Below are 44,182 nucleotides of genomic sequence, written 5' to 3'. Positions count from 1 at the left end.
TTGCGGGTGCCGGCGGCGCCATAGCGCGAGTTGAATTCAGGCTCGGGCAGGCGCGACAGCAGTACCCGGCCCATCGCTGTGGTGAATGCCGGCCGGCGTGCGCCGGGCGGTGACAGCACCTGCACCGGGTTGCTTCCGTTCAGGCGTTGCAGCACGACGGTGTCGGTGCCGTCCAGCATCGACAGGTAGGCGGTGAAGCCGGTGGCATCGGACAGCGTGGCCAGGATCTCGCGGCATTGCTCGTCGAAAGGATGCGCCTGTGCAGCAGCCTGCGCGGCGCGGATCAGCAGCGCGCCAGGGCGGTAGCGCCGCGTGGACGGCTGCAGTTCCAGCAGGCGGTAGCGCACCATCTGGGCGAGCAGGCGCGAGGCCGAGCTCTTGGCAAGGCCAAGTTCGTCCAGGACATCGTTAAAAGTGATCTCGTGCCGGTGATGCCCGAACATGTCCAGGACGCTTTCCACGCCTTCAAGAATGCTCACTCCGCTGCTCCACGCCCCGCATGTCTGTTACTTGCTATGGTTCCATTTTTAGGAACCAAGGTTCCATAAATCGGTTCGCAAATAATAGAGGCACGAAGACAGGAACACAAGGGGGCATTCCCGGCGCGGCAACCCGGCGGCGAAGCAAAAAAAAAACGGCCCCGATCAGGGGCCATGTCTTGAAAACCGGATAGGGCGGGTCAGTGCGCCGCCAACGCATCCGCCGACCCGCCGCCGCCCTTGGCCGGTCGCGTCAGCCAGACAAAGCCGATCAGCACGAAGAACAGCATCCCCGAGATCCAGAAGATATCGTTGGCGCCGAGCATGGCCGCCTGCTGGGTGATATTGCGCTCGATCACGCCGATCGCCTGGGCCTGGCTCATGCCCATCTGCATCAGGTGGTTGAGCTGGTCGTGGTAGGCCGGGTTGTACGGGTTGACCTGTTCCACCAGTTGCGCATGGTGCAGCGCCGTCCGGTTTTCCCAGAGCGTGGTCGAAATCGAAGCGCCGATGGCCCCGAACGTGATCCGGACGAAGTTGGACAGTCCTGACGCCGCCGGAATCCTTTCCGGCGGCTGGCCCGACAGGATGATCGAGGTCAACGGGATGAAGAACATCGCCATGGCTGCGCCCTGGATCAGGGTCGGGATCATCAGCGTGCGGGTGTCCACCTGGGTCGTGAAGCCGGCGCGCATCAGGCTGACGATGCCGAAGGTGATGAACGCGGCCGTGGCCACCCAGCGGGCATCCATTTTCGGCAGGTTCTTGCCAATCAGCGGCGACAGCAGGATCGCAAAGATCCCTACCGGCGCCATCACGATGCCCGCGTCCGTGGCCGTATAGCCGACAATCGTCTGCAGCCACAGCGGCAGGATTACCAGGTTGCCGAAGAACAGCCCGTATGCCACGGAGATGGCGACCACGCCGGCGCTGAAGTTGCGGCCCTTGAACAGGCTGATATCGACGACCGGGTGCTTCTCATGGCTTTCCCAGATCAGGAAGAACAGGAAACCGACAATCGCCACCAGCGTCAGCACCACGATCTCGGTCGAGTGGAACCAGTCCAGTTCCTTACCCTTGTCGAGCATCAGCTGCATCGAGCCCACCCAGATCACCAGCAGCGCCAGGCCGATGCGGTCGATCGGCAGCACCCTGGTCGGGGTTTCGCGGTCCTTGTAGATGGCCCAGGTGACATAGGCCGTGACGATGCCCACCGGCACGTTGATGTAGAAGATCCACGGCCAGGTCATGTTGTCCGAGATCCAGCCGCCCAGCAGCGGGCCCATGATCGGCGCCACCAGCGTGGTCATGCCCCACAGTGCCAGCGCCATGGTGCTCTTCTGCGGCGGATAGCTCGACAGCAGCAGCGACTGCGACAGCGGGATCATCGGCCCGGCCACCGCGCCCTGCAGGACCCGTGCGGCCAGCAGCGTCTCGAGGTTGGGAGCGACGCCGCACAGCCACGATGCCAGCACGAACAGCAGGATCGAGGTGATGAACAGCCGCACCGCGCCGAAGCGCGTGGTCAGCCAGCCGGTCAGCGGCACCGAGATCGCATTGGCCACCGCAAACGAGGTGATGACCCATGTGCCCTGGTTGGGCGCCACGCCCAGGTCGCCTGAAATCGCCGGGATCGATACGTTGGCGATCGACGAGTCCAGCACGTTCATGAACGTGGCCAGTGACAGCGCGATGGTGCCGACCACCAGCTTGCCGCCGGTCAGCGGCTGCGGCTGCTGCGGTGCCAGCGGCCGGACGGGCCGCGCCGGCGCCTGGCTGCCGCCGGACTGCGCGGCGGAGGGGGAGATGGCCATGGTCAGGTGTTGGCGGGCTTGGCGTTGGCGGCGCTGGCCGAGGGCAGGCCGGTGCTGCGGCCGCCGTTGTTGGCGGCGATGATGCGCGCGATCAGCTGGTCGGCGTCCTGCGCAACCTTGTCGTAGACATCGGTCTGCATCGGCTTGGCCGGCGCGGCGGGGGCCATGGCGGCGCCTTCCTCGCGGCGCACGTCGACCTTGACGGTCATCGACAGGCCCACGCGCAGCGGGTGGTCCTTGAGCTGCTGCGGGTCAAGCGCGATGCGCACCGGCAGGCGCTGCACCACCTTGATCCAGTTGCCGGTGGCGTTCTGCGCCGGCAGCAGCGAGAAGGCCGAGCCGGTACCTGCCGAGAAGCCTGCGACCTTGCCCTGGTATTCCACCTTGGAGCCGTACACGTCGGCTTCCAGCGTCACCGGCTGGCCGATGCGCATATGCGTGATCTGCACTTCCTTGAAGTTGGCGTCGACCCAGACCTGGTCCAGCGGCACCACGGCCATCAGCGGCGCGCCGGCGGCCACGCGCTGGCCGACCTGCACCGAGCGCTTGGCAACGTAGCCGGTGACCGGCGCCGGCATGGCCGAGCGCGCGAACGACAGGTAGGCCGAGCGCAGGCTGGCGGCGGCGCGCTGCACGTTGGGGTGCTTCTCCACCGTGGTCTGGTCGGTCAGCACCTTGTTCGACGCCAGCTGCTCGCGCGCGGCCAGCAGCGCCGACTCCGCACCCTTGAGCGCGGACTGCGCATGCGAGATCTCTTCATTCGAGACCGCGCCCGAGCCGGCGATGGCCTGGCGGCGGCGCAGGTCGTCGCGGGCCTTGGCCACGTCGGCTTCGCGCAGCGCCACGTTGGCGGCGAGCGAGCCGTTGTTGACGTACAGCGTGCGCACTTCGCGCACGGCCTGTGCCAGCTGGGCCTCGGCCTGTTCCAGTGCCACTTGCGAATCGGCGCGGTCAAGCTGGATCAGCGGCTGGCCGGCGGTGACCAGTTGCGTGTCGTCGGCGGAGATCGACACCACGGTGCCGCCCACCAGCGGCGTGACCTGGACCACGTTGCCGGCGACATAGGCGTCGTCGGTGTTTTCAAAGTGGCGGGCGTACATGCCCCAGTAAACGCCATAGCCGATGCCGGCGACCACGATTGCCGCGGTCAGCGACAGCAGCATGCGCTTGCGCTTGCCGTTGTTGTTGGTGGTGGCCGGCGCTTGCTGGGCAGGGTGCTGGGGGGCGTTGGTGCCGGCCGCTTGCTGGTTGTTGCTCATGATGTCTTCTGAATAATCTTGTCTTCGATCACTGGGTGCGCGGATCAGCCGCGGGCGCCCGCCTGGGTGTTGTGCTGTTGCTGCGCCGGTCCGTGGCCCGCGCTCTCGTGGCCTTCCGCTGGCTCCTCGTAGCCGCCGCCGAGCGCCTTCATCAGGCCCATCTGCAGGTCCAGCCGGCGCGCCTGCAGGTCGGTCGCCAGGCGGCGCTGCTGCAGCACATTGCTCTCGGCGTTCAGCACGGTCAGCTGCGTGCCCAGGCCGGCCTTGTAGCGGGTGGTGGCCAGCGCATAGGCGTGCTCGGCCAGGTCCAGCGCTTCGCGCTGGGTCTGGATCTGCTTGTCGACGCTGCGGATGCTGGTCATGGTGTCGGCGGTCTCGCGCAGCGCATCGACCAGGGCCTGGTTGTAGTTGGCCACGGCGATGTCGTAGCCGGCGTACTTGCCCTTCAGGTTGGCGCGCAGCTTGCCGCCTTCGAAGATCGGCAGGCGGATGGTCGGGCCGATGCCGAAGGTGCGGCTGACGCCCATCAGCAGGTTGGACGGATCCAGCGCGGCCAGGCCGGCAAAGGCGGTCAGGCTGACGTCAGGCAGGAACTCTTTCTTGGCGACACTGATGTCCTTGGACGCCGCCTCCACGCGCCAGCGTGCCGCCACCAGGTCCGGCCGGCGGCCCAGCAGGCCGATGGTCAGGTTGTCGGGCAGCGTCGGCGTGGCCTGCGCCAGCAGCACCGGGCGCTGGATCTGCAGGCCGCGGTCCGGGCCCTTGCCCAGCAGCGCTGCAAGCTGGTTGCGCGCCAGGGCGATTTCCTCGTCGACGCGCTGCAGGTCGGTGCGCGAAGCAGCCACCGTGCCGCGCGCCTGCGTGGTCTCGACCTGGGTGTCGAGGCCGGCGGCCAGGCGCTGGCGCGACAGCTCGGTCAGGTCGCTGCGCTGGGCGATGGCGCGCTCTGCCACGTCGTGCTGGGCATACAGCGCAGCCAGGCGGGCGTAGTTGCGGGCGATCGAGGTGGCCAGGATCAGGCGCGAGGCCTGGCTTTCCGCCTCGGCGGCGCGGTCGTCGGAGAGCGCGGCTTCGAGCGCGTCGCGGTTCTTGCCCCAGAAATCGAAGTCATAGGACAGGCCCACCTGCAGGCGCGACTGGTTCTGCCACGACCCCGCCAGCGGGGTGCCTTCGAACAGGTCTTTCTCGGAGAAGCGCTGGCGGATCAGGCTGCCTTCGAACTCAAGGTGCGGATAGAGCGCGCTGCGGGTGGCATCGGCCATGGCGCGCGAGGCTTCCACGCGGGCGAACGCGGCCTGCAGGCTCGGGTTGTCCTTGACCGCCTCATCGACCAGGGCGCTCAGCTGGGGGTCCTTGAACTGCGCGACCCAATCCTGCGAGGGCCACTGGCCATGCTCGTCGGGCAAGGTCTGCGAGGTGGCCATCGTGGCCGGGTCGGCCACGGTCTGCGTGCTGTGCGAATTGCCAAGGGCCGCGCAGCCGGCCAGCACCGCCACGGCCACGGCGGTCAGCGCCAGTGTGCCGGCGCGGCGCACGAGCGCGCTTGTGCGGGCTGGCTGGGAGGCTTGGGGAGTGAGAGCTGGTTTCATGATGACGCTCCGTTGCCGGAGCCATGCTGTTTTTTTCTACGGGCTGTTGCGGGGTCCGGTTGACCGGACGTTCTGGCTTGCCGGAAGCCGGCAGGCACGCCCGCTACCCGCTGTTGTTTTCGATGATCCGTCGCAGCATGCTGCGCAGCAGTTGGATCTCATCCTCGGAAAAACCGCGGAAGTGGTGGGCAAGCACCTTGCAGAAGATGGCGGGCAGCCGTTCCACCAGTTCCTGGCCCTGTGGCGTGACCGACAGGTCGACCACGCGGCGGTCGGCGTCGCGGCGCCGGCGTTCGATCAGCCCGCGCTTTTCCATGCGGCTGAGCAGGCGCGTGACCGAGCCCATGTCGGTATTCAGTTCGCGGCCCAGGTCGGTGACGGTCGAGGCGCGGCCGGTCGCCAGCATCATCAGGCAGCTGGCTTGTGCCTGCGTGATGTCCAGGCTGCTGACTTCCTGCTCGACCCCGTGCGCCAGCATGTTCCTGGCGCGCTGCATCAGGTAGCCGACGCTGTCGCACATCTGGTACTGGGCGGGATCGAACAGGCCGGCCGTGGATTCGGCTGGTTGATCGGAGGAAGGGAGCCGTGACATCTTTGCCTTTGCAATCTTTGCTGAGGCAAATATATGTTCACGTTTAACGATAAGCAAGAACGGAAATTGGTTATTCCACTTTTCGCAATGATATTCATTCGGTAAGTGGCGGTTCCGATCAACGCGTCTTGCGCTGCAACATGCTAGAATGTTGGGTTACCTCAGATTCTCCAAAGCGAGACGCAGCAATGACCCGCGCCATCCGAAATATCGCCATCATCGCCCACGTCGATCATGGCAAGACCACCCTGGTCGACCAGCTCCTGCGCCAGGCAGGCACCTTCCGCGACAACCAGCAAGTCGCCGAGCGGGTGATGGACTCGAACGACCTGGAAAAGGAACGCGGGATCACGATTCTCGCGAAGAACTGTGCCGTCGAGTACAACGGCACCCATATCAATATCGTAGACACCCCGGGCCACGCCGACTTCGGCGGTGAAGTGGAGCGCGTGCTGTCGATGGTCGACGGCGTGCTGCTGCTGGTCGACGCGGTCGAGGGCCCGATGCCCCAGACCCGCTTCGTCACGCGCAAGGCGCTGGCGCTGGGCCTGAAGCCGATCGTGGTGGTCAACAAGATCGACCGCCCGGGCGCGCGCCCGGACTGGGTCATCAACCAGACCTTCGACCTGTTCGACAAGCTGGGCGCCACCGACGAGCAGCTCGACTTCCCGGTGATCTACGCCTCGGGCCTGAACGGCTTTGCCGGCCTGACCGAAGACGTGCGCGACGGCGACATGAAGCCGCTGTTCGAGACCGTGCTGGACAAGGTGCCGGTGCGTGACGACGATCGGGACGGCCCCCTGCAGCTGCAGATCATCTCGCTGGACTACTCCAGCTACGTCGGCAAGATCGGCGTGGGCCGCATTTCGCGTGGCCGCGCCCGTCCGCTGCAGGACGTGGTGGTCAAGTTCGGCCCGGAAGGCAACCCGATCAAGGGCCGCATCAACCAGGTGCTGAAGTTCCAGGGCCTGGAGCGCGAGATCGTGTCCGAGGCCGAAGCCGGCGACATCGTGCTGATCAACGGCATCGAAGAACTGGGTATCGGCTGCACCGTGTGCGCGCCGGAGGCCCAGGACGCGCTGCCGATGCTGAAGGTGGACGAGCCGACGCTGACCATGAACTTCTGCGTCAACACCTCGCCGCTGGCCGGCCGTGAAGGCAAATTCGTGACCAGCCGCCAGCTGCGCGAGCGCCTGGACCGCGAACTGAAGTCCAACGTGGCGCTGCGCGTGGCCGATACCGGCGACGACACCATCTTTGAAGTGTCTGGCCGCGGTGAACTGCACCTGACCATCCTGCTGGAAAACATGCGCCGCGAAGGCTACGAGCTGGCCGTGTCGCGTCCGCGCGTGGTGTTCAAGGAAATCGACGGCGTCAAGTGCGAGCCGTACGAACTGCTGACCGTGGACGTCGAAGACAGCCACCAGGGCGGCGTGATGGAAGAGCTGGGCCGCCGCAAGGGCGAACTGCTCGACATGGCGTCGGACGGCAAGGGCCGTACCCGCCTGGAATACCGCATCCCGGCCCGTGGCCTGATCGGTTTCCAGGGCGAGTTCATGACGCTGACGCGCGGCACCGGCCTGATCAGCCATATCTTCGACGACTACGCGCCGGTGCGCGAGGGCGGCCTGGGCGAGCGCCACAACGGCGTGCTGATCTCGCAGGACGACGGCGACGCCGTGGCCTACGCGCTGTGGAAGCTGCAGGACCGTGGCCGCATGTTCGTCAAGCCGGGCGATGCGCTGTACGAAGGCATGATCATCGGCATCCACAGCCGCGACAACGACCTGGTGGTCAACCCGATCAAGGGCAAGCAGCTGACCAACGTTCGTGCTTCGGGTACAGACGAAGCCGTGCGCCTGGTGCCGCCGATCCAGATGTCGCTCGAATATGCGGTGGAATTCATCGCCGACGACGAACTGGTCGAGCTCACGCCCAAGAGCATCCGCCTGCGCAAGCGCCACCTGAAGGAGCACGAGCGCAAGCGTGCTTCCCGCGAAGGCGCATAAGCGCTGACGCCGGCAATAAAAAACCGCGCCCCGAAGGCGCGGTTTTTTATTGCGTGCCGGGCAGCGGCTCCAGTGCCGGTGCGCGCGGGCTGCGCCACTCGGGCGGCTTCCACAGGTAGCGCAGGTCGCGGTCGCGCCAGGCATCGGCGAACATGTCGCGCCATTCGTGGAAGGTCAGCGTCAGCGGGTTATGGGTGCGCACCTGGCGGGTGATGCCGTACACCGGGGCCTCATGCTCGGGGACGAAGGTGCCGAACAGGCGGTCCCAGATCGTCAGCACACCGGCGTAGTTGCGGTCGATGTACTGCGGGTTCTTCGCATGGTGGACGCGATGGACCGATGGCGTATTCAGTAGCGACTCGATCAGCTGCCAGCGTTGCCCCAGCCGCGTATGCACGAAGAACTGGAAGGCCAGGTTCACGCCGACCGCCAGGATCACCCAGTCCGGCGTGAAGCCGATCCATGCCAGCGGAATCCAGAACAGCCACATGCCTGAGAGCGGATACGTCAGGCTCTGTCGGAACGCCGTCGAGAAATTCATGCCTTCCGACGAATGGTGCGTCACGTGCGAAGCCCACAGCCAGCGCACGCGGTGGCTGGCGCGGTGGAACCAGTAATAGAGAAAGTCCTGCAGCAGCAATAGCAGCGCGAATGACCACAGGGTCTCGGGCATGGGGCGCAGGCCGTGCTGGTAGCACCAGGTATAGACCGTGCGGATCATCAGCCAGAGGAAGAACGCATCCGAGGCCTGGTGCATCAGCGCCAGCGCTGCGTTGGATACGGTGTCGCGCAGGCTGTAGACGGTCGGGTCGCGGCGGGCCCAGTACCAGGCCTCGGCGCCGATGGTCAGCAGGAACACTGGCGCAAAGGCCAGCAGCACCAGTCCGGGATCGAGAGATTCAGTGTTCATGCCGCCAGTTTGCATATTCCGCATGGAATTGCCACGAGGGGTTCCTCCAAACGGCGCTGCGCGGGGTCTCGCGGCGCATCCGCCACATGGTGGATTGCTGTACTGCCACGCAATTCTGTCACGCGTGTGAAGGTGGTGAATACCGGTAAAGGACGCAGCCAGCGTGCCGTAGTTGAACAGGGCGGCGGCGCGGCTCGCGCTCCCGATTTCCCCGATTCCTCTTCCCCCGGAGCCTTCATGTTCAAGAACACTACCATCGGAGCCAGATTGTGGTTCCTCACCATCGTCACAAACTTGTTGTTGTTGATTGTCGGCGCAGTGGGTTGGCTCGGCATGTCGCGCAGCAACGAGGCGACGCACCAGATCTATGGGCAGCAGCTGTCGGCCGCGGTCAACCTGGCCGAAGCGCGTTCGAACCAGCTGCTGGTGCGCGTACTGCTGGACCAGGCGACCTTCGCCACGGACCCCGCCGATGCCAAGGCGCGCGCCGCGACCGCGGAAGGCTTTGCGCGCGATTCAGAGAAGGCCTGGCAGGCCTATCTCGCCTTGCCGCGCTCGGCTGACGAAGCCAGGGCGGTGGGGGATGTCACCGCCAGGCGCGATGCGCTCTTCAAGCAGGGTGTCGCGCCGATGATCACTGCGCTGCATGCCGGCGACCGCGATGGCGTGATGAAGGCCGTGCTCGAAACCATCCCGCAGCTCGACATCGCCTTCACCGCCGTCAATGCCGAACTGAACAAGCTGCAGGTGGCCAGCGCCAAGCAGGTCTACGAGGCATCGCAGCAACGCTATCGCAACCTGTTCGCGCTGTCGGCATGCGTGCTGGCAGTGGGCCTGGCATTCAGCACCGTGGTGGCATGGCGCCTGCGCCGTTCGATCGTGCAGCCGCTGGATACTGCGATCGGGCGTTTCGAGAAGATCGCGGGTGGCGACCTGAGCGTCGCCGCTTCCGGCGGCGAGGTGCTGGCCGATGAGTCGGCGCGCAACGAGACCGCGCGCATGCTCGGCATGCTAGGACGGATGCAGGCCAGCCTGGTGGCCATGGTGGGCGACGTGCGTGGCGGCGCGGACTCGATTGCCTCGGCCAGCAAGCAGATCGCCAGCGGCAACGCCGACCTGTCGCAGCGTACCGAGCAGCAGGCGGCCTCGCTGGAAGAGACCGCCTCCAGCATGGAGGAACTGACCAGTACCGTGCGCCAGAATGCCGACAGCGCGCGCGAGGCCCGCGGGCTGGCAACGGATGCCGCGAGCCTGGCCGAGCGCGGCAGCGAGGCCGTGCTGCGCGTGGTCAACGTCATGCAATCGATCGATGCCAGCTCGGGCAAGATCGTCGACATCATCGACGTGATCGAGAAGGTTGCGTTCCAGACCAATATCCTGGCGCTGAACGCGGCCGTGGAAGCCGCGCGTGCCGGCGAGCACGGCCGGGGGTTTGCCGTGGTGGCTGGCGATGTGCGCGACCTGGCGCAGCGCTGCGCCGGCGCATCGAAGGAGATCCGCGCGCTGATCGGCGCCTCGGTGGCCAATGTGCGTGAGGGCTCGGGGCTGGTCGATGACGCCGGTCGGGCGATGCAGGACATCGTCGACGCGGTGCAGCGTGTCAGGGCCATCATCGGCGATATCAGCGCGGCCTCGGACGAGCAGTCCAACGGCATCGAGCAGGTCAACGTGGCGGTGTCGCAGATGGACAGCATGACGCAGCAGAATGCGGCGCTGGTGGAGCAGGCGGCCGCCGCGGCGGCATCGCTCGAAGACCAGGCGCAGCGCCTGACCTCGCTGGTGGCGACGTTCCGGCTGGCGTGACGGTGCCGGGCGCATGCGCAGTGACTGCACATGCGCAGCAAGCTGCCCACAGGGGTGCGCTTGCCGATGCGACTGGCGTAAAATCGCGAGTTGCATTGGAGGAGTACGACATGACTGAATTCGTCACGACCGAGGTCCGCGGTGGCATCGGATACCTGACGCTGAACCGCCCGCAGGCGCTCAACGCCCTGTCGCTCGACATGATCCGCGCCATCACCCAGGCGCTGCAGACCTGGGCCGCCGCACCCGAGGTGGCGGCCGTGGTGGTTGCCGGTGCCGGCGGCAAGGCCTTCTGCGCCGGGGGCGATATCCGCTATTTCCACAAGGCTGCGCACGAAGGCGATCCGCTGCTCGACCAGTTCTTTGTCGAAGAATACGCGCTGAACTTCCTGATCCACCGCTATGCCAAGCCCTATATCGCACTGATGGACGGCGTGGTGATGGGTGGCGGCATGGGCATCTCGCAAGGGGCGCGGCTGCGCCTGGTCACCGATCGCACCAAGATGGCGATGCCGGAAACCAATATCGGCCTGTTCCCGGATGTGGGCGGCGGCTGGTTCCTGGCGCGCACGCCGGGCCGCATCGGCGAGTACCTGGGGCTGACCGGCACCGTGATCCATGCCGCCGACGCACTCTACGCCGGGCTGGCCGACGCCTATCTGCCGGGCAACCGGCTGGCCGAGCTGGTCGATTCGCTGCGCACGCAGCAGTTTGCCAGCGGCGACGCCGTGCTGGCGCACATCGAAGGCTTTACCGCTGCGCACCGCGATGACTGCGTGCCGGCGCAAAGCACGCTGGCCGGGTTGTCGGCGCAGATCGACAGCCTGTTCGCGGGCAACACCATGCCGGACATCCTCGCCGCCGTCAGCGACGCCCCGGGCGACTGGGCCGCGCAGACCGCCGCCATGCTGCGCAGCCGCTCGCCACTGATGCTGTGCGTGACGCTGGAGCAGATCCGCCGTGCGCGCAGCATGTCGCTCGAAGACGAGCTGCGCATGGAACTGGACATGATGCATTACGTGTTCCGCAACGGCGACGGTGTCGAGGGCATCCGCGCACTGGCTGTCGACAAGGACCACAAGCCGCGCTGGCAGCATGCGCGGCTTGATGATGTCAGCCGCGAGAAGGTGCTGTCGTTCTTCGACAGCCCGTGGCGCGCCGAGGAACATCCGCTGGCGTCGCTCGGCAAGACTGCCTGACATCCGCTGCGCAGGGCGTAACGGCGCCGACTCGGGTAGAGTGACGGCTGGACCGGCGCACGCGGCCAGGCCAACCCTGGCCGCGTGCGCCGTCCGCGTCATTCCGTCCACACAGTCAAAGGAGCCGCAATGAGTAATCCTCGTGATGTCGTTGTACTGGTGGGAAGCCTGCGCAAGGAGTCATACAACCGCAAACTGGCCAAGGCGCTGATCGCGCTGGCGCCGCAGCAACTCAAGCTGGAGATTGTCGAGATCGGCGAGCTGCAGCTGTACAACCAGGACCTGGACGACAAACCTACCCAGGCCTGGACCACGTTCCGCGACCGCGTCCGCCGCGCCGACGCCGTGTTGTTCGTGACCCCGGAATACAACCGCTCCGTGCCCGCGCCGCTGAAGAACGCCATCGACGTGGGCTCGCGGCCCTACGGCAGCAGCGTCTGGGACGGCAAGCCTGGCGCCGTCATCAGCGCTTCGCCCGGCGCCATCGGTGGCTTCGGTGCCAACCAGCACCTGCGCCAGTCGATGGTGTTCCTCAATGTCCCGATGCTGCAGCAGCCTGAGGCGTATATCAGCGGCGTCGACAAGCTGTTTGATGAGCAGGGCGGGATCGCCAATGAATCGACCAAGGGCTTTCTCGGCAAATTTCTGACGACGTTTGCAGGCTGGATCGAGCGGACTGCGCCGCGGTGATACTGCGGGGGCCGGGCGCTGTGAACCTCGACGCGGTAGCCTGTAACCGCGGTTTGGGGGGACGTGTCAGGTTACGAAGGCGTGCGCATCCGCCCCGGCTCCTGTCAGCGAACGTTCAGAGGTCGAGTCGAGAACCATCGAGTGCCATCCATGCCCAGAGGAGAAGCACCGGCATCCCGGCCAGCCAGCGCAGCCAAATGCTGCGGTTCATTGCCAGCAACGCCCAAATTGCAAGTGAGCAACCAAGCAGGAGTGCGAAGCACGACAGCAGGTAGTTCGCCTGTGATTGATATGCCCACATCGCCGCAGATGGTCCTTGGCCGCCGAACGGATAGTTTTCAGGGCCTGTCCAGGCTCCCCGTATCTCTACAAGCATCAGCATGGCGACGAGACCGAGGATGCCGGAACCGACAGCCTTAATAGCGAACTTCCAGTTCCATGTCTTTCGCATAGTACAAAAACTCCTTGGCAAAGGAGTTCATTGAACTGGTGAAGTCGATGCAACCTGCAGAGCCAGGGTAGCTTCCGCCGTGGATCGTGAAATTGCTTCGGCCAAACACGTTTGTCCCCGGCGTGGCTGCAACCCAATGCGCCGGGTTCCCCAGGCTGTCGTACAGCCCGGCCATCGCCCGGCCTTGATGTTGATGAGCCTGAGAATGCAGGCAGCTCTGTTGAAGATGCTTGTAATTTCCCAGTGTTGAAAATCATCCTGCCGCGCGGTGGTGCGGGGCCCCTGTCAGGGGCGGGCGCGCACGTTCCCATTTGCACGCAGAGGGCTTCGGGAATCAATCAGCGCAGTCCGAATGTGCATGTTATCTGTGCTGCACGTCTTCTATAGCCCAGTTAAGCCGTGCACGTGGAGTGATGCCAAGGAGCCGTTTCAGCATCGCGAGTGCACCTGTGTTGCTTCGATCGATCTCGATCTGCCCTCGATGGTAAACTCAAGCGCTTCCGCTCATCAGCGAACTTGCCGTTTCCCGGCAGGCTGACGAGGCAGTTTTTGAGTTTTTCTAAGTAGGAATATCGGTCCAGGCGGATCGTTGTGAAATGACTGATTATCAAGGGAAGATCGCTGCTGCAAGCCCGCGCCGGGTATCCGTGGCCCCGATGATGGACTGGACCGACCGCCATTGCCGCATGTTCCACCGCCAGCTCAGCCGCCACACCTGGCTGTACACCGAGATGGTGACCACCGGCGCGCTGCTGCATGGCGACGTCCCGCGCCACCTGGACTTCGATGCGGCCGAACACCCGGTCGCGCTGCAGTTGGGCGGCAGCGAGCCGGCAGATCTTGCCATGGCGGCCAGGCTGGGGCAGCAGTGGGGCTATGCGGAAGTCAACCTGAACTGCGGCTGCCCGTCCGAGCGCGTGCAGCGCGGGGCCTTCGGCGCGTGCCTGATGGCCGAGCCGCAACTGGTGGCCGACTGCGTCAAGTCGATGCGCGATGCGGTGGATATCCCGGTCACCGTCAAGCATCGCATCGGCATCGACAAGATCGAGCACTACGATTTTGTTCGTGATTTCGTCGGCCGGGTGGCCGAGGCGGGTTGCGGCACGTTTATCGTCCACGCGCGCAATGCGATCCTGAAGGGCCTGAGCCCGAAAGAAAACCGTGAGATTCCGCCGCTGCGCTATGAGGTGGCGTACCAGCTGAAGCAGGAGTTTCCTGAGCTGGAGATCCTGATCAACGGTGGCATCGTCAGCTATGACGAGGTGGCGGCCCACCTCGAGCACGTCGATGGCGTGATGATCGGTCGCGAGGCATACCATCAGCCCTATGTATTGGCCGAAATGGATGCGCGCTTCTATGGCGATGCGAGTGCGCCGGCGCCGTCGCGGCTCGATGTCGAGCTGGCGATGCAGCGCTATATCGGTGACCTGGTGGAGCGGGGGGGCTATATGGGCGCGGTCACGCGCCACATGCTTGGCCTGCATCGTGGCATCGCGGGCGGGCGTGGCTGGCGCCGCGTGCTGTCGGATGCCAAGCGCATGAATGCGGCACGCACGCGAGCCGATGTGGATGCACTGTTCGAAGAGGCGCGCGCGCACTTGCGGCCGCAGGCACAAGAGCCTCTGGCCGCGTAAGCGAGCGTGGGCTGCGCGTTCTGCCGAGGCCGCGCTCTAACTCAGAATCGTGAAAATGTGCATGGCTGCGCGGGGGTACCGCGCGCCGCACTTGCAATGCCTGATCGCCCGGAAACCGGCGCCAGGAAAGGGATTCCCCTAATTCGCTGAGGCAAGGCACTTTCATACACTGTGCCTGCCCTCGAATACAGGGCTTTCTTCAACTGATTATTAGCCCGCTTCGGCGGGCTTTTTTTTCGTCGCAGTACTCTTGTTGCTACGCCAGGCTTCTTGCTCTTCGTTTACCCGAATGGTGCATTCCCAGCATGACAGTTACAGTGCAACCGCCTTCAGGGCATTTGAGATCGCTAAATTTAAGAGTCCGCGTTGCGGACTCTTTTTTTGCGCGCTCGCTTTGCTTGCGCCGACGAGGGGATTAGACGGTTGTCCCCGTAAAGAGTTCCATCGGTCACGCCAGCAGGCTAGCGCGTATGGCTGATGCCTACGTCCAGCGTGCCGTACGTCGTGATGCTCGATTCCCTGCCGTCGACCCCGCCGCCAGCGCATCCGCCGAGCAAGGTGGCCGCCAATGCCGTCAGCGCAAGAATCCGCGCTGGCCATCTACACTTGATTTGCATTCCCGTTTCCTGCCGTTCGTAGACGTGTCGATTTTGTCGATGACGTCGATTGGGCTCTCAGATGCTCGTGAGGTTCCTTCGCCAGGTGCTGGCGCCACGACAATGAGAAGGCAGGGTGGCCAAAAAGAGGCAGGCGGCCCGATGGGGCGGGCCGCCTGACGGGAAGGTCGAGGGGGGTCAATGTCCCTCAGGCACAAGTATCGCTTCGCGCATTTGCGGCATGAACCCTGCAGAGGTAGGGGCTGTGCACAGCATATTTCCGCGAGCGAATCAGCGGCAGGCGCGAAGGTGCCAGCGCTGGGCGGGCGCCCTGGTCGGCGGCCGTGATACGATCCCTCGCATAGCCCCAGGCGAGACAAGGCATGGCATGCGGACCGAGCCGGCAGGGGGAGCAGCGTGGAAAAAGAAAACGTGGAAAACGAAGCGCCGTTCGGCGTTGTCTATGAAGACTTCAGGGTGATCTGGGTTGCCGAGCAACTGCAGGACGGCAAATGGACGGCACGCTACTGCTGGCATCCCGGCACTTCGGAAGCTGCTGGCAAGGCGTTGCAGGAAGCCGTGCTGAACGGCAAGTCGCGCCGCCTGTTGGGGCAGTTCGATACCGAAGCGGAGACCGTCGAAGCCATCAAGCAGGCAGTGCTGCTTGAAGCAAAGTGGAGCCCGTCCAGAACCTGAGCTTTTCTCTCAAAAAAATTGTGCGGAATACTAGCCATTCCGGCAAACTGTTTGTATAATCTTGGTTTTCGTCGATCAGCAACGAAACACGCTGATGACCTCTACGGTGGCTGTAGCTCAGTTGGTAGAGTCCAGGATTGTGATTCCTGTCGTCGTGGGTTCGAGTCCCATCAGCCACCCCAAATTTTCTTTCGCATCAAGGCCTTACGGGCTTTCTAACCGTCCCATGATGCGGAATTTCCCCACGGCGCCACTGGTGCCGTTTCTGTTTTCTGCTCCCTTATTCTGTTGCTGCTGCCCGTTTGACCTTGCGCCGATCGTAGTGACGGTGGGTGGTCGATGGGTTGGCGTGTGCCGCGAAGTCGTAGGCGTCGGCGGACCTGCGCTCGAGCTTCGTGGTGATCGCTGCGGGGCGGATGTCCATGGCGGCGAAGTGGACCTCGTATGCCTTCAGGGTTGTCATGCTGCCTCCCTAGCGGCGAGCATGGCGTCGGCCTCGATGTAGCGGAGGCGGGCACGCGCATCAGCCCAGAAGATCGCGTTGGCTAGCGGGTGGGCGGCGTAGTCAGGCATGGCGCGGCCGAGCAGTTGCTCCGCATAGCGGACGCCGATTTCATCGCCAACGACAACCTTCGCGGCGAAGTAGTCGCGAAGGGTCATGCCGCCAACTATCTCGTTCGGGTAGTCCCTGTTGAACGACATGGGAAATGCCGAGCCGCCGTTGTCGATGTCGGTACTCACCCGCCGCCGCATGCCGACGCGCCAGGACATCGCCCTGGTGCAGAACACGCAAGCCGACATCCTGGATCTCTGGTCGCGCGGCCTGGCCGAGCGCGACAAGGGCATTCAGGACCGGGCGGCAGCCTGGCTGAATAGCTGGAACGAAAAGAACCCGAATCACCCATCCTGATCAACGGGCGCCAGTTGCAGAGCCGCGTCAAGCAGATGGCGACGCCGAGCGCAGATCGGATGTTGAAAGGGGCGCCGAAGGGTCTGCGCGGCCGGCTGGCCGGCGAGTTCGCTGCTGGCCGCCCCGCGAAGGAGGGGAGTGATGAAGCGCTACTTCTGAAACGTGCTGATCGCCGTCGACCAACTCGGCAACGCGCTAGCCGCCGGCGACCCAGACGAGACGATCAGGCGTTTCTTCCCAGCAAGCATGCCGGCGCTATTCTTCGTCGCGCTCTGGATTGGTTCCATCGACCCGGCTCAAGTACCGGTGCATTGTCCCGTCTAGCCTGTGAACGTAGAGATCGACGCGTTCGGCACAGGCGGCTGTCCAGCCGGCATGGACGGCGTCCGCTTTCGTAGTGAACGGGACATTCGGACTGCCGTCTCGACAGATGTCCCAATGGCCGAGATGCGGCATGATGTGAACGTGTCGCATTTTGGGACCCCGCATCAGTATGCAATTCGAGTCTAGGGCCTACACATGAGCAATCCATGTTGGACAGGTGCTCAATCGGGCCTGTCTGGCAAAAGAAAAGCCCTCGATCAGGGTGGCGAGGGCCCGAAGTGGAGGCAGGCGTGTCGCAGGACCGCCCGCTTAGAATCCAACTGAGGGCATGACCTTAATCGGCATCACGGATGCAAGTGAGCGCGCTCGCGTCGCAATCGCGAAAATCGATCTCACTTGGCTCGTTTTCCAGGCCATGGATCGTGAGGACGGCATCCTGCGCCATTGCCATTTGAACGCCTGCGGCAATCGCTGCGCCGCGGGAGGGATAGGTTACACGCGTGCCGCTTGGATCATCGGTTTCTACGGCCCATCGGGATTCTTCGGTCAGCACAACCTGGACGGTATTGACAGACATTAATGCACCTCCTTGGTTGGGGCATGTCTTCGTTGTAGGTGCGATGAGTCGAACTCGATGTCGGGCAACCTCCTACCTTCGTGGATGGAGATGGCAAATAGCTGGTCAGAGGCGCATTCGTGTCAGGAAAGCGCGCTATACGTTGTGCAAAACCGCCGATCCGTGCAAAAAAGCCCTCGGTCGGGTCGAGAGATCGAAGGGAGGGTGTATTCGAGCCGTCGGCAGGCGCCGGTGCCAACATGGCGTTCCTGTTCTCAGAGGCCTATGCTTAACTCAGTCTTCTGCACGCTAACCGCGATGAAGCGCCACGTTTCTCACCTACCCGGCCACCCAGAACTCCCCGTGCACGGCGCGCGCTATTACTTCGCGCTGGTTGCTGGGCTGCTCATTCTGGGCGGGCTGTACCTCGCCGTCGCAGTGTAGCGAGCTCGATGCATTGCAGTCAAAGCGCAGGAACAAGCGGTCCCACGCCTGTCGTGGATGTCCCGGTTGCCTCTGCAGTTTGGGGCGATGCTCAGCGGGAGCGAAAAATGCAAGCGATATTCGCCAGAGGCTACACGCAACGGCCCGTGATAGTCGTGGCCCGAGAATACGCGGTTGACGGTATTCAAGTTGACGTGGGAGATCTAGTGACCGTTCGCGTCCTTGATCAGGATGTCGAGTTTGGCATCCGCCTATCCGGTCCCGGGGACGGCGTGGACAGCTGGCGGGGCACGATTTTTCATATTGCGCGCGGTGAAGAGGCGCTTACGTATGCAGAAGGGCTTGAGCTTGACGACATCGTGGATGTCTCGCGCGCGGAGATGGCCGAGATCATTAAGCACAACGACGATTCCCGATCTGTTTCGGCTCGCTCGATCCCGGATGGCGGCGTGGTGTAAGCCATGACGCCGGCGGTCTCCGGCACGCTTTAGATCACTGCTTCTTTCCGCCAGATCTCGGCCACAGTGGTCATCCCCTCCTTGCTCCGCCATGCAAAAATCATGCAAAAAAGCCGCGTACAAGGCGGGCTACGGAAAGTTTGCGCCGGTGGTGGTCGGGTATGTCTCGGGGGTTGCTGCAGGCAAGGGGCGCCGTTTGCGGGCCAAAAATTGAGGTGGCGCATGGGGCTCGCACGGGTTACAATTTTTCCCACGGCACCCGTAGAAGCCGCATGAATGCTTGTGAAAAATTGAGCGTTCATGGGGAAAAAAACGAGGCCGAAAGCGTTGATTCCAAAGGGGAAAATGGCGATTGATGCCGGGATTGAGATTCCTGTCGTCGTGGGTTCGAGTCCCATCAGCCACCCCAAAGCATTTCCCAGAACGGCGCCTCGCGAGGGCGCCGTTCTGCATTTCCCAGGGGCGGTATGTCTGTTCGAGCGGCAGCGGTTGGCGTAGCGATGGCAGCCATGGTGGCAGGGTGTGCCACCGGCACTTCTGAAAAGGACATTCGCGCGCGTGCGCCGATGCGCTTGTTCACGCCCGCCAAGATGGGTGAGGTTGCGAAATGCCTGCGCAACAATCTGGGCGATGACGCCGCGGTCGTCAACTATCCGGCGAAGAGCCAGACCGAGATCCGCATCGGCCAGACCACGTCTGGCGGTGAATACCAATACGCCTATCTGATTTCGCTGACGGCGAAGCCGGATGGTACGGCGCTGGAGCTGCGCAAGAGCGATACGTGGTTCCCGCAGCTGACGCCGACGGAGCTGGAAGCCGAAGCCAAGGCGTGTGCGCCGCGTAGCTGAGGGCGGCGCCCGCAGCTGCTCGGAGACAGCCGGCAGATTTCAGGCGGCCAGCTTTTCGGCGGTTTCGAGTTCAAGCATGCGGCAGATCGCCGCCATGCTGCCGACCATGGTGCGGCGCTGCGTACCCTGGTAGACGCGTACGCCCTTGCTCTGGCGGAACGGCACGGGCTTGACCGGGCGACGGGCGGCGACTTGGTGGATTTGCGGCATGGTGGCACCTCTTTTAGGCAAAGCGGGGTCAACACCCGGCAAGCCGGGCGGCGTCTGCAAAGCAATGGAAGCGGGTGGGCCCGCGCAGGCGGTTGGCCTGCGGTGCCCGGCTAGAAGCCGGAAGATCGGATCAGCCCGACGGCGATGCCTTCCAGCGAGAACTCCTCGCCAGGCTCCACGATGATGTTGGTGAAGTCCGGGTTTTCTGCGATCAGTTCGATATGGCCACCGCGCCGCTGCAGGCGCTTGACGGTCACGTCATCACCCAGGCGCGCCACCACGATCTTGCCGTTGGCGGCTTCGCTGGCGCGGCGCACGGCCAGCAGGTCGCCGTCGAGGATGCCGGCATCGCGCATGCTCAGGCCGCGCACTCGCAGCAGGTAATCGGGGCGTTCGTCGAAGACCGAGGCGTCGACCTGGTACTGGCGGTCGATATGCTCGGCGGCGAGTATCGGGCTGCCGGCAGCAACGCGGCCCACCAGCGGCAGCGTCAACTGCATCACGCCGGCCATCGGCAACGAAAACTGGTCGGGCATTTCCGAATCGCTGCGTGCCACCTTCAGGCGGATGCCGCGTGAAGCGCCCGGGGTCAGTTCGATCACGCCCTTGCGTGCCAGCGCCCTCAGGTGTTCTTCCGCGGCATTGGGCGAGGAGAAGCCAAACTCTGCGGCGATTTCGGCGCGCGTGGGCGGAAAGCCGGTGCGGCGGATCGTGTTGCGGATCAGATCGAAAATCTGCTGCTGCCGGGGTGTCAGGGTCGCCATGGGATCGCCGTTCCGTGCGGGGTCGCGGGGTTTCGGGTAAGAGGATCGGTCGATCCTTTATCCTGCATCCGTCTGACCGGGCACTGTATGTTTAAACAGTATGCTGTGATTTTATACAGTATCGGCCTGAGCGCAAGCAGAATTTTTGGGGCGTGTCTCATGGACGGAATGCGGATCACCGGCGAGAGCCGCGGCGAGGCGGGGCGCGCCCGTTACAATCGCCATTCCTGCCTTTCCACTTTCTTTGCGCGCTCCATGACCCAATTGCCTCGCATCGTCGTACTGGCCACCGGCGGCACCATTGCTGGCGCGGCCGGAAACTCTGCCAGCAGCGCACGCTACCAGGCGGCGACCGTGCCGGTGTCGTCGTTGCTGGCAGCGGTGCCCGCGCTGCAGTCGGCGGCTCGCATCGAGGCCGAGCAGGTGGCCCAGGTCGACAGCAAGGACATGACCTTCACGCTCTGGCAAACGCTGGCGGCGCGGGTTGAGCACTGGTCCGCGCAGCCCGACGTGGCTGGCATCGTGATCACCCACGGCACCGATACGCTGGAAGAAACTGCGATGGCGCTGCACCTGACGCAATCGTGTCCGGTGCCCGTGGTGATGACAGCGGCAATGCGGCCGTCGACGTCGCTGTCGGCCGATGGGCCGCTGAACCTGCTGGATGCGGTGCGCGTGGCCGCTCATCCCGATGCGCGCGGCAAGGGTGTGCTGGTGGTGCTGAACCAGCAGATCCACGCTGCGCGGGATGTGGCCAAGGCCCACACATCGGCGGTGGATGCCTTTGTCTCGGCCTGCGGGCCGCTGGGTTTCGTGCAGGACGACTACGTGCGCTTCGCCCGCGCGCCACGCGCGGCCTGGGTGATCGGGCCGATGCCGGCGGCGTGGCCGATGGTGGAGATCGTGGCGAGCTACGCGCAGCCGGGCAGGGTGGCAGTGGATGCGCTGGTCCGCGCGGGTGTAGCCGGGCTGGTGGTGGCTGCCGCCGGCAATGGCTCGGTGCATGAGGTGCTGGCCGGGGCGCTGGCCGATGCCGCTGCCGCGGGGGTGGCCGTGGTGCGCAGTTCCCGCACCGGGGCCGGCCATGTGGCGATTCCGCGCCAGCTCAGCCCGACGGATGGAGCTTTTGTTTCCGCAACGGACCTCAATCCCTATAAGGCGCGCGTGCTGCTGGCCCTGGCGCTGGCAGCCGACTCAGGCCTGGCGCGGGATCCGGCAAGGCTGCAGGCCGTGTTTGCCAACGCCTGATTTGCCTGTGTACTGATTTGCCTGTGTAATCAGCGGCTTGCGCACTTGCCGCCATGCGCGCTATAATGTAAGGCTATTCAACCTTGCCACACCGGACTCGTGACGCCCGGGTGGCTAATCCAAAAGGAGCGTCAATGCGTCATTACGAAATCGTCTTCATCGTCCATCCGGACCAGAGCGAACAAGTGCCGGCCATGATCGAGCGCTACAAGCAGCTCGTGACCTCGCAGAACGGCAACGTTCACCGCGTGGAAGACTGGGGCCGTCGCCAGATGGCTTACATGATCCAGAAGCTGGCCAAGGCTCACTACGTTTGCCTGAACATCGAATGCGGCAAGGAAACGCTGGCTGAACTGGAACACGCGTTCAAGTTCAACGACGCCGTCCTGCGCCACCTGATCGTGCAGACCAAGAAGGCCGAGACCGCACCTTCGCCGATGATGAAGGAAGTGCAGCGCGAAGAAGCCCGCAAGGCCGCGCAAACGACCACCGAAGGCCAGGCCGCCTGAGTGCGGACTGCGGTGCGCGCCATGGCTGACAGCGTCGGCCACGGCAGCATGGATTGCAACCAGCAAGAGGTCCCGCGTTGAACCAGCTTCGGCTTGCCGCCACCCTGGCGGAACGCGATGCCCTGCGCTATACCCCGGCCGGGGTCCCCGTCGTGAACTGCATCCTGCAGTACAGCGGCGAGGCCGTCGAGGCGCAAACGCCGCGGCAGGTCGAGTTTGCAATCTCAGCGATGGGGGTCGGACAGGTTGGCCAGCGTCTGGAGCGCTTACCGCTCGGCACGCTGCTCGACTGCGAAGGATTCCTGGCCCGCAGGCACCGCAACAGCAAGGCTCTCGTCTTTCACATCACTGGATGTAAAGCATTCGAAAAGGATTGAATCATGGCATTCGTCAAACGTGACAACAAGAACAAGAAGCGCTTCCAGCAACAGAACCCGCTGTTCAAGCGCAAGCGCTTCTGCCGCTTCACCGTGGCTGGCGTGGAACAGATCGACTACAAGGATCTGGACACCCTGAAGGACTTCATCGGCGACAACGGCAAGATCACGCCCGCCCGCCTGACCGGTACCAAGGCTCACTATCAGCGTCAGCTGGATACGGCCATCAAGCGTGCGCGTTTCCTCGCGCTGATGCCGTACACCGACCTGCACAAGAACTGATCAGGCCATAGGTCCGTTAAGGAGAGAATACGATGCAAATTATTCTGCTGGAAAAAGTCATCAACCTGGGCAACCTGGGTGACATCGTCAAGGTGAAGGACGGTTACGCCCGTAACTTCCTGATCCCGGGCAAGAAGGCCCGCCGTGCTACGCAAACCGCGATCGCCGAATTCGAAGTCAAGCGCGCCGAGCTGGAAAAGGCCGCTGCCGAGAAGCTGGCCGCCGCGCAAGCCGAAGGCGAGAAGCTGAGCGGCCTGAGCGTCCAGATCAGCCAGAAGTCGGGTGTGGACGGCCGCCTGTTCGGTTCCGTGACCAATGCCGACATCGCTGAAGCCCTGGCTGGCCAAGGCTTCAAGCTGGAAAAGGCCCAGGTTCGCATGCCGAACGGTCCGCTGAAGATGGTGGGCGACCACCCGGTCAGCGTTGCGCTGCACACGGACGTCGTGGTCGACGTGACCGTGTCGGTCGTGGGTGAGAGCGTCTAAGGACGTGCCGCCTTGCCGGCGCGCTGCGCCGGCTGAAGCACCGCAAGCAAAAAAGGCAGGAGCCCCGGCTCCTGCCTTTTTTTGTTGCCCGCTTGTCTTTGCCTGCCCGGTCGCCAAATGTCCGGCGAAGTGCGTCCTCCCGCCGTTATAATGCCTCCCCATGAACGCGCCCGTCGCCGACCCCCAACTCGAGAACCTCAAAGTCCCGCCGCATTCCATCGAAGCCGAGCAATCGGTGCTGGGTGGCCTGCTGCTGGACAACGCCGCCTGGGACCGCATTGCGGACTTCATTTCCGAGGCGGATTTCTATCGTTTTGACCACCGGATGATCTTCCAGAGCATCGCCCGGTTGATCTCGGCCACCAAGCCGGCCGACGTGATCACGGTCTATGAAATGCTGCAGGTCGCCGGCAAGGCCGAGGAGGTGGGCGGGCTGGCCTACCTGAATTCGCTGGCGCAGAACACGCCCAGCGCGGCCAATATCCGCCGCTACGCGGAGATCGTGCGTGAGCGCTCGGTGCTGCGCAAGCTGGTGACGGCGGCCGACGATATCGCCTCGGCCGCGTTCGCGCCCAAGGGCCGCGAGGTGCGCGAGCTGCTGGATGAGGCCGAGTCCAAGGTTTTTGCGATTGCCGAAGAAGGCTCGCGCGGCCAGAAGGGTTTCCAGGAAATCCAGCCGCTGCTGACCCAGGTGGTCGAGCGCATCGACGAGCTGTACCACCGCGATTCCACCACCGACGTCACCGGCGTGCCGACCGGCTTCATCGACCTGGACAAGATGACCAGCGGCATGCAGCCGGGCGACCTGATCATCGTGGCCGGCCGCCCGTCGATGGGCAAGACCGCGTTCTCGCTGAACATCGGCGAGCATGTGGCAGTGGAGCAGGGCCTGCCGGTGGCAGTGTTCTCGATGGAAATGGCGGGCACCCAGCTGGCCATGCGTATGCTCGGCTCGGTAGGCCGCCTCGACCAGCACCGGCTGCGCACTGGCCGCCTGCTGGATGAAGACTGGCCGCGGCTGACGCATGCGATCCAGCGCATGAACGACACCCAGCTGTTCATCGACGAAACCCCGGCGCTGAACCCGATGGAGCTGCGTGCCCGTTCGCGGCGCCTGGCGCGCCAGTGCGGGCAGCTTGGCCTGATCATCATCGATTACCTCCAGCTGATGTCAGGTTCGGGCGGCGGCGAGAACCGCGCCACGGAGATTTCAGAAATCTCCCGTTCGCTCAAGGGTCTGGCCAAGGAACTCAACTGTCCGGTGATTGCACTGTCGCAGCTGAACCGAAGCCTGGAACAGCGTCCCAACAAGCGTCCGGTGATGTCCGACCTGCGCGAATCCGGCGCTATCGAACAGGATGCCGACGTGATCCTGTTCATCTACCGCGACGAAGTCTATAACGCAGACTCCCAGGACAAGGGCACGGCCGAGATCATTATCGGCAAGCAGCGTAACGGCCCGATCGGCACGGTGCGCCTGACCTTCCTGGGCCAGTTCACCAAGTTCGACAACTTCAGCGGCGGCCCGGCTTTCTTCGACAACGATACCTGACGAAGTCAAGCCAGCCTGCAATCGTCCGTGCGGCGCCGTCTTGTTTGCGCCAAATTCGCGGGCAATGTCCCAGTAACCCTGTAAAATATTGCGCTTTGATGACAGTCGCCACCCGCGACTGTCATGCAACGCGTCCGCTCAATCCTGCAACACAATCAGCAGCGTCACCACGCTGCCACAAGGAACATTCCATGTTCGGCCGATTCATGCCCACGGAGGGCAAGTTCTTCGAATATTTCAACCAGCATGCCGACTGCGCGGTGACCGCCGCCCATGAGCTCCAGGCACTGGTCAACGACTTGCCCAACGCCGAGGCCCATGCCCGCCGCGTCCAGGCCACTGAAAAGAAGGCCGACCGGATCACGCACGACACCATCGACCTGCTGCACAAGACCTTCATCACGCCGCTGGATCGCGACGAGATCCACAAGCTCATCACGACCATGGACGACATCCTGGATCTGATGGAAGACGTGGCCGAGACTATCTCGCTGTACGACGTGACCAACCTGACCGACGAAGCGCTGCGCCTGGCGGCCATCTGCGTGCAGTGCTGCGACCAGGTCAAGATCGCGGTGGGCCTGCTCGAGGACATGGGCAATGCCAGCACCATCCTGAAGACCGCCCAGCAGATCGACCAGCTTGAATCTGAAGCCGACCGCGTGATGCGCTCGGCGATGTCCAAGCTGTTCCGCGACGAGACCGACGTCAAGCGCCTGATCAAGCTGAAGGCCATCTACGAACAGCTCGAGACGATCACCGACAAGTGCGAGGACGTCGCCAACATCATCGAAGGCATCGTCCTGGAAAACGCCTGAGGCGGCAATCGGCATGCAGACCATACAAATGAGCCTGTGGGTGATCGCCTTGCTGGTGGCGCTCGCGCTGCTGTTCGACTTCATGAACGGCTTCCACGACGCGGCCAACTCGATCGCCACGGTGGTGTCCACCGGCGTGCTCAAGCCGCACCATGCGGTGGCAATGGCGGCGATGTGCAACGTCGTCGCAATCTTTGTCTTTCACCTGAAGGTGGCGGCCACGGTGGGGACCGGCACCATCGACGTCAATATCGTCGACCACTACGTGATATTCGGGGCCCTGGTCGGGGCGATCGCCTGGAACGTCATCACCTGGTATTACGGCATCCCGTCGTCGTCGTCGCATGCGCTGATCGGCGGGCTGGTGGGTGCGGCGGTGGCCAAGGCCGGCACGGGCGCGCTGGTGGGCAGCGGCCTGCTGAAGACCGTGGCGTTCATCCTGGTCTCGCCGTTGCTGGGCTTCCTGCTCGGTTCGCTGATGATGGTGATGGTGGGCTGGACCTTCTTCCGCACGCCGCCGTCGCGGGTGGACCGCTGGTTCCGCCGGCTGCAGCTGGTTTCGGCCTCGCTGTACAGCCTGGGCCACGGCGGCAATGACGCGCAGAAGACCATCGGCATCATCTGGATGCTGCTGATTGCCAGCGGCCATGTGGTCGCCGGCGGCCAGCCGCCGACCTGGGTGATCGTCAGCTGCTACGTGGCCATCGGCATGGGCACGCTGTTCGGCGGCTGGCGGATCGTGCGCACCATGGGCCAGAAGATCACCAAGCTCAAGCCGGTCGGCGGCTTCTGCGCCGAGACGGGCGGGGCGATTACGCTGTTCTTTGCCTCGGCGCTGGGCGTGCCGGTATCGACCACGCATACCATCACCGGCGCCATCGTCGGCGTCGGCTCGGCGCAGAAGATGTCGGCGGTGCGCTGGGGCGTGGCCGGCAATATCGTCTGGGCCTGGGTGCTGACGATCCCGGCGTCGGCCTTCATGGCGGCGATCGCATGGTGGATCGGGCGGCATATCCTGTAAGGCAGGGGCCGCCGTACCAACAAGAAGCCAGGCTGATGCCTGGCTTTTTGTTTGGGCGCTTCACTGGTTGGCGAAGGCCGCGATGGGATCGTCGTCTACCCCAAGCGGTGCCGGGGCCGGCGCGGGCTCAGGCAGCGGTGGCGCGGCCGGGGCTGCCACCGGCGCGGGCGGCTGGTTGACCGCCGCGACCACGCGGCGCGCGCCGTTGTAGCGCGAGGCCCAGTAAGGCTTGCCCATGTCTTCGAGACGGACCGTGCCGCCGGACGACGGTGCATGGACAAAGCGGTTCTGTCCGACGTAGATGCCCACGTGCGAATTGGCGCGGCCGGTGGTGTTGAAGAACACCAGGTCGCCGGATGCCACTTCGCTGCGGTCCAGCGAGCTGCCGCGGACGCCCATCGCCTCGGTGGTGCGCGGCAGGTTTACATTGGCCGCGCGCGACACCACGTAGCGCACCAGCCCGCTGCAGTCGAAGCCGGAGTCCGGTGTATTGCCGCCGTAGCGATAGGGTGTGCCGACCAGGGACATCGCCTGGATCGAAATCTCTTCCAGTCCGGCGCTGGGATCGATCATGGGCTTGCCCGGCGTGCGCGGCAGGCCGGCGTGGCGCGAAGGCGGGGAACTGGCGCAGGCTGCCAGCAGCAGGGCGGTGGCGCAGAGCAGCGGCAGCCGGACCTGGGCAAGCAGGCCCTGCGCACGCAATGGATGGGTAGGGATTCGGGTACGGCGCAATGGCATCCTGGGTTTCCGGTCGCCGGCCTGCCGGCGCACCGGAAGCCTTGCCGCTACCAGCGTAGCTGGGCGTTGCGCGTACCGGTGCTGACCTTGATGGACTTGGCCTGGCCCTTGTAACTGGCCTCGATATTGTAGCTGCCTTCGGGCGCACGTATCAGGCAGCGCGGGCCGGCGGCGCGGAAGCTGGCGACTTCCTGCCCGTCGCGCATCAGCCTGACCGCCACGTCCGACAGGAATTCACCGTTCGCACCCTGGGTGAACAGGATGCCCATGTTGAAGTCCTTTTCCTTCGCGGCCAGCGCCTGGCGCTCGTCCTCGGCGACACCGCCGCAGACGTAGCTGACCGGGCCCATGGTGCGGATCACCATTTCTTCGGCGGCGGCATGGGCCGGGCGCCAGCTGGCGGCCAGCGCCATGCCGGCGGCTGCCAGCATGGCCAGTGCAAGGCGCTGCCTGTGCTGGCTGCGGGCGACGGCAGGCGCATGCCCGCCGGGCAGATGCTGGGTATTCATCGACGCCTCCAGTGGGGATGCGGGGCAACGGCAAACATGGGGCCATCATAGCCCCAAAGTGCTTGCCGTTGACGACGGCGCTCAGGCGCTGCGGGGGCGCCCCGCCACCGGCAGGGCGCGCCCGCAGGTTGCCGGTGTCAGAGCACGTCGCCGGCGTGGTCGGCCAGGCGCGAGCGTTCGCCGCGCGCCAGCGTGATATGGCCGCTGTGGCTCCAGCCCTTGAAGCGGTCGACCACGTAGGTCAGGCCCGACGAACCCTCGGTCAGGTACGGCGTGTCGATCTGCGCGATATTGCCCAGGCAGATGATCTTGGTACCCGGGCCCGCGCGCGTCACCAGCGTCTTCATCTGCTTGGGCGTCAGGTTCTGTGCCTCGTCGATGATGACGAACTTGTTGACGAAGGTGCGCCCGCGCATGAAGTTCATGCTCTTGACCTTGATGCGCGACCGGATCAGCTCCTGCGTGGCGGCGCGTCCCCAGTCGCCGGCGCTGTCGTCGCTCTTCTGCAGCACCTCGAGGTTGTCGTCGAACGCGCCCATCCAGGGCTGCATCTTCTCTTCCTCGGTGCCGGGCAGGAAGCCGATGTCTTCGCCCACCGGCACCGTCGCGCGCGTGACGATGATCTCGTTGTACTGCTTCTGGTCCAGCACCTGTTCCAGCCCGGCTGCCAGCGCCAGCAGGGTCTTGCCGGTGCCGGCCTGGCCGAGCAGCGTGACGAAGTCGATGTCCGGGTTCATCAGCAGGTTGAGCGCGAAGTTCTGCTCGCGGTTGCGGGCGGTCACGCTCCACACATTGTTCTTGTGGTGCGTGTAGTCCTTGAGGGTCTGCAGCAGCGCGGTCTTGCCGTTGATCTCCTTGACCTGCGCGTACAGCGGCAGGCTGCCGTCGACCGGTTCCAGGTAGACGAACTGGTTGACCAGGAACGACGGCACCAGCGGCCCGGTGAGCCGGTAGAACATGGCGCCTGACTTCGGGTCCTGCCAGCTTTCCACGCCCTTGCCGTGCCTGGTCCAGAAGTCGCCGGGCAGCTGCAGCACGCCGGCATAGAGCAGGTCCTTGTCTTCCAGGACCTGGTCGTTGAAGTAGTCTTCGGCCGGCAGGCCCAGTGCGCGCGCCTTGATGCGCATGTTGATGTCTTTCGACACCAGCACGACCTGGCGCTCGGGGTACTGCTGCTGCAGCGCGCTGACCACGCCCAGGATCTGGTTGTCGGCCTTGCCCTGCGGCAGGCCTTCAGGCAGCTTGATGTCGTTCAGGCGCGTCTGGAAGAACAGCTTGCCCTGCGCGTCGCGGTTGCCCAGCTTGGCCAGCGGCAGGCCTTCGTCGAGCACGCCGTCGGTGCCGCCCACCAGCGAATCGAGCGTGCGGCTGACCATGCGCGCGTTGCGCGCGACTTCGCTCATGCCCTTCTTGTGGTTGTCCAGCTCTTCGAGCGTCATCATCGGCAGATAGATGTCGTGTTCCTCGAAGCGGAACAGCGAGGCCGGGTCGTGCATCAGCACGTTGGTGTCGAGCACGAACAGCTTGCTCGGGCCTTCGGACTTGCGGGCGCGGCGCGTGGGGCCGGTGGACGGCTTGACCAGGCTGACCGGTGCGGCATTGACGGCAGGCGTCGATACGGCCGGGGTCTCGGTGCTGCGGGCACGGGTGCCACCGGCGGCGCGGGCCTGGACCTCAGGCACCTCGGTGTCGCCGGTTTCCAGCAATGCCACGCGCTCGAGCGCCGGCACAGGTTTCTTGCCCTGTGTGGCGGCTTTGGCCTTGGGCACCGCGGAGACCGGAGCAAACTCGCTCGGATCCAGCAATTGGGCAGGCTTGGCGGGCATGGTAGGCAGCGGCATGCTTGGCTTTCCTTTCAGGGGGACAAGAAGGGGGCGAGGGTATCCGTGCCGCGACGCCGCGATACGTCGGAGACGGCGTGGCGGCCGATGGCCGGGGCATGCATGCGCGAGGCTCCCGGCGCGGACAGGCATGAGGACAGACGCGGTTGCAAACAAAAAAGCCGCCATGCCTGCATAACAGGATTGGCGGCTCTTTTGCGGACTGCCGACACGGCAGGTCCGCTACCGGCCTGTGGCGCGAACCGCCTGGGCCGGGGAGTCGAAACAGCGTGGCATCCGGAATCTGAACTCATTACGGGCCAATGTATCCGAAGGTTTTGGGTTTGGCAATTGGGTTTGCCAACGGCGTGTTGCGACACAGCACGGCCGGGCTGGCGTCCGTGTCGTGGCAAGGCCGACACCGACGCGATACCTCAGAGCCCGCGCACGATTTCCAGGACTTCGTCAACATGGTTCGGCACCTTGATGCCGCGCAGCTCGTGGCGCAGGATGCCCTTGCCGTCGATGATGAAGGTGCTGCGCTCGATGCCCCGGTGCTCCTTGCCATAGAGCTTTTTCAGCTTGATGACATCGAACAGCGTGCACACGGCTTCGTCGGCGTCGGAGATCAGCTCGAAGGGCAGCTCAAGCTTGGCCTTGAAGTTCTCGTGCGAGCGGATGCTGTCGCGCGAGATGCCGAACACCTGCACGCCGGCCTTTTGGAAGTCCTCATACTGGTCGCGGAAGTTCATGGCCTCCGTGGTGCAACCCGGCGTGTTGTCCTTCGGGTAGAAGTACAGCACCACCGTCTTGCCGCGGTAGTCGGCAAGGCGGAAGGTGGCGTCGCCGGTCATCGGCGCGCTGAAGTCGGGTACGGCCTTGTTCAGACTGACGGTCATGCTTGTGGCTCCTGGGGGAGGGGCAGGGGATCGGGAGAATCGGGTGAGGGTGCTGCCACCTTGGCGGGGCAGATTGGGGCGCCCTGCCGGACTTCAAGCGTGGCGCCGGCTCAACTTTTGCAAAGATCAGGCGGCTTCCGCTTCGAGCAGCAGCACCGCCGCCACCTTGCGGCCTTCCGCCATCAGGATGTTGTAGGTGCGGCAGGCGGCCTGCAGGTCCATGGCGTCCACCCCGACATGGCGGCGCGACAGCGACGCGGTCAGGCGCGGGTGCGGGAAGCGCAGCCGCGAGCCGGTGCCGAGCAGCACCACTTCGGGGCCGAGTGCCACCAGCTGCTCGAAATGCGCAGGCTCCAGGTCTTCGAAGCGGCTGACCGGCCAGGGCCGGACCTCGCCCTCGGGCATGACCAGGACCGAGTTGGTGTGACGGACGAGGTTGATCTCGATGTAGCCCGGCCCGTAGGCCGTGACGGTATTGAGCGATTGGGGCTGGTCGGCGTGGAGTTTCACTTGGAGGCCTCTGCGGCGGCCGCCACGGGCTGGCGGGCCGGCCCGTGGGGCGGATGGCCGGCACCCCGGGCGGGTACGGTGTGGGCGACAGGATGGACGACAGTGCGCAGGCGCCTGGCGTGTGCGCGGCAAGCGCACGCTGCAATGCAAGAATCCCTGCCGAAGTCTGTCATAATCCGATAAATTATAGCTTTTGCCTCCCTGTCTGCCACGTTCGCGTTGCATTGCAGCGGACGTCGCCCCGGCGCGGGGCTTCCGCACGGGGCTTCGGCATTAATTCAGATTCGCCCAGATTCCCTGTCCGGTGCCGCCGACGCGGCACGCTACGCTTGCCCGACATCGCCGTGAAACCCATCCAGAAATCCAACAAACTCAATAACGTTTGCTACGACATCCGCGGACCGGTGCTGGAAAAGGCCAAGCAGATGGAGGAAGAAGGGCACAAGATCATCAAGCTGAATATCGGCAACCTGGCCGTGTTCGGCTTTGACGCGCCGGAAGAGATTCAGCAGGACATGATGCGAAACCTGCCGAATTCGGCAGGTTATTCTGATTCCAAGGGCATTTTCGCCGCACGCAAGGCGATCATGCACTATACCCAGCAAAAAAATATCGAAGGCGTTGGCCTGGACGATATTTATGTGGGCAACGGTGCCTCCGAACTGATCGTGATGGCCGTCAACGCGCTGCTCAATGCCGGCGACGAAGTGCTGGTGCCGGCGCCGGACTACCCGCTGTGGACCGCCGCGGTGAGCCTCTCGGGCGGCACGCCGGTGCACTATATCTGCGACGAGTCCAACGACTGGATGCCCGATCCGGCCGATATCCGCGCCCGCATCACGCCGCATACCAAGGCCATCGTCATCATCAACCCGAACAACCCCACCGGGGCGCTGTATTCGGACGAACTGCTGCTCGAGATCGTCGCCATCGCGCGCGAGCACGGCCTGATCATCTATGCCGACGAGATCTACGACAAGGTCCTGTACGACGGCCACACCCACACCTCGATCGCCTCGCTCTCGACCGATGTGCTGACCGTGACCTTCAACGGCCTGTCGAAGAACTACCGCTCATGCGGCTACCGCGCCGGCTGGATGGTGGTGTCGGGCGACAAGCGCCCGGCCATCGACTATATCGAAGGCCTGAACATGCTGTCGTCGATGCGCCTGTGCGCCAACGTTCCGGGCCAGTGGGCGATCCAGACCGCGCTGGGCGGCTACCAGAGCATCAACGACCTGGTCAATGAAGGCGGACGCCTGCGCCGCCAGCGCGACCTGGCCTACGAGCTGATCACCGCGATCCCGGGTGTTACCTGCGTCAAGCCCAAGGCGGCACTGTACCTGTTCCCCAAGCTCGACCTGTCGATGTACCCGGTGCAGGACGACCAGGAGTTCATCTACGAACTGCTGCAGGAGTCCAAGGTGCTGCTGGTGCAGGGCTCGGGCTTCAACTGGGCCAAGCCCGATCATTTCCGCATCGTGTTCCTGCCGCACGAGGAAGACCTGCGCGAGGCCATCGGCCGCATCGCGCGCTTCCTCGAGGCGTACCGAAAACGCCACGGCAAGGCAGCGGCCTGATTTCGCGGGCCGCGCCGCAATTCATCCTTAGCAACTCAGAAGATTGTCCATGAACCCCATCAAAGTTGGCCTGCTCGGCATCGGTACCGTCGGTAGCGGCACGTTCAACGTGCTCAAGCGCAATCAGGAAGAAATTCGCCGCCGCGCCGGCCGCGGCATCGAGATTGCCATCGTGGCCGATCTCAACACCGAACGCGCGCGCGAACTGACCAACGGGGAAGTGGAGATCGTCAGCGATGCCAACGAGGTGGTCAACCGCCCCGACATCGACATCGTCATCGAACTGATCGGCGGCTACGGCATCGCGCGCGAGCTGGTGCTCAAGGCGATCGAGAACGGCAAGCACGTGGTCACCGCCAACAAGGCGCTGCTGGCCGTGCACGGCAACGAGATCTTCGAAGCCGCGCGCCGCAAGGGTGTGATCGTGGCATTCGAGGCTGCCGTCGCCGGCGGCATCCCCATCATCAAGGCGCTGCGCGAAGGCCTGACCGCCAACCGCATCCAGTGGATCGCCGGCATCATCAACGGCACCACCAACTTCATCCTGTCCGAGATGCGCGACAAGGGCCTCGATTTCGACGTGGTGCTGAAGGAAGCCCAGCAGCTCGGCTACGCCGAAGCCGACCCGACCTTCGACATCGAAGGCGTCGATGCCGCGCACAAGGTCACGCTGATGAGCGCGATCGCCTTCGGCATGCCGGTGCAGTTCGACAAGGCCCACGTGGAAGGCATCACCAAGCTGTCAGCCATCGACATCAAGTACGCCGAGGAACTGGGCTACCGCATCAAGCTGCTGGGCATCACCCGCCGCCGCGACGACGGTGTCGAACTGCGCGTGCATCCGACGCTGGTGCCGGCCTCGCGCCTGATCGCCAACGTCGAAGGCGCGATGAACGCGGTGCTGGTGCAGGGCGACGCCGTGGGCGCGACGCTCTACTACGGCAAGGGTGCCGGCGCCGAGCCGACCGCCTCGGCCGTGATCGCTGACCTGGTCGACGTGACCCGCCTGCACACCGCCGATCCCAACCACCGCGTGCCGCACCTGGCGTTCCAGCCGGACGAGCTGTCGAGCGTGCCGGTGCTGCCGATCGAAGAGATCAACAGCTCGTACTACCTGCGCATGCGCGTGGCCGACGAGACCGGCGTGCTGGCCGAGATCACCCGCATCCTGGCCGAGGGCGGCATCTCGATCGACGCCATGCTGCAGAAGGAATCGCGCGAGGGCGAGCCGCAGACCGACATCATCATCCTCACGCACATCACGCGCGAGAAGCACGTCAACGCGGCGATCGCCAAGATCGAGGCGCTGCCCACCGTGCTGTCCGCCGTGACGCGCCTGCGCATGGAAGAACTGAACTAAGGGCCGGACCTGCTGATTCACATGAAATACCAGTCGACCCGCGGCCATGAGATGCCGCAATCGTTTTCCGAGATCCTGCTGGGCGGCCTGGCGCCGGACGGCGGGCTGTACCTGCCTACCCAGTACCCGCAAGTCACCGCCGACGAACTGGAGGCCTGGCGCAAGCTGTCGTATGCCGACCTGGCCTACGAGATCCTGCGCAAGTTCTGCGACGATATTCCTGCCGAGGACCTGCGCGCGCTGACGCGCAAGACCTATACGCCCGAGGTGTACTGCAACGCGCGCGAGGGCGACAACACCGCCGACATCACGCCGCTGCGCACGCTCGGCGAGGAAGGTGGCACCAGGCTGCAACTGCTGGGCCTGTCCAACGGCCCGACGCTGGCCTTCAAGGACATGGCGATGCAGCTGCTCGGCAACCTGTTCGAGTACGCGCTGGGCCGCGCCGGGCAGGAGCTGAACATCCTGGGCGCGACTTCCGGCGATACCGGCAGCGCGGCAGAATACGCCATGCGCGGCAAGCGCGGCATCCGCGTGTTCATGCTGAGCCCGCACCGCAAGATGAGCGCGTTCCAGACCGCGCAGATGTTCAGCCTGCAGGACGCCAACATCTTCAACCTTGCCGTCGAAGGCGTGTTCGACGATTGCCAGGACATCGTCAAGGCGGTCTCCAACGACCTCGACTACAAGGCGCGCCAGAAGATCGGCACGGTCAACTCGATCAACTGGGCACGCGTGGTGGCCCAGGTGGTGTACTACTTCAAGGGCTGGCTGCTGGCCACCAGCGGCCCCGGCCAGAAGGTGTCGTTCTGCGTGCCGTCGGGCAACTTCGGCAACGTCTGCGCCGGCCATATCGCGCGCATGATGGGCCTGCCGATCGACAAGCTGGTAGTGGCCACCAACGAGAACGACGTGCTCGACGAGTTCTTCCGCACCGGTGCCTACCGCGTGCGCAAGTCGGCCGAGACGTACCACACCTCGAGCCCGAGCATGGATATTTCCAAGGCCTCGAACTTCGAGCGCTTCGTGTTCGACCTGCTCGGCCAGGACGCCGGCAAGCTGGTGGCGCTGTTCCGCGACGTGGAAGAGAAGGGCGGCTTCGACCTGTCGGGCACGCCGGAATTCGACCGCATCCGCGAGTTCGGCTTTGTCTCGGGCCGCAGCACGCACGACGACCGCGTAGCGACCATCCGCGACCTGTCTTCGCGCTACGGCATCACCATCGATACCCACACCGCCGATGGCGTCAAGGTGGCGCGCGAGCATCTCAGCGCCGGCGTGCCGATGGTGGTGCTGGAAACCGCGCTGCCGGCCAAGTTTGCCGACACTATCCGCGAAGCGCTCGGCCACGAGCCGGAGCGCCCCGCAAAGTTCGAGGGCATCGAGAGCCTGCCGCAGCGCTTTGAAGTGATGCCGGCCGACGCCGCACAGGTCAAGGCCTATATCGCCGGCCACACCGGCCTGTAAGCGCGCGGGCGCGTGCAGCCCGCTGCGGCGCTGCCGCATGCCGGGCCCGCGCCAACTCGCTACAATCAGGCTGCGGGCCCGATCTTCGGCCCCCGGATTGCCTGCCCCAACCAAGTGGTGCCGGCAATGCGCGGGCCGTTTTTCGTGGGCCAACAATTTCCCACATCGCACCATGACCCAAGCCGCAGCACCTTCCCGCCCCCCGATGCTGACCATGGCCCAGGCGCTCGACGCGCTGCTCGGCGCCGCCCGTCCGCTGGCGCAGCTTGAATCCATCGACACGCTCCACGCCAACGGCCGCGTGCTGGCCGCGCCCGTGACCAGCACGCTGCGCGTGCCGCCGGCAGACAATACCTCGATGGACGGCTACGCCATGCGCGCGGGCGATGTGCCCGCTGCCGGCACGCGGCTGCGCGTGTCGCAACGGATTCCCGCCGGCCATGTCGGCACCGCGCTGGAACCCGGCACCGCCGCGCGCATCTTCACCGGCGGGCTGATCCCGCCGGGCGCCGACGCCGTGGTGATGCAGGAGCAATGCACCGCCGAGGGCGAGGACGTGATCGTCAACCACGTGCCGCAATCCGGTGAATGGGTGCGGCGCGCGGGCGAGGATATCGAGGCCGGCAGCGTGATCCTGCCGGCCGGCACGCGGCTGACGCCGCAGGCGCTGGGGCTGGCCGCATCGGTCGGCCAGGCGAAGCTGGACGTGGTGCGGCGCGTGCGCGTCGCCGTGTTCTTCACCGGCGATGAACTGGCGATGCCGGGCGAGCCGCTCAAGCCGGGCGCCATCTACAACTCCAACCGCTTCACGCTGCGCGGCCTGCTGGAAAACCTGGGCTGCGAGGTCAGCGACTTCGGCATCGTTCCCGACACGCTGGCCGCCACGCGCGAGACGCTGCGCCGCGCGGCGCAGGGACACGACCTGATCATCACCTCGGGCGGCGTTTCGGTCGGCGAGGAAGACCATATCAAGCCCGCGGTCGAGGCCGAGGGGCGGCTCGACATGTGGCAGATCGCGATCAAGCCGGGCAAGCCGCTGGCGTTCGGGCAGGTCAACAACGATGCCGGGCCGGCGTTCTTCCTGGGTTTGCCGGGCAACCCGGTGTCCAGCTTCGTGACCTTCCTGCTGTTCGTGCGCCCGTTCATCCTGCGCCTGCAGGGCGTGGCCGGCGTGACGCCGCGGCGCCTGCCGCTGCGCGCGGACTTCGAACTGAACAAGGGCGACCGCCGCAATGAGTTCCTGCGCGCGCGCATCAATGCCGAGGGCGGCCTGGACCTGTTCCCCAACCAGAGCTCGGGCGTGCTGACCTCCACCGTCTGGGGCGACGGCCTGATCGACAATCCGCCCAACCAGCCGATCGCGCGCGGCGATACCGTGCAGTTCATTCCGTTTGACGGCCTGCTCGCATAGCCGGCCAGCGTTACCAGGACACAGAAGCTGTGATGACCATCGAACTCCGATTCTTTGCCAGCGTGCGCGAGCAGCTGGGCGTGGCTGAAGAGCGCGCCGAGGTGCCGGCCGACGTGCGCACCGTGGGCGAACTGCGCCAGTGGCTGCGCCAGCGCGGCGGCGCCTGGGCCGAGACCCTGGCTGAAGGCCGCGCGCTGCGCATGGCCGTCGACCATGCGGTGGCGCGCCCCGATACGGCGATTGCCGACGGCTGTGAAGTCGCCTTTTTCCCACCAGTGACCGGAGGCTGAGATGAGCGTCAGGGTGCAGCGTGAGGATTTCGATCTCGGCGCGGAAGTCGCTGCGCTGCGTGCCGGCAATCCGGCGGTCGGCGCGGTGGCCAGCTTTATCGGCACGGTGCGCGATGTCAGCGACGGCAGCGCGGTCAGCGCGATGGAGCTTGAGCACTATCCGGGCATGACCGAGAAGGCGCTGGCGCAGATCGAAGCGGCTGCGTGCGCGCGCTGGGCGCTGCTGGGCGTGACCATCATCCACCGCGTCGGGCCGATGCAGCCGCTGGACCAGATCGTGATGGTCGCGGTGGCGTCGGCGCATCGCGGCAATGCCTTTGCCGCGTGCGAGTTCATCATGGACTACCTCAAGTCCGAAGCGCCGTTCTGGAAGAAGGAAGACACCCCGGAAGGGGCGCGCTGGGTCGACGCCCGCGTGACCGACGAAGCCGCCCTCCAGCGCTGGGGGATCGCATCGTTCAATGCCAGCGGCGACGATGCTGGCGCACCACCGGAGAAGCAGGGCGGGAGCCAGCCCTGATGGGGCCGCTCGGCTTTGTCGCCGTGGGCGTAGGCGCCGCGGCGGGTGCGTGGCTGCGCTGGGGCTTTGCGGTGCTGTGGAACGCGATCAATCCCGCGCTGCCCTATGGCACGCTGGCGGCCAACCTGCTGGGCGGCTACCTGGTCGGCCTGGCGGTCGGGTTCTTCGATACGCACGCGGGCCTGCCGCCGGAATGGCGCCTGCTGGCCATCACCGGCTTCCTTGGCGGGCTGACCACGTTCTCGACCTTCTCCAGCGAGGTGGTGGCGAACCTGATTGCCGGCGACTATGGCTGGGCGGGGCTGCACCTGCTGCTGCACCTGGGCGGCTCACTGCTGCTGACCGCGTTCGGCCTCTGGACTTACCGCCTGCTGGCCTGACGCGGCCCGGGCGATCAGGCCCAGCAGCGCGGCATTGAATGCCTGCGGCTGCTCCATGTGCGGGCTGTGGCCGGCGCCGGCCACCACGCTGAATCCCGCTCCGGGCCGCAGTGCGAGCGTAGCGGTGCCCACCGCGGGCGCATAGAGCCGGCTGGCTTCCCCGTACAAGTGGAACAGCGGCAGCCCGGCACCGCGCAATGTCTCCCGGAAATCCTGGCGCGCCATGTCTTCCCATAAAGCGGCAAGCGCCCACGCATCGCACTGGCCCGCCATGTGCGCGATGCGCTGCATTGCGGCGCCTTCCGGGCGCCTTCCCGCCGACCACATTCCCAGCGCGACTGACGGCGCCAGCCGGGGCCAGTCGGCCCGGATACGGGCCGCCATCTGCGCGGCGTGCGCAATCTCATAGTGGCCGTGCAGGCCATGCGGCCAGGCCGCATCGGTCACCAGCCTCGGTGTCATGTCGATGCTGCCGACCGCTGCCAGCGGAAGACCCGGATGGTCGCGCAGCAGCGCCCATGCCACCATCGCCCCCATCGACCAGCCAGCCACCACCACGTCTGTCAGCCCGAGGTGTGCAACCAGTCCGGCGACGTCGCGTGCCAGCGCCGTGATCGTGGTGCCGTCGCGCTCGCGCGACAGGCCGTGGCCGGCATGGTCGGGCGCGATCACGCGGAATCCCGCCAGTGCGAGCGCCCGCTGGCCGTCGAAGGCCTCGCCGGTGACGGACCAGCCGTGCAGCAACAGCAGCGGCCGTCCCTGGCCGGTTTCGCGCCAGCCTGGCAAGGCGCCGCGTGCCGGGTGGCTGGCGAACGGCGGCGAAGCGGGGCCGGCAGGTGCCGAATCGGGAGCGTCCAACGACGGTTCTCTCCTGGCAGGAGGGTAAAGGGCAGCGGCCTGGATGCCACCGGGTGAGGGTGCCTCTCTATTGACATCCACGGTGGGCAATTTATACGATGAAACATGAATCAGCTATCAGGTTTTGCCTGAGTGGCGATTCCCGGCGCAGGCAGGCGCGGAGGAGGCACCTGCCTGCGCCGGCATGACATGAAGCGGCTGGCATTCCAATGACAAGGCGCGCAGCGCCACCGGAGACAAGATGTCCCAGACCGACACGGGCGCACCGCCCGAAACCGGCGCAACCCGCGAACCCGGCCATGCCGGCGGCATCTGCCCGCCCAAGACCGCGCGCGGGCAGAAGACGCGCGAGGCGCTGCTGCGCGCGGCCGAGAAGGTGTTCGGTGAGAAAGGCTATTACGCCGCGTCGATCTCCGAGATCACGCAGGAAGCCAAGGTTGCGATGGGCACTTTCTACCTGTATTTCAAGGACAAGGAGGACATCTTCCGCGCGCTGGTCGCGCACATGCTGGAACTGGTGCGCGCCCACCTGCGCAAGCACGTTGCCGCCGCGGCCACCCAGATGGAAGCCGAGCGCCTGGGCCTGAAGGCATTTCTCTCTTTCGTTTCGCGCCACAAGAACCTGTACCGGATCGTGCTGGATTCGTACTCGGTGGACGAGACCATCTACAGCAGCTATTTCCAGGTGTTTGCCGAGCTCTACAGCCGGCGCCTGACGCGCGCCGAGGAGCAGGGCGAGATCGTGCCCGGCGATGCCGAGGTGCGCGCCTGGTGCCTGATCGGCATCAGCAACTTCCTGGGCATGCGCTATGCGCGCTGGAAGCGCCCGCCTTCGATGGAGAAGGTGGTCGACACCGCCTTCGACCTGATCTCGCACGGCCTGCAGCCGCGATGAACGCTGACGCAGAACCCCTGGTGCAGTGGGAGCGCGCCGTCGATGGCGTGGCGCTGCTGCGCCTGAACCGGCCGCAGCGGCACAACAGCCTAGTGCCCGAGTTGCTGGAAGCGCTGCTCGCCGCGCTGGACGAGATTGAAGCCGACCCGGCGATCCATGCCGTGGTGCTGACGCATGCCGGGAAAAATTTCTCCACCGGCGGCGATGTCGCGGCATTCGCTGCGCAGGGCGACGCGATAGCCAGCTACGCCGACCGGCTGCTGGCACTGCTGAACCGTTCGATCCTGCGCCTGGCAGCGCTGCGCTGCCCGGTGGTGGCGGCCGTGGAGGGCTGGCTGACGGGCGGCTCGCTGGGTTTGGTGCTGGCGTGCGACATGGCGGTGCTGGCGCGGGATGCGCGCATCGCGCCGTACTACACGGTGGTTGGCTTCAGCTCGGACGGCGGCTGGACCGCGATGCTGCCGCAGCTGGTCGGCACGCCGCGGGCGCGCGCGTGGCAGCTGAACAATACGATCGTCGCCGCGCCGGAGGCAGAGGCACTTGGCCTGGCCACCGCGCTGGCCGCACCGGGTTCGGCCGAGGCCGATGCCGCGACGCTGGCGCGCGGCGTCATGCGCAAGGTGCCGGGCAGCGTGGCCCGCACGCGCGCGCTGTTGCGCTGGGACGCCGACACCCTGGCGGCCGGCCTTGAGCGGGAGCGCGCGGCCTTTGTCGCACAGATCGCCAGTGCCGAGACCGCCGACGGCATGCGGCGCTTCCTGGCAGGGCGCGCGCGCGAATAGTCTGTAGAGCTTTCCCAGGCAGTTGCAGCAGGTTTCATCCAGACAAACACAAACGAGACCGAACACAGGAGACAGCAATGCAACGCAACCCACTCGCCGTACGTGCCCTGGTCATGGCCGCCGGCCTGCTTGCCGCCGGCACCGCGCTGGCCAAGGACATCCGCATCGCGCACGTCTATGACAAGACCGGCGCGCTCGAAGCCTACGCCAAGCAGACCCAGACCGGCCTGATGATGGGCCTGGAGTACGCCACCAACGGCACCATGACCGTCAACGGCAACAAGCTGGTGGTGATCGAGAAAGACACCCAGGGCAAGCCGGACGTGGCCAAGGCCCAGCTGGCCGCCGCCTACAGCGACGACCGCGCCGATATCGCGGTCGGCCCCACCTCTTCCGGCACCGCGCTGGCGATGCTGCCGGTGGCAGAGGAATACAAGAAGGTGCTGCTGGTCGAACCCGCGGTGGCCGACTCGATCACCGGCGACAAGTGGAACCGCTATATCTTCCGCACCGGCCGCAATTCGTCGCAGGACGCAATCTCCAACGCCGTGGCGCTGGACAAGCCGGGCGTGCAGATCGCCACGCTGGCGCAGGACTACGCTTTTGGCCGCGACGGCGTCAAGGCCTTCAAGGGCGCGCTGAAGAACGCCAGGATCGTGCACGAGGAATACCTGCCGACCAGTACCACGGACTTCACCGCAGGCGCGCAGCGGCTGTTTGATTCGCTCAAGGACAAGCCAGGCCGCAAGGTGATCTTCATTATCTGGGCCGGTGCCGGCAACCCGTTCAAGATCGCGGATCTGGATCCCAGGCGCTACGGCATCGAGATTGCCACCGGCGGCAACATCCTGCCGGCGATGGCCAGCTACAAGAACTTCCCGGGCATGGAAGGGGCCACGTACTACTACTTCGGCATCCCCAAGAACAAGGCCAATGAGTGGCTGGTGTCCAACCACTACAGCAAGTTCAAGGCGCCGCCCGACTTCTTCACGGCCGGCGGCATGACCGCGGGCATCGCGCTGGTCGAGGCGCTGAAGAAGACCAGCGGCGAGACCGGCACCGAGAAGCTGATCACGGCGATGGAAGGCATGTCATTCGACACCCCCAAGGGCAAGATGACCTTCCGCAAGGAAGACCACCAGGCCATGCAGTCGATGTACCACTTCAAGATCAAGGTGGATCCGGCCTTCGCCTGGGGCGTGCCTGAGCTCGTGCGCGAGATCAAGCCCGAAGAGATGGCCGTGCCCGTGCGCAACCACCGCTGATGAACGCGCCAGCCTCCTTCGCCCGGTCCGTGCCGGCGCCGTCGCAGCCGGCCGCCGGGCACGCCGGCGCGACTGCCGTCGGGGCGCAGCCGCTGCTGGAGACGCGCGGCCTGACCATCCGCTTTGGCGGCCACGTGGCCGTCAATGCGGTGTCGTGCGCGTTCCGGCCCGGCGAGCTGACCTGCATCGTCGGCCCAAACGGCGCCGGCAAGACCACGTATTTCAACCTGGTCTCGGGCCAGTTGCCGCCCACGGCCGGGCAGATCCTGCTGGATGGCGAGGACGTGACGCGCCTGCCGGTGTCGCAGAAGACGCGCCGCGGCATCGGCCGCGCCTTCCAGCTGACCAGCCTGTTCCCGCAGCTGTCGGTGCTGGAGAACGTGCGCCTGGCGGTGCAGGCGCGCCAGCAGCGCGGCCTCGACCTGTTCTCGATGTGGACCAGCCACCGCGACGTGCAGGCGCAGGCCATGGCGATCCTGGAGCGCGTGGCGCTGGCCGGCAAGCGCCAGCTGACGGTGGCCTCGCTGCCGCACGGCGACCAGCGCAAGCTGGAGGTCGGCATCCTGCTGGCGCTGCAGCCGCGCGTGTTCATGTTCGACGAGCCCACCGCGGGCATGAGCGTTGATGAAGTGCCGGTGATCCTTGACCTGATCCGCGAGATCCGCCAGGACCGCAGCAAGACCGTGCTGCTGGTCGAACACAAGATGGACGTGGTGCGCTCGCTGGCCGACCGCATCATCGTGCTGCACAACGGCACCCTGGTAGCCGACGGCGACCCGGCCGAGGTGATCGCCTCGCCGGTGGTGCAGCAGGCTTACCTGGGCATGCCGGAAGAGGAGGGCAGCCATGGCTGACGCACAAGCAACCGGGCCGATCCTGCGGCTGCAGGGCGTGCAGACCCATATCGGCCCGTACCACATCCTGCACGGCGTGAGCTTCGAGGTGCCGCGTGGCGGCGTGACCATGCTGCTGGGGCGCAACGGTGCCGGCAAGACCACCACGCTGCGCACCATCATGGGCCTGTGGCAGGCCAGCGCGGGCACGGTGACCTTTGACGGCACCGACATCACGCGCCACAGCACGCCCGCGATCGCGCAGGCCGGCATTGCCTACGTGCCGGAGAACATGAGCGTGTTCTCCGACCTGACCGTGGCCGAGAACATGCGCCTGGCAGCGCGCACCGGCGCCATCGACGAGCGCCGGCTGGACTGGGTGTTCCGCATGTTCCCGGCGCTTAAGACCTTCTGGCAGCAGCGCGCCGGCGTGCTGTCGGGCGGGCAGAAGCAGATGCTGTCGGTGGCGCGCGCCATCATCGAGCCGCGCCAGCTGCTGATCGTCGACGAGCCCACCAAGGGCCTGGCGCCGGCCATCATCCAGAACATGATCCATGTGTTCCGCGAGCTCAAGCAGACCGAGGTGTCGATCCTGCTGGTGGAGCAGAACTTCCATATGGCGAAGTCGGTGGGGGATACGGTGGCGGTGATGGACGATGGGCGGACGGTGCACACGGGAACGATGGCGGCGCTGGCTGAAGACGAGTCTCTGCAGCAGAAGCTGCTGGGGCTGTCGCTGGCTGCGCACCAGTAAGGCGGGACAATACACATGACCACTTCAACGACTTTGCCGGCCGCCGCACCGTCGGACCTGCCCAAGGTGCGCCTCGACTGGACCCCGCTGGCGCTGGCGCCGCTGCTGATGCTGCTGGCCTATCCGCTGGTCGGCAGCCCGTCGACCTGGCTCACGCTGACCATTGCCGGCCTGGCGATGGGCATGATCATCTTCGTCGTCTCCTCCGGCCTGACGCTGGTGTTCGGCCTGATGGACGTGCTCAACTTCGGCCACGGCGCCTTTATCGCGCTGGGCGCCTACGTGGCGGCGTCGGTGCTGCTGCCGATGGCGGGCTGGGTCGAGGCCGACAGCCTGGCGCAGAACCTGGCCGTGTTTGCGCTGGCAATCGCGGCGGCCATGGTGGCCGCGGGCGCGGTCGGGCTGTTCTTCGAGCGCGTGGTGGTGCGCCCGGTCTACGGCCAGCACCTGAAGCAGATCCTGATCACGATGGGCGGCATGATCGTGGCCGAGCAGCTGATCAAGGCAATCTGGGGCCCCGAGACCATCGCGCTGCAGGTGCCCACCACTTTCCGCGGCGCGGTGCTGCTCGGCGATGCCGCCATCGAGAAATACCGGCTGATCGCGATGGCGCTGGGGCTGGTGATCTTTATCGCCATGCTGTTGCTGCTGAATCGCACCCGCATCGGCCTGCTGATCCGCGCCGGCGTGGAGAACCGCGAGATGGTCGAAGCGCTTGGCTACCGCGTGCGGCGCCTGTTTATCGGCGTGTTCGTCGCGGGTGCGGCGCTGGCGGGGCTGGGCG

The 44,182-nt window shown here is 65.3% G+C and carries 49 protein-coding genes and 1 tRNA gene; 31 read left to right on the top strand and 19 right to left on the bottom strand.

Annotated features, from left to right (window positions below; genetic code table 11):
* The 5 genes from AC3WRR_RS31715 to AC3WRR_RS31695 all read right to left on the bottom strand — a co-directional run.
* The coding region (locus AC3WRR_RS31715) for an IclR family transcriptional regulator (RefSeq protein ID WP_492299109.1) at positions 1–479 on the bottom strand (479 nt) is incomplete at its 3' end.
* 200 nt (positions 480–679) lie between these two features.
* Entirely contained in the window at positions 680–2,293 is a 1,614-nt protein-coding gene (locus AC3WRR_RS31710) for a DHA2 family efflux MFS transporter permease subunit (protein ID WP_010809491.1), read from the bottom strand.
* 2 nt (positions 2,294–2,295) lie between these two features.
* Complete coding sequence (locus AC3WRR_RS31705; RefSeq protein ID WP_011615598.1) at positions 2,296–3,552, bottom strand: HlyD family secretion protein; 1,257 nt, start codon at positions 3,550–3,552, stop codon at positions 2,296–2,298.
* Between the two features lie 44 nt (positions 3,553–3,596).
* Positions 3,597–5,141 (bottom strand): AdeC/AdeK/OprM family multidrug efflux complex outer membrane factor, encoded by a 1,545-nt coding sequence (locus AC3WRR_RS31700; RefSeq protein ID WP_011615597.1) that lies wholly within the window; start codon positions 5,139–5,141, stop codon positions 3,597–3,599.
* Positions 5,142–5,244: 103 nt separating this feature from the next.
* The gene (locus AC3WRR_RS31695; protein ID WP_010809494.1) at positions 5,245–5,733 is read right to left on the bottom strand and encodes a MarR family winged helix-turn-helix transcriptional regulator; all 489 of its coding nucleotides are present in this window, start codon (positions 5,731–5,733) and stop codon (positions 5,245–5,247) included.
* A gap of 188 nt (positions 5,734–5,921) precedes the next feature.
* Between AC3WRR_RS31695 and typA the strand changes: the two genes are divergently transcribed.
* Complete coding sequence (gene typA, locus AC3WRR_RS31690) at positions 5,922–7,742, top strand: translational GTPase TypA (protein WP_010809495.1); 1,821 nt, start codon at positions 5,922–5,924, stop codon at positions 7,740–7,742.
* A gap of 46 nt (positions 7,743–7,788) precedes the next feature.
* Here the strand turns inward: typA and AC3WRR_RS31685 are convergent, their stop codons facing one another.
* Entirely contained in the window at positions 7,789–8,652 is an 864-nt protein-coding gene (locus AC3WRR_RS31685) for a sterol desaturase family protein (RefSeq protein WP_439670724.1), read from the bottom strand.
* Positions 8,653–8,889: 237 nt separating this feature from the next.
* Here AC3WRR_RS31685 and AC3WRR_RS31680 point away from each other — a divergent pair, with 237 nt between their 5' ends.
* The 3 genes from AC3WRR_RS31680 to AC3WRR_RS31670 all read left to right on the top strand — a co-directional run bounded on the left by AC3WRR_RS31680 (position 8,890) and on the right by AC3WRR_RS31670 (position 12,344).
* Complete coding sequence (locus AC3WRR_RS31680) at positions 8,890–10,455, top strand: methyl-accepting chemotaxis protein (protein ID WP_492299106.1); 1,566 nt, start codon at positions 8,890–8,892, stop codon at positions 10,453–10,455.
* Between the two features lie 110 nt (positions 10,456–10,565).
* On the top strand, positions 10,566–11,654 hold the full coding sequence (locus AC3WRR_RS31675; protein ID WP_010809498.1) for an enoyl-CoA hydratase/isomerase family protein: 1,089 nt from the start codon (positions 10,566–10,568) through the stop codon (positions 11,652–11,654).
* Between the two features lie 129 nt (positions 11,655–11,783).
* Positions 11,784–12,344, top strand: coding sequence for an NADPH-dependent FMN reductase (locus AC3WRR_RS31670; RefSeq protein WP_010809499.1), 561 nt, complete (start codon positions 11,784–11,786; stop codon positions 12,342–12,344).
* 115 nt (positions 12,345–12,459) lie between these two features.
* Here the strand turns inward: AC3WRR_RS31670 and AC3WRR_RS31665 are convergent, their stop codons facing one another.
* On the bottom strand, positions 12,460–12,795 hold the full coding sequence (locus tag AC3WRR_RS31665) for a hypothetical protein (RefSeq protein ID WP_492299104.1): 336 nt from the start codon (positions 12,793–12,795) through the stop codon (positions 12,460–12,462).
* 596 nt (positions 12,796–13,391) lie between these two features.
* Here AC3WRR_RS31665 and dusA point away from each other — a divergent pair.
* From dusA to AC3WRR_RS31650, 3 genes are all read left to right on the top strand, one after another.
* Positions 13,392–14,429 carry a tRNA dihydrouridine(20/20a) synthase DusA gene (gene dusA, locus AC3WRR_RS31660; RefSeq protein ID WP_492299102.1) on the top strand — a complete coding sequence of 346 codons (1,038 nt, stop codon included), beginning with the start codon at positions 13,392–13,394 and terminating at the stop codon, positions 14,427–14,429.
* 1,013 nt (positions 14,430–15,442) lie between these two features.
* Positions 15,443–15,721: a hypothetical protein gene (locus AC3WRR_RS31655; protein WP_011615592.1), complete on the top strand. Its 279-nt coding sequence runs from the start codon at positions 15,443–15,445 to the stop codon at positions 15,719–15,721.
* Positions 15,722–15,827: 106 nt separating this feature from the next.
* A tRNA-His gene (locus AC3WRR_RS31650) sits at positions 15,828–15,903 on the top strand.
* A 98-nt stretch (positions 15,904–16,001) separates the two neighbouring features.
* Here AC3WRR_RS31650 and AC3WRR_RS31645 read toward each other — a convergent pair.
* Together AC3WRR_RS31645 and AC3WRR_RS31640 are read right to left on the bottom strand one after the other, a co-directional pair.
* Entirely contained in the window at positions 16,002–16,184 is a 183-nt protein-coding gene (locus AC3WRR_RS31645) for a hypothetical protein (protein WP_010809504.1), read from the bottom strand.
* Positions 16,181–16,462 (bottom strand): hypothetical protein, encoded by a 282-nt coding sequence (locus AC3WRR_RS31640; protein WP_492299100.1) that lies wholly within the window; start codon positions 16,460–16,462, stop codon positions 16,181–16,183. Before AC3WRR_RS31640 ends, AC3WRR_RS31645 begins: the two co-directional genes overlap by 4 nt.
* Between AC3WRR_RS31640 and AC3WRR_RS31635 the strand changes: the two genes are divergently transcribed.
* On the top strand, positions 16,449–16,631 hold the full coding sequence (locus AC3WRR_RS31635) for a hypothetical protein (protein WP_492299098.1): 183 nt from the start codon (positions 16,449–16,451) through the stop codon (positions 16,629–16,631). The two genes, AC3WRR_RS31640 and AC3WRR_RS31635, sit on opposite strands and share 14 nt — an antisense overlap.
* A gap of 255 nt (positions 16,632–16,886) precedes the next feature.
* On the opposite strand, the gene AC3WRR_RS31630 is transcribed toward AC3WRR_RS31635, so the two are convergent.
* Positions 16,887–17,087 carry a DUF2188 domain-containing protein gene (locus AC3WRR_RS31630; protein ID WP_454750826.1) on the bottom strand — a complete coding sequence of 67 codons (201 nt, stop codon included), beginning with the start codon at positions 17,085–17,087 and terminating at the stop codon, positions 16,887–16,889.
* A 202-nt stretch (positions 17,088–17,289) separates the two neighbouring features.
* A complete protein-coding gene (locus tag AC3WRR_RS31625; RefSeq protein ID WP_492299096.1) occupies positions 17,290–17,532 on the bottom strand; it encodes a DUF2188 domain-containing protein in 243 nt (80 codons plus the stop codon).
* 530 nt (positions 17,533–18,062) lie between these two features.
* On the opposite strand from AC3WRR_RS31625, the gene AC3WRR_RS31620 reads away from it, so the two are divergent.
* Both AC3WRR_RS31620 and AC3WRR_RS31615 read left to right on the top strand, forming a co-directional pair.
* Complete coding sequence (locus AC3WRR_RS31620; protein ID WP_011615590.1) at positions 18,063–18,413, top strand: hypothetical protein; 351 nt, start codon at positions 18,063–18,065, stop codon at positions 18,411–18,413.
* Between the two features lie 500 nt (positions 18,414–18,913).
* Complete coding sequence (locus AC3WRR_RS31615; protein ID WP_011615589.1) at positions 18,914–19,261, top strand: hypothetical protein; 348 nt, start codon at positions 18,914–18,916, stop codon at positions 19,259–19,261.
* Between the two features lie 39 nt (positions 19,262–19,300).
* On the opposite strand, the gene AC3WRR_RS31610 is transcribed toward AC3WRR_RS31615, so the two are convergent.
* Positions 19,301–19,471 carry a hypothetical protein gene (locus tag AC3WRR_RS31610; RefSeq protein WP_010809510.1) on the bottom strand — a complete coding sequence of 57 codons (171 nt, stop codon included), beginning with the start codon at positions 19,469–19,471 and terminating at the stop codon, positions 19,301–19,303.
* 110 nt (positions 19,472–19,581) lie between these two features.
* Positions 19,582–20,235 (bottom strand): transcriptional repressor LexA, encoded by a 654-nt coding sequence (gene lexA / locus AC3WRR_RS31605; RefSeq protein WP_013957143.1) that lies wholly within the window; start codon positions 20,233–20,235, stop codon positions 19,582–19,584.
* Positions 20,236–20,490: 255 nt separating this feature from the next.
* On the opposite strand from lexA, the gene AC3WRR_RS31600 reads away from it, so the two are divergent.
* The 8 genes from AC3WRR_RS31600 (at position 20,491) to AC3WRR_RS31565 (ending at position 26,527) form a co-directional block, all read left to right on the top strand.
* Positions 20,491–21,483, top strand: coding sequence for an asparaginase (locus tag AC3WRR_RS31600; RefSeq protein ID WP_492299094.1), 993 nt, complete (start codon positions 20,491–20,493; stop codon positions 21,481–21,483).
* Between the two features lie 134 nt (positions 21,484–21,617).
* Positions 21,618–21,992 (top strand): 30S ribosomal protein S6, encoded by a 375-nt coding sequence (gene rpsF / locus AC3WRR_RS31595; protein ID WP_010809513.1) that lies wholly within the window; start codon positions 21,618–21,620, stop codon positions 21,990–21,992.
* A gap of 77 nt (positions 21,993–22,069) precedes the next feature.
* Positions 22,070–22,369 (top strand): primosomal replication protein N, encoded by a 300-nt coding sequence (priB, locus tag AC3WRR_RS31590; protein WP_010809514.1) that lies wholly within the window; start codon positions 22,070–22,072, stop codon positions 22,367–22,369.
* Positions 22,370–22,372: 3 nt separating this feature from the next.
* A complete protein-coding gene (gene rpsR / locus AC3WRR_RS31585) occupies positions 22,373–22,651 on the top strand; it encodes a 30S ribosomal protein S18 (RefSeq protein WP_006163606.1) in 279 nt (92 codons plus the stop codon).
* Between the two features lie 32 nt (positions 22,652–22,683).
* Complete coding sequence (gene rplI / locus AC3WRR_RS31580; RefSeq protein WP_010809515.1) at positions 22,684–23,136, top strand: 50S ribosomal protein L9; 453 nt, start codon at positions 22,684–22,686, stop codon at positions 23,134–23,136.
* Between the two features lie 160 nt (positions 23,137–23,296).
* Positions 23,297–24,688 carry a replicative DNA helicase gene (locus AC3WRR_RS31575; protein ID WP_010809516.1) on the top strand — a complete coding sequence of 464 codons (1,392 nt, stop codon included), beginning with the start codon at positions 23,297–23,299 and terminating at the stop codon, positions 24,686–24,688.
* Positions 24,689–24,879: 191 nt separating this feature from the next.
* Positions 24,880–25,506 (top strand): DUF47 domain-containing protein, encoded by a 627-nt coding sequence (locus AC3WRR_RS31570; RefSeq protein ID WP_010809517.1) that lies wholly within the window; start codon positions 24,880–24,882, stop codon positions 25,504–25,506.
* 13 nt (positions 25,507–25,519) lie between these two features.
* Entirely contained in the window at positions 25,520–26,527 is a 1,008-nt protein-coding gene (locus AC3WRR_RS31565; RefSeq protein ID WP_010809518.1) for an inorganic phosphate transporter, read from the top strand.
* A gap of 60 nt (positions 26,528–26,587) precedes the next feature.
* On the opposite strand, the gene AC3WRR_RS31560 is transcribed toward AC3WRR_RS31565, so the two are convergent.
* The 5 genes from AC3WRR_RS31560 to AC3WRR_RS31540 all read right to left on the bottom strand — a co-directional run bounded on the left by AC3WRR_RS31560 (position 26,588) and on the right by AC3WRR_RS31540 (position 31,003).
* The gene (locus AC3WRR_RS31560; protein ID WP_439670718.1) at positions 26,588–27,265 is read right to left on the bottom strand and encodes a C40 family peptidase; all 678 of its coding nucleotides are present in this window, start codon (positions 27,263–27,265) and stop codon (positions 26,588–26,590) included.
* A gap of 47 nt (positions 27,266–27,312) precedes the next feature.
* A complete protein-coding gene (locus AC3WRR_RS31555; protein ID WP_010809520.1) occupies positions 27,313–27,774 on the bottom strand; it encodes a hypothetical protein in 462 nt (153 codons plus the stop codon).
* Positions 27,775–27,911: 137 nt separating this feature from the next.
* On the bottom strand, positions 27,912–29,615 hold the full coding sequence (locus tag AC3WRR_RS31550) for a PhoH family protein (RefSeq protein WP_010810471.1): 1,704 nt from the start codon (positions 29,613–29,615) through the stop codon (positions 27,912–27,914).
* Positions 29,616–30,028: 413 nt separating this feature from the next.
* A complete protein-coding gene (locus AC3WRR_RS31545; protein ID WP_010810472.1) occupies positions 30,029–30,493 on the bottom strand; it encodes a peroxiredoxin in 465 nt (154 codons plus the stop codon).
* A gap of 126 nt (positions 30,494–30,619) precedes the next feature.
* Complete coding sequence (locus AC3WRR_RS31540; RefSeq protein ID WP_439670716.1) at positions 30,620–31,003, bottom strand: Mth938-like domain-containing protein; 384 nt, start codon at positions 31,001–31,003, stop codon at positions 30,620–30,622.
* 344 nt (positions 31,004–31,347) lie between these two features.
* Here AC3WRR_RS31540 and AC3WRR_RS31535 point away from each other — a divergent pair, with 344 nt between their 5' ends.
* The 7 genes from AC3WRR_RS31535 (at position 31,348) to crcB (ending at position 38,011) form a co-directional block, all read left to right on the top strand.
* On the top strand, positions 31,348–32,583 hold the full coding sequence (locus tag AC3WRR_RS31535) for a pyridoxal phosphate-dependent aminotransferase (protein ID WP_010810474.1): 1,236 nt from the start codon (positions 31,348–31,350) through the stop codon (positions 32,581–32,583).
* Positions 32,584–32,632: 49 nt separating this feature from the next.
* Positions 32,633–33,943: a homoserine dehydrogenase gene (locus tag AC3WRR_RS31530; RefSeq protein WP_010810475.1), complete on the top strand. Its 1,311-nt coding sequence runs from the start codon at positions 32,633–32,635 to the stop codon at positions 33,941–33,943.
* A gap of 21 nt (positions 33,944–33,964) precedes the next feature.
* Entirely contained in the window at positions 33,965–35,410 is a 1,446-nt protein-coding gene (thrC, locus tag AC3WRR_RS31525; protein ID WP_439668024.1) for a threonine synthase, read from the top strand.
* A 172-nt stretch (positions 35,411–35,582) separates the two neighbouring features.
* The gene (locus tag AC3WRR_RS31520) at positions 35,583–36,821 is read left to right on the top strand and encodes a molybdopterin molybdotransferase MoeA (protein WP_037024094.1); all 1,239 of its coding nucleotides are present in this window, start codon (positions 35,583–35,585) and stop codon (positions 36,819–36,821) included.
* Between the two features lie 32 nt (positions 36,822–36,853).
* Positions 36,854–37,111, top strand: a complete 258-nt coding sequence (gene moaD / locus AC3WRR_RS31515; protein WP_010810478.1) for a molybdopterin converting factor subunit 1 — start codon at positions 36,854–36,856, stop codon at positions 37,109–37,111.
* 1 nt (position 37,112) lies between these two features.
* Positions 37,113–37,631 carry a molybdenum cofactor biosynthesis protein MoaE gene (locus AC3WRR_RS31510; protein WP_011615581.1) on the top strand — a complete coding sequence of 173 codons (519 nt, stop codon included), beginning with the start codon at positions 37,113–37,115 and terminating at the stop codon, positions 37,629–37,631.
* On the top strand, positions 37,631–38,011 hold the full coding sequence (gene crcB, locus AC3WRR_RS31505) for a fluoride efflux transporter CrcB (RefSeq protein WP_010810480.1): 381 nt from the start codon (positions 37,631–37,633) through the stop codon (positions 38,009–38,011). The genes AC3WRR_RS31510 and crcB overlap by 1 nt, the downstream gene beginning before the upstream one ends.
* Here crcB and AC3WRR_RS31500 read toward each other — a convergent pair.
* On the bottom strand, positions 37,961–38,869 hold the full coding sequence (locus tag AC3WRR_RS31500) for an alpha/beta fold hydrolase (RefSeq protein ID WP_010810481.1): 909 nt from the start codon (positions 38,867–38,869) through the stop codon (positions 37,961–37,963). The two genes, crcB and AC3WRR_RS31500, sit on opposite strands and share 51 nt — an antisense overlap.
* Before the next feature lie 241 nt (positions 38,870–39,110).
* Between AC3WRR_RS31500 and AC3WRR_RS31495 the strand changes: the two genes are divergently transcribed.
* The 6 genes from AC3WRR_RS31495 to AC3WRR_RS31470 all read left to right on the top strand — a co-directional run.
* Positions 39,111–39,764 (top strand): TetR/AcrR family transcriptional regulator, encoded by a 654-nt coding sequence (locus AC3WRR_RS31495; RefSeq protein ID WP_010810482.1) that lies wholly within the window; start codon positions 39,111–39,113, stop codon positions 39,762–39,764.
* Positions 39,761–40,546 carry an enoyl-CoA hydratase/isomerase family protein gene (locus AC3WRR_RS31490; protein WP_492294502.1) on the top strand — a complete coding sequence of 262 codons (786 nt, stop codon included), beginning with the start codon at positions 39,761–39,763 and terminating at the stop codon, positions 40,544–40,546. The genes AC3WRR_RS31495 and AC3WRR_RS31490 overlap by 4 nt, the downstream gene beginning before the upstream one ends.
* A 77-nt stretch (positions 40,547–40,623) precedes the next feature.
* The gene (locus tag AC3WRR_RS31485) at positions 40,624–41,811 is read left to right on the top strand and encodes a substrate-binding domain-containing protein (RefSeq protein WP_010810484.1); all 1,188 of its coding nucleotides are present in this window, start codon (positions 40,624–40,626) and stop codon (positions 41,809–41,811) included.
* Positions 41,812–41,903: 92 nt separating this feature from the next.
* On the top strand, positions 41,904–42,665 hold the full coding sequence (locus AC3WRR_RS31480; protein ID WP_037024138.1) for an ABC transporter ATP-binding protein: 762 nt from the start codon (positions 41,904–41,906) through the stop codon (positions 42,663–42,665).
* Positions 42,658–43,398: an ABC transporter ATP-binding protein gene (locus AC3WRR_RS31475; protein WP_011615577.1), complete on the top strand. Its 741-nt coding sequence runs from the start codon at positions 42,658–42,660 to the stop codon at positions 43,396–43,398. The genes AC3WRR_RS31480 and AC3WRR_RS31475 overlap by 8 nt, the downstream gene beginning before the upstream one ends.
* 15 nt (positions 43,399–43,413) lie before the next feature.
* Positions 43,414–44,182: branched-chain amino acid ABC transporter permease (locus tag AC3WRR_RS31470; RefSeq protein WP_492299090.1), on the top strand; the 769-nt coding region annotated here is incomplete at its 3' end.

Source organism: Cupriavidus sp. FW305-3-2-15-C-LB2 (assembly GCF_058787575.1).
The sequence above is the reverse complement of the archived record's forward strand: the minus strand, read 5'-3'. Positions and strand labels throughout refer to the sequence as shown.

Excerpts from the sequence above, each read along its gene's own strand:
- AC3WRR_RS31710 (WP_010809491.1), bottom strand. The coding sequence starts at position 2,293 with ATGGCCATCTCCCCCTCCGCCGCGCAGTCCGGCGGCAGCCAGGCGCCG.
- AC3WRR_RS31705 (WP_011615598.1), bottom strand. The coding sequence starts at position 3,552 with ATGAGCAACAACCAGCAAGCGGCCGGCACCAACGCCCCCCAGCACCCT.
- AC3WRR_RS31700 (WP_011615597.1), bottom strand. The coding sequence starts at position 5,141 with ATGAAACCAGCTCTCACTCCCCAAGCCTCCCAGCCAGCCCGCACAAGC.
- AC3WRR_RS31695 (WP_010809494.1), bottom strand. The coding sequence starts at position 5,733 with ATGTCACGGCTCCCTTCCTCCGATCAACCAGCCGAATCCACGGCCGGC.
- typA (WP_010809495.1), top strand. The coding sequence starts at position 5,922 with ATGACCCGCGCCATCCGAAATATCGCCATCATCGCCCACGTCGATCAT.
- AC3WRR_RS31685 (WP_439670724.1), bottom strand. The coding sequence starts at position 8,652 with ATGAACACTGAATCTCTCGATCCCGGACTGGTGCTGCTGGCCTTTGCG.
- AC3WRR_RS31680 (WP_492299106.1), top strand. The coding sequence starts at position 8,890 with ATGTTCAAGAACACTACCATCGGAGCCAGATTGTGGTTCCTCACCATC.
- AC3WRR_RS31675 (WP_010809498.1), top strand. The coding sequence starts at position 10,566 with ATGACTGAATTCGTCACGACCGAGGTCCGCGGTGGCATCGGATACCTG.
- AC3WRR_RS31670 (WP_010809499.1), top strand. The coding sequence starts at position 11,784 with ATGAGTAATCCTCGTGATGTCGTTGTACTGGTGGGAAGCCTGCGCAAG.
- AC3WRR_RS31665 (WP_492299104.1), bottom strand. The coding sequence starts at position 12,795 with ATGCGAAAGACATGGAACTGGAAGTTCGCTATTAAGGCTGTCGGTTCC.
- dusA (WP_492299102.1), top strand. The coding sequence starts at position 13,392 with ATGACTGATTATCAAGGGAAGATCGCTGCTGCAAGCCCGCGCCGGGTA.
- AC3WRR_RS31645 (WP_010809504.1), bottom strand. The coding sequence starts at position 16,184 with ATGACAACCCTGAAGGCATACGAGGTCCACTTCGCCGCCATGGACATC.
- AC3WRR_RS31635 (WP_492299098.1), top strand. The coding sequence starts at position 16,449 with ATGTCGGTACTCACCCGCCGCCGCATGCCGACGCGCCAGGACATCGCC.
- AC3WRR_RS31630 (WP_454750826.1), bottom strand. The coding sequence starts at position 17,087 with ATGCCGCATCTCGGCCATTGGGACATCTGTCGAGACGGCAGTCCGAAT.
- AC3WRR_RS31625 (WP_492299096.1), bottom strand. The coding sequence starts at position 17,532 with ATGTCTGTCAATACCGTCCAGGTTGTGCTGACCGAAGAATCCCGATGG.
- AC3WRR_RS31620 (WP_011615590.1), top strand. The coding sequence starts at position 18,063 with ATGCAAGCGATATTCGCCAGAGGCTACACGCAACGGCCCGTGATAGTC.
- AC3WRR_RS31615 (WP_011615589.1), top strand. The coding sequence starts at position 18,914 with ATGGCAGCCATGGTGGCAGGGTGTGCCACCGGCACTTCTGAAAAGGAC.
- AC3WRR_RS31610 (WP_010809510.1), bottom strand. The coding sequence starts at position 19,471 with ATGCCGCAAATCCACCAAGTCGCCGCCCGTCGCCCGGTCAAGCCCGTG.
- lexA (WP_013957143.1), bottom strand. The coding sequence starts at position 20,235 with ATGGCGACCCTGACACCCCGGCAGCAGCAGATTTTCGATCTGATCCGC.
- AC3WRR_RS31600 (WP_492299094.1), top strand. The coding sequence starts at position 20,491 with ATGACCCAATTGCCTCGCATCGTCGTACTGGCCACCGGCGGCACCATT.
- rpsF (WP_010809513.1), top strand. The coding sequence starts at position 21,618 with ATGCGTCATTACGAAATCGTCTTCATCGTCCATCCGGACCAGAGCGAA.
- rpsR (WP_006163606.1), top strand. The coding sequence starts at position 22,373 with ATGGCATTCGTCAAACGTGACAACAAGAACAAGAAGCGCTTCCAGCAA.
- rplI (WP_010809515.1), top strand. The coding sequence starts at position 22,684 with ATGCAAATTATTCTGCTGGAAAAAGTCATCAACCTGGGCAACCTGGGT.
- AC3WRR_RS31575 (WP_010809516.1), top strand. The coding sequence starts at position 23,297 with ATGAACGCGCCCGTCGCCGACCCCCAACTCGAGAACCTCAAAGTCCCG.
- AC3WRR_RS31570 (WP_010809517.1), top strand. The coding sequence starts at position 24,880 with ATGTTCGGCCGATTCATGCCCACGGAGGGCAAGTTCTTCGAATATTTC.
- AC3WRR_RS31565 (WP_010809518.1), top strand. The coding sequence starts at position 25,520 with ATGCAGACCATACAAATGAGCCTGTGGGTGATCGCCTTGCTGGTGGCG.
- AC3WRR_RS31560 (WP_439670718.1), bottom strand. The coding sequence starts at position 27,265 with ATGCCATTGCGCCGTACCCGAATCCCTACCCATCCATTGCGTGCGCAG.
- AC3WRR_RS31555 (WP_010809520.1), bottom strand. The coding sequence starts at position 27,774 with ATGAATACCCAGCATCTGCCCGGCGGGCATGCGCCTGCCGTCGCCCGC.
- AC3WRR_RS31550 (WP_010810471.1), bottom strand. The coding sequence starts at position 29,615 with ATGCCGCTGCCTACCATGCCCGCCAAGCCTGCCCAATTGCTGGATCCG.
- AC3WRR_RS31545 (WP_010810472.1), bottom strand. The coding sequence starts at position 30,493 with ATGACCGTCAGTCTGAACAAGGCCGTACCCGACTTCAGCGCGCCGATG.
- AC3WRR_RS31530 (WP_010810475.1), top strand. The coding sequence starts at position 32,633 with ATGAACCCCATCAAAGTTGGCCTGCTCGGCATCGGTACCGTCGGTAGC.
- thrC (WP_439668024.1), top strand. The coding sequence starts at position 33,965 with ATGAAATACCAGTCGACCCGCGGCCATGAGATGCCGCAATCGTTTTCC.
- AC3WRR_RS31520 (WP_037024094.1), top strand. The coding sequence starts at position 35,583 with ATGACCCAAGCCGCAGCACCTTCCCGCCCCCCGATGCTGACCATGGCC.
- moaD (WP_010810478.1), top strand. The coding sequence starts at position 36,854 with ATGACCATCGAACTCCGATTCTTTGCCAGCGTGCGCGAGCAGCTGGGC.
- AC3WRR_RS31510 (WP_011615581.1), top strand. The coding sequence starts at position 37,113 with ATGAGCGTCAGGGTGCAGCGTGAGGATTTCGATCTCGGCGCGGAAGTC.
- crcB (WP_010810480.1), top strand. The coding sequence starts at position 37,631 with ATGGGGCCGCTCGGCTTTGTCGCCGTGGGCGTAGGCGCCGCGGCGGGT.
- AC3WRR_RS31495 (WP_010810482.1), top strand. The coding sequence starts at position 39,111 with ATGTCCCAGACCGACACGGGCGCACCGCCCGAAACCGGCGCAACCCGC.
- AC3WRR_RS31490 (WP_492294502.1), top strand. The coding sequence starts at position 39,761 with ATGAACGCTGACGCAGAACCCCTGGTGCAGTGGGAGCGCGCCGTCGAT.
- AC3WRR_RS31485 (WP_010810484.1), top strand. The coding sequence starts at position 40,624 with ATGCAACGCAACCCACTCGCCGTACGTGCCCTGGTCATGGCCGCCGGC.
- AC3WRR_RS31475 (WP_011615577.1), top strand. The coding sequence starts at position 42,658 with ATGGCTGACGCACAAGCAACCGGGCCGATCCTGCGGCTGCAGGGCGTG.